At 64.8% G+C, this 57463-nt stretch carries 49 protein-coding genes and 1 pseudogene (1 of these 50 cut by a window edge); 31 read left to right on the plus strand and 19 right to left on the minus strand.

Going from position 1 to position 57463, the window contains the following annotated elements; all coding sequences use genetic code 11:
- The 6 genes and pseudogenes from DIE16_RS37445 to DIE16_RS23650 all read left to right on the plus strand — a co-directional run.
- Positions 1-1116 (plus strand): RHS repeat-associated core domain-containing protein (locus DIE16_RS37445; RefSeq protein ID WP_148095396.1); only part of this gene is annotated, 1116 nt, incomplete at its 5' end.
- A gap of 12 nt (positions 1117-1128) precedes the next feature.
- Positions 1129-1779 carry a hypothetical protein gene (locus DIE16_RS23630; protein ID WP_124893526.1) on the plus strand — a complete coding sequence of 217 codons (651 nt, stop codon included), beginning with the start codon at positions 1129-1131 and terminating at the stop codon, positions 1777-1779.
- Positions 1780-1834: 55 nt separating this feature from the next.
- A pseudogene (locus DIE16_RS23635) lies at positions 1835-2895 on the plus strand (RHS repeat-associated core domain-containing protein); the annotation flags it as partial.
- A gap of 337 nt (positions 2896-3232) precedes the next feature.
- Positions 3233-3508 carry an immunity 53 family protein gene (locus DIE16_RS23640; RefSeq protein ID WP_124893528.1) on the plus strand — a complete coding sequence of 92 codons (276 nt, stop codon included), beginning with the start codon at positions 3233-3235 and terminating at the stop codon, positions 3506-3508.
- A gap of 533 nt (positions 3509-4041) precedes the next feature.
- Positions 4042-4320 carry a hypothetical protein gene (locus DIE16_RS23645; protein WP_124893529.1) on the plus strand — a complete coding sequence of 93 codons (279 nt, stop codon included), beginning with the start codon at positions 4042-4044 and terminating at the stop codon, positions 4318-4320.
- Between the two features lie 545 nt (positions 4321-4865).
- A complete protein-coding gene (locus DIE16_RS23650) occupies positions 4866-5183 on the plus strand; it encodes a hypothetical protein (RefSeq protein WP_124893530.1) in 318 nt (105 codons plus the stop codon).
- 145 nt (positions 5184-5328) lie between these two features.
- Here the strand turns inward: DIE16_RS23650 and icmH are convergent, their stop codons facing one another.
- From icmH to tssJ, 3 genes are all read right to left on the minus strand, one after another.
- Entirely contained in the window at positions 5329-6111 is a 783-nt protein-coding gene (icmH, locus tag DIE16_RS23655) for a type IVB secretion system protein IcmH/DotU (protein ID WP_044845934.1), read from the minus strand.
- Positions 6108-7454, minus strand: a complete 1347-nt coding sequence (tssK, locus tag DIE16_RS23660) for a type VI secretion system baseplate subunit TssK (protein WP_124487867.1) — start codon at positions 7452-7454, stop codon at positions 6108-6110. The genes icmH and tssK overlap by 4 nt, the downstream gene beginning before the upstream one ends.
- Before the next feature lie 102 nt (positions 7455-7556).
- The gene (gene tssJ / locus DIE16_RS23665; RefSeq protein ID WP_044845932.1) at positions 7557-8168 is read right to left on the minus strand and encodes a type VI secretion system lipoprotein TssJ; all 612 of its coding nucleotides are present in this window, start codon (positions 8166-8168) and stop codon (positions 7557-7559) included.
- Between the two features lie 376 nt (positions 8169-8544).
- Between tssJ and DIE16_RS23670 the strand changes: the two genes are divergently transcribed.
- The 14 genes from DIE16_RS23670 (at position 8545) to DIE16_RS23735 (ending at position 26948) form a co-directional block, all read left to right on the plus strand.
- Positions 8545-9186, plus strand: a complete 642-nt coding sequence (locus tag DIE16_RS23670; RefSeq protein WP_124522218.1) for a M48 family metallopeptidase — start codon at positions 8545-8547, stop codon at positions 9184-9186.
- Between the two features lie 44 nt (positions 9187-9230).
- Positions 9231-9746 carry a type VI secretion system contractile sheath small subunit gene (gene tssB / locus DIE16_RS23675; protein WP_059465242.1) on the plus strand — a complete coding sequence of 172 codons (516 nt, stop codon included), beginning with the start codon at positions 9231-9233 and terminating at the stop codon, positions 9744-9746.
- A gap of 15 nt (positions 9747-9761) precedes the next feature.
- The gene (gene tssC / locus DIE16_RS23680) at positions 9762-11252 is read left to right on the plus strand and encodes a type VI secretion system contractile sheath large subunit (RefSeq protein WP_006751237.1); all 1491 of its coding nucleotides are present in this window, start codon (positions 9762-9764) and stop codon (positions 11250-11252) included.
- 70 nt (positions 11253-11322) lie between these two features.
- The gene (locus DIE16_RS23685) at positions 11323-11826 is read left to right on the plus strand and encodes a type VI secretion system tube protein Hcp (protein ID WP_006477093.1); all 504 of its coding nucleotides are present in this window, start codon (positions 11323-11325) and stop codon (positions 11824-11826) included.
- 62 nt (positions 11827-11888) lie between these two features.
- Entirely contained in the window at positions 11889-12374 is a 486-nt protein-coding gene (tssE, locus tag DIE16_RS23690) for a type VI secretion system baseplate subunit TssE (RefSeq protein ID WP_044845929.1), read from the plus strand.
- A gap of 77 nt (positions 12375-12451) precedes the next feature.
- Complete coding sequence (tssF, locus tag DIE16_RS23695; RefSeq protein WP_124487868.1) at positions 12452-14287, plus strand: type VI secretion system baseplate subunit TssF; 1836 nt, start codon at positions 12452-12454, stop codon at positions 14285-14287.
- Positions 14251-15351 carry a type VI secretion system baseplate subunit TssG gene (tssG, locus tag DIE16_RS23700; protein ID WP_124667624.1) on the plus strand — a complete coding sequence of 367 codons (1101 nt, stop codon included), beginning with the start codon at positions 14251-14253 and terminating at the stop codon, positions 15349-15351. Before tssF ends, tssG begins: the two co-directional genes overlap by 37 nt.
- Positions 15352-15391: 40 nt before the next feature.
- Positions 15392-18061, plus strand: coding sequence for a type VI secretion system ATPase TssH (gene tssH, locus DIE16_RS23705; protein WP_124893531.1), 2670 nt, complete (start codon positions 15392-15394; stop codon positions 18059-18061).
- 44 nt (positions 18062-18105) lie between these two features.
- Complete coding sequence (gene tssA, locus DIE16_RS23710) at positions 18106-19227, plus strand: type VI secretion system protein TssA (protein WP_124487871.1); 1122 nt, start codon at positions 18106-18108, stop codon at positions 19225-19227.
- Between the two features lie 67 nt (positions 19228-19294).
- Positions 19295-21856: a type VI secretion system Vgr family protein gene (locus tag DIE16_RS23715; protein WP_124893532.1), complete on the plus strand. Its 2562-nt coding sequence runs from the start codon at positions 19295-19297 to the stop codon at positions 21854-21856.
- Positions 21856-22878: a DUF4123 domain-containing protein gene (locus DIE16_RS23720; RefSeq protein WP_124893533.1), complete on the plus strand. Its 1023-nt coding sequence runs from the start codon at positions 21856-21858 to the stop codon at positions 22876-22878. Before DIE16_RS23715 ends, DIE16_RS23720 begins: the two co-directional genes overlap by 1 nt.
- Positions 22879-22891: 13 nt before the next feature.
- Positions 22892-23695: a DUF3304 domain-containing protein gene (locus tag DIE16_RS23725; RefSeq protein WP_124487918.1), complete on the plus strand. Its 804-nt coding sequence runs from the start codon at positions 22892-22894 to the stop codon at positions 23693-23695.
- A gap of 189 nt (positions 23696-23884) precedes the next feature.
- Positions 23885-24661, plus strand: a complete 777-nt coding sequence (locus DIE16_RS23730; protein ID WP_124487919.1) for a DUF3304 domain-containing protein — start codon at positions 23885-23887, stop codon at positions 24659-24661.
- Positions 24654-26948: a DUF2235 domain-containing protein gene (locus DIE16_RS23735; RefSeq protein ID WP_124893534.1), complete on the plus strand. Its 2295-nt coding sequence runs from the start codon at positions 24654-24656 to the stop codon at positions 26946-26948. Before DIE16_RS23730 ends, DIE16_RS23735 begins: the two co-directional genes overlap by 8 nt.
- A 168-nt stretch (positions 26949-27116) precedes the next feature.
- Here DIE16_RS23735 and DIE16_RS23740 read toward each other — a convergent pair whose 3' ends face one another.
- From DIE16_RS23740 to DIE16_RS23760, 5 genes are all read right to left on the minus strand, one after another.
- On the minus strand, positions 27117-27692 hold the full coding sequence (locus DIE16_RS23740; protein WP_124487875.1) for a DUF3592 domain-containing protein: 576 nt from the start codon (positions 27690-27692) through the stop codon (positions 27117-27119).
- 40 nt (positions 27693-27732) lie between these two features.
- On the minus strand, positions 27733-28683 hold the full coding sequence (locus DIE16_RS23745) for an OmpA family protein (RefSeq protein ID WP_124893535.1): 951 nt from the start codon (positions 28681-28683) through the stop codon (positions 27733-27735).
- Positions 28684-28687: 4 nt separating this feature from the next.
- Complete coding sequence (tagF, locus tag DIE16_RS23750) at positions 28688-29677, minus strand: type VI secretion system-associated protein TagF (RefSeq protein WP_044845917.1); 990 nt, start codon at positions 29675-29677, stop codon at positions 28688-28690.
- Positions 29674-33621, minus strand: coding sequence for a type VI secretion system membrane subunit TssM (gene tssM, locus DIE16_RS23755; RefSeq protein WP_124522208.1), 3948 nt, complete (start codon positions 33619-33621; stop codon positions 29674-29676). The genes tagF and tssM overlap by 4 nt, the downstream gene beginning before the upstream one ends.
- A gap of 301 nt (positions 33622-33922) precedes the next feature.
- Positions 33923-34768: a M15 family metallopeptidase gene (locus DIE16_RS23760; RefSeq protein WP_044845915.1), complete on the minus strand. Its 846-nt coding sequence runs from the start codon at positions 34766-34768 to the stop codon at positions 33923-33925.
- Between the two features lie 121 nt (positions 34769-34889).
- Between DIE16_RS23760 and DIE16_RS23765 the strand changes: the two genes are divergently transcribed.
- On the plus strand, positions 34890-35855 hold the full coding sequence (locus tag DIE16_RS23765; protein WP_124522205.1) for a phage tail protein: 966 nt from the start codon (positions 34890-34892) through the stop codon (positions 35853-35855).
- 203 nt (positions 35856-36058) lie between these two features.
- Complete coding sequence (locus tag DIE16_RS23770; protein WP_124893549.1) at positions 36059-37087, plus strand: transporter; 1029 nt, start codon at positions 36059-36061, stop codon at positions 37085-37087.
- Positions 37088-37268: 181 nt separating this feature from the next.
- Here the strand turns inward: DIE16_RS23770 and DIE16_RS23775 are convergent, their stop codons facing one another.
- Positions 37269-39437 carry a M1 family metallopeptidase gene (locus DIE16_RS23775; RefSeq protein ID WP_124487880.1) on the minus strand — a complete coding sequence of 723 codons (2169 nt, stop codon included), beginning with the start codon at positions 39435-39437 and terminating at the stop codon, positions 37269-37271.
- 644 nt (positions 39438-40081) lie between these two features.
- Here DIE16_RS23775 and DIE16_RS23785 point away from each other — a divergent pair.
- The 4 genes from DIE16_RS23785 to DIE16_RS23800 all read left to right on the plus strand — a co-directional run bounded on the left by DIE16_RS23785 (position 40082) and on the right by DIE16_RS23800 (position 43336).
- Positions 40082-40576, plus strand: a complete 495-nt coding sequence (locus DIE16_RS23785) for an LEA type 2 family protein (RefSeq protein WP_124893536.1) — start codon at positions 40082-40084, stop codon at positions 40574-40576.
- 167 nt (positions 40577-40743) lie between these two features.
- Entirely contained in the window at positions 40744-41076 is a 333-nt protein-coding gene (locus DIE16_RS23790; protein WP_124893537.1) for a YegP family protein, read from the plus strand.
- A 146-nt stretch (positions 41077-41222) separates the two neighbouring features.
- Positions 41223-42356, plus strand: a complete 1134-nt coding sequence (locus DIE16_RS23795; protein ID WP_124893538.1) for a class I SAM-dependent methyltransferase — start codon at positions 41223-41225, stop codon at positions 42354-42356.
- A gap of 89 nt (positions 42357-42445) precedes the next feature.
- Entirely contained in the window at positions 42446-43336 is an 891-nt protein-coding gene (locus tag DIE16_RS23800) for an SAM-dependent methyltransferase (protein ID WP_044845909.1), read from the plus strand.
- A gap of 107 nt (positions 43337-43443) precedes the next feature.
- Here the strand turns inward: DIE16_RS23800 and DIE16_RS23805 are convergent, their stop codons facing one another.
- The gene (locus DIE16_RS23805; RefSeq protein ID WP_124487886.1) at positions 43444-44016 is read right to left on the minus strand and encodes a DUF1415 domain-containing protein; all 573 of its coding nucleotides are present in this window, start codon (positions 44014-44016) and stop codon (positions 43444-43446) included.
- An 82-nt stretch (positions 44017-44098) separates the two neighbouring features.
- Complete coding sequence (locus tag DIE16_RS23810; RefSeq protein WP_124487887.1) at positions 44099-44722, minus strand: TetR/AcrR family transcriptional regulator; 624 nt, start codon at positions 44720-44722, stop codon at positions 44099-44101.
- A 217-nt stretch (positions 44723-44939) separates the two neighbouring features.
- On the opposite strand from DIE16_RS23810, the gene DIE16_RS23815 reads away from it, so the two are divergent.
- The 3 genes from DIE16_RS23815 to DIE16_RS23825 all read left to right on the plus strand — a co-directional run bounded on the left by DIE16_RS23815 (position 44940) and on the right by DIE16_RS23825 (position 48596).
- Positions 44940-46223, plus strand: coding sequence for an MFS transporter (locus tag DIE16_RS23815; protein WP_124487888.1), 1284 nt, complete (start codon positions 44940-44942; stop codon positions 46221-46223).
- Positions 46224-46380: 157 nt separating this feature from the next.
- Positions 46381-46986 (plus strand): nitroreductase family protein, encoded by a 606-nt coding sequence (locus tag DIE16_RS23820; protein WP_044845905.1) that lies wholly within the window; start codon positions 46381-46383, stop codon positions 46984-46986.
- Between the two features lie 359 nt (positions 46987-47345).
- Complete coding sequence (locus DIE16_RS23825) at positions 47346-48596, plus strand: Hsp70 family protein (RefSeq protein WP_044845904.1); 1251 nt, start codon at positions 47346-47348, stop codon at positions 48594-48596.
- A gap of 103 nt (positions 48597-48699) precedes the next feature.
- On the opposite strand, the gene DIE16_RS23830 is transcribed toward DIE16_RS23825, so the two are convergent.
- On the minus strand, positions 48700-48903 hold the full coding sequence (locus tag DIE16_RS23830; protein WP_006477070.1) for a cold-shock protein: 204 nt from the start codon (positions 48901-48903) through the stop codon (positions 48700-48702).
- Between the two features lie 420 nt (positions 48904-49323).
- On the opposite strand from DIE16_RS23830, the gene DIE16_RS23840 reads away from it, so the two are divergent.
- A complete protein-coding gene (locus DIE16_RS23840) occupies positions 49324-50922 on the plus strand; it encodes an APC family permease (RefSeq protein WP_124522197.1) in 1599 nt (532 codons plus the stop codon).
- Positions 50923-51037: 115 nt separating this feature from the next.
- On the opposite strand, the gene DIE16_RS23845 is transcribed toward DIE16_RS23840, so the two are convergent.
- The 7 genes from DIE16_RS23845 to DIE16_RS23875 form a co-directional block, all read right to left on the minus strand.
- Positions 51038-51829, minus strand: coding sequence for a class III extradiol ring-cleavage dioxygenase (locus tag DIE16_RS23845; RefSeq protein WP_059607887.1), 792 nt, complete (start codon positions 51827-51829; stop codon positions 51038-51040).
- 224 nt (positions 51830-52053) lie between these two features.
- The gene (locus tag DIE16_RS23850) at positions 52054-52650 is read right to left on the minus strand and encodes a UbiX family flavin prenyltransferase (RefSeq protein WP_124487891.1); all 597 of its coding nucleotides are present in this window, start codon (positions 52648-52650) and stop codon (positions 52054-52056) included.
- A 13-nt stretch (positions 52651-52663) separates the two neighbouring features.
- On the minus strand, positions 52664-52975 hold the full coding sequence (gene grxD, locus DIE16_RS23855) for a Grx4 family monothiol glutaredoxin (protein ID WP_011883132.1): 312 nt from the start codon (positions 52973-52975) through the stop codon (positions 52664-52666).
- 67 nt (positions 52976-53042) lie between these two features.
- Positions 53043-53885, minus strand: a complete 843-nt coding sequence (prmC, locus tag DIE16_RS23860; RefSeq protein ID WP_124893539.1) for a peptide chain release factor N(5)-glutamine methyltransferase — start codon at positions 53883-53885, stop codon at positions 53043-53045.
- Positions 53886-53892: 7 nt separating this feature from the next.
- Entirely contained in the window at positions 53893-54975 is a 1083-nt protein-coding gene (gene prfA, locus DIE16_RS23865) for a peptide chain release factor 1 (protein WP_044845899.1), read from the minus strand.
- Positions 54976-55060: 85 nt separating this feature from the next.
- The gene (hemA, locus tag DIE16_RS23870; protein WP_044845898.1) at positions 55061-56359 is read right to left on the minus strand and encodes a glutamyl-tRNA reductase; all 1299 of its coding nucleotides are present in this window, start codon (positions 56357-56359) and stop codon (positions 55061-55063) included.
- A gap of 26 nt (positions 56360-56385) precedes the next feature.
- A complete protein-coding gene (locus DIE16_RS23875; RefSeq protein WP_124487893.1) occupies positions 56386-57147 on the minus strand; it encodes a response regulator transcription factor in 762 nt (253 codons plus the stop codon).
- 171 nt (positions 57148-57318) lie between these two features.
- On the opposite strand from DIE16_RS23875, the gene DIE16_RS23880 reads away from it, so the two are divergent.
- A protein-coding gene (locus DIE16_RS23880; RefSeq protein WP_124487894.1) for a hypothetical protein crosses the window boundary here: on the plus strand, positions 57319-57463 show its 5' portion. 110 nt of this gene lie beyond the right edge of the window; the window shows 145 of its 255 coding nt (coding positions 1-145); it begins with the start codon at positions 57319-57321; its stop codon lies off the right edge, out of view.

Raw genomic sequence — 57463 nt, forward strand, 5'->3', positions numbered from 1 at the left:
GCGGGGGAGCAGGAATACGAGTGGGACGAGTTCAATCGCTTGCTGTCGGCGCGGGTCGCGGAGGCGTCGCGGCAGAGTCAGTCACGGTATTTCTATGATGCGTTCGGTCGTCGTATTGCGAAGGAGGTGAACGGCGAGCGGACGGTGTTCGGATGGGATGGCGACACGCTGGCGTACGAGAGCGATGGCGAGCGTGGCACGCACTATCTGTACGAGCCGGGAACGTTTGTGCCGCTGGCGCAGTATGTGGTGGAACCGGTTGAGGGAATCTCGACGCCGGAGTGGAAGAGTACCGACCGCTACGTTCCGGAGGATGATCCGCTGCAGAAGATGCCGGAGCGGCGGGGTGACGCGGTGCTGTTCTATTACCACTGCGATCAGATTGGGACGCCTCAGTTGCTGACGGATGACGACGGAGACGTCGTGTGGGAAGCGTCGTATAAGGCTTGGGGCGAAGCGCGGGAGGTCATTGCGCGAGTGTCGAAGGCGACGGGTGTCGTACCGAAGAACCCTTTGCGATTCCAGGGGCAACGGGTTGATGAGGAGACGGGATTACATTACAACCGGCATCGATACTATGATCCGACATTTGGGCGGTTCACCTCCGCGGATCCGGTCGGGCTAGCGGGCGGTTCAAATGGGTATGAATATTCAGTCAATCCGATCGACAGCATAGATCCTCGCGGTCTAACTGCAGACCGACTTGGGCGAAACCTCGCTCGTGCAGGAAGACCTCTTCAGCCTGGACAAACGCCGCACCATATCGTTCAGGAAAATTGCCGCAAGGGCTCCCCAAATAGCCACGTGCAGAAGTCACGCGAAATTTTGGAGCGGAATGATATTGATATCGACTCCGCGTCGAACGGTGCTCGTTTGTGGGGTACTGGCAATGCTCAGGTCCAGGTGCCGGGACACCCTGGACGAGTAGCTGCGCGAGCGGATGGCACCTACCACGCTGGCGCACATATTCATGGCACAGATAATGATAAATTGATATATCAAGTACTTAAGGGCGTAGAGAAAAGGGGGGGCAATGTTGAAAATGCTCTCCGTGATATTGGGCAACGAATGGAGAGCGGCAGTTGGAAGGGGACGTTCAATTGCTGTTGTGACTAGGAGGTCGGCGAAATGTTATTGGAAGAGCCAGTGGTCGAGAATATGTTGGCCATGCTTCGGGAGAAATTTGAGTCGTATGAAACGACGAATCTCTACCCTCAATATCTTGAGCTCAGGGATTCGATAGACGATTGGAAATTTTCGTCCGGTGACTATTTTTCATGTCTTCCATATGAAGAGCAGCGACAGGGTTTCTCTGCGCCAAAGTTACTCAAGAAACGCTATGAGAGTGTCGACGAAGCACGTTGGCTAGGGAAATACAGTGCAGGCTTCCGAAATGGCCAGCATGTCGTGACAGTCATGCCAGGTCAAAAGACCGTTCGAGCGCTCAGTGCAGATTTGTACAGCGAAGACGATGGTGTAATTGATGTGTGTAGTATCACTCATAAGGGGATTGATAATCCGGAGAAGGTCGCGTCTCGCGTGACGGGTGTTGCTCGGATGAAACCGCTCGATGAATCTCGCAAGGTTTACGTCGCTGTTGGTGAAGGTGGGGCATTTTCGATTTATCTTTTTGAATACTCGGTGGATGAAAAGCCGAAAACTGCGCTTGCGTTCTCGAAAGGATGGACGGGCGAGTCTCGGTGGGACTTCCATTATGGATCGTCCGGCGAGTTAGATCGAATCACAGCCGGCCCAGCGACACTTTGGGCACGCGCGTAGTTGACTCTTTGCTGATAGCGTTCTGCGGCAATCTGGTGCGCGAACATCACGTCTAAGATCTGTTCGACGATCGACATCGCCCGCGCCTCGCCGAGCGGCGGTATCGCTATGACGCGGTCGGGCAATTGTCGCGGATCGAGGATAGTCGCAAGGGCGGGACGGACTATCGATACGATCCGGTCGGGCGGCTGATCGAGGCGATCAGTCCGGTCGCGAAGGAGCGGTTTGCATTCGACCCGGCGAGCAACATCATTGATCCAGTGCGGTCCACCGAAACGCCGGCCGCCCGTTCAAGCCCGGTGCGGCTGGAAAGCACGTTGCCGGTCGAGGTGCCGAAGGTGCTGGGTAACCTGCTGAAGACGTATGCGGGGATGCACTTCAAGTACGACGCGCGCGGGAATTTGGTGCGCAAGCGCACGCCGGCGGGGGAGCAGGAATACGAGTGGGACGAGTTCAATCGCTTGCTGTCGGCGCGGGTCGCGGAGGCGTCGCGGCAGAGTCAGTCACGGTATTTCTATGATGCGTTCGGTCGTCGTATTGCGAAGGAGGTGAACGGCGAGCGGACGGTGTTCGGGTGGGATGGCGACACGCTGGCGTACGAGAGCGATGGCGAGCGTGGCACACACTATCTGTACGAGCCGGGAACGTTTGTGCCGCTGGCGCAGTATGTGGCGGAACCGGTTGAGGGAATCTCGACGCCGGAGTGGAAGAGTACCGACCGCTACGTGCCGGAAGATGATCCGCTGCAGAAGATGCCGGAGCGGCGGGGTGGCGCAGTGCCCTTCTATTACCACTGCGATCAGATCGGGACGCCGCAGTTGCTGACGGATGACGACGGCGATGTCGTGTGGGAAGCGTCGTATAAGGCTTGGGGTGAAGCGCGGGAGGTCGTTGCGCGAGTGTCGAAGGCTGCGGGGATCGTGGCGAGGAATTCACTGCGGTTCCAGGGGCAGCAAGTCGATGAAGAGACGGGGTTGCACTTTAACCGCAACCGCTACTACGATCCCCAATCGGGCCGCTTCGTTAGCAAGGACCCGATCGGGTTACAGGGCGGCATCAACGTCTTCCAGTACGCGCCCAATCCAGTGCAGTGGGTCGATCCGTTAGGTCTTTCGAAGCAATGTCGTAAATGTTTGCCTAGCTGCAATGATTACGCGTCTCAGGGGCCGAAAGATCCAACGGAGATGGCCCAAGAACTTTCCAATCAGATCAACCAAAACTCGGTAACGTTCTCTACGCCCACAACACAGGGCCACATTGACCTGCAAGGGGCATCGCATTTCGATAAGGCCACGGGAACCGATATTCCGACACCTCATGTTCAGACTCGTAAAATTAACATAGGACCAAACGGCCAGGTGACGACATCGAAAAAGACGGAGGTTACAAGGGCTGCGACTAAACAAGATGTTCGCGTTGCAAGGGAGTTGGCGAGACGAAAGGGATTGTGCAAATGAGTGATCTTATTAATGCTTTGCAAAACTGGTATACCTCCCAATGTAACGACATTTGGGAGCACTCTTATGGCGTCGAGATTACCAATATCGACAACCCGGGCTGGAAGGTTAAGGTAAGCGGTGCATCAGGAAGGAAGCCCATCGATATGAACGCAGAGCGCGATGAAGACGATTGGATCACAGTGAAGGCGACCGAAACGGAATTCGTCGGGTACGGCGGTCCTGGTAATCTCAATGAACTGCTGGCACTCGTCGTAGATTGGTTGCGGTAAGTGCAAAGGGCCGCGTGAGCGGCCCTTGTTGTCTGTATGATGAGTTGAAGATCGGCGTTCGGGTAGTATGGGTATATGCTACCAATCCGGTTGCCTGGATTGATCCAGTGGGACTCAAATACGTATCCCGTAGTCGTGCTTGTGATTTGCTTGGAAAGGATAAGTCGAATAAGTCGATAAAAATATTTCTGAATGCGGCGTGTTGTTTTTAGAGGTACTCTGAAGGAGGAGCGAACGAAGTTCTTGTGCGACGATTTTGTGAAGATTGGGCCGGGAAAGCGTCAGGTTCGCGTGACGCCATCAGATTATAGTGGCGGTCATGGGGTGGCGGCGCCACTGTGCCCGATACTCCGTATGTTCGTTTTGAGCTCTTGCGGCGACGGGTAACGGAAATCGTCTTGTTACAAAGAACGTGCAAGTTCCACTTGATGCTGGGAATAATGGATGTCAATGATGTTGGAGGTGTTGTGGGAATGCGGTGGAATTTCATTCATCTTTGATTTGAAAGAGGGGGATGTTCCTTGGTGCGCTAAATGGCCTCAAGGAAGGTAAAAAATTCGAAAAAAATGGTGAATGATAAGTTGACCGGGGAGGTGATTCGCTTCGCGTTTTTTGCGGGGAGTGATGACGGCTTTAAAAATACCAAAGATGGTGCGGAAGTTATTTTGTCGATTGAGGTGTGTGAGTATGCAGGTCACAAACTAGAGGGGTTGAAGATAGGTAGAGGATTTTCGACGCCTGAGTTCGTGCAGCTAAGAAATTTGAAATCGAAGGGCAAGGTTTTAGATGCATTCTTTGTTATCGGAAAGTAGTGCTTGCAAGCGCGAGTAATGATGGATCTTGGGTTGAGATATAAATATGTCGACGTATGATTGGGTTGCCACGAATGGTGGCATCACTCTCGCGTGACGGACTCCCGCTTTGCCTTCGCGAAAGTTGAATTTGTGCTTCGGAACAGCAGTCAACCCTTGCAGCATCGTTCGGGACTCGGGCGCACTGTCATACGATAGTTGAGGGGTAAGTATGCAAGGGCTTCGGAAGATTATTTTTTCGGTTGAAGAAGGGTGGAGACGGATATCCTAAAATGGAATATGAATCTCTCCGGGGGATATTTTTCGGATGATTTGTCGTACGTCGTCGACAATGTTCCGTATTACGCCTATCGCGTGAATAAGGGGGTACGGTAGCGCATCCGTTCATTGACCGATAGCTCCCGCCGAGCCGACCTCGCGCATACGAACTTGGCATAATCACGCCTTGCTCGACACGAGCGCCGCTGCTGCGCAGACACACTTGTGCAACCGCCGCATCTTGGCTCGGGCGTATTGACTCCAGTCCCGTTACCACCGCAATACCCATGTCGACCATCACCGCGACCACCGCGTCGCTGAAACACATTCTCGAACACCCCGGCGATTTCTCCGGTTGGCTCTGCCTGCCGCCGATGCCCTGGACGCTCGATACAGAGGGCGCATTCACCGAAGACGCCAACGACCCCGAAGCCGCCACGCCGCCCGCTACCGCACCGCAACCCGGCTGGCGCGTCACGCTGAATAGCGCGACGATCGAGGACATCGTGATCAATGCGCATGACCAGGTCGACGAACCGAGCGTCGCGCAATTGTTCGACGCGTTCGTGTTCTACGTCGACAACGAGGAATTCATTCTGCTCTGACGACGCACGACGCACGACGCACGACGCACGACGCACGACGCACGACGCACGACGCACGACGACGCGCCCCACGCAACACAGTAAAAAAGGACCGCCGAGCGGTCCTTTCTTCACGAAGCGTCAACATCCAAACGAAGCCTGCCCCTCAAGGCAACGAAATCGTCAAATTCGCCGACTCCGGCCCGACCTTGATCACCTGCGAATAAGGCGCCAACGCCTGCAGCGTCTTGTCCTTGAGATAGGTATTGAGCCCGAGATACCCGAGCAGGGCCACCAGCGCAAACACCGCCCCGATCGCCCAAACCGGGACCTCCCGCTTCAACCGATGCGCGATCTGATCCGGCAGCGGCCAATGCGGCGCAAACGCCGCCCGCTTGCCCTTCATATGCGCGATCTCATCCCCCAGCCGCGCGGTCAGATACGCGAGCTTCTCCGGCCCCTCGAGCAGATACTTGCCCTGGAACCCGAGCAGCAGGCACATATGAAACACCTCGAGCGACTGCAACCGCGCCGCGCCTTGCGCGCGACATTCCTCGAGATACTGAAAGAACTTCTCCCCCGCGAGTTGCTCGCCGAACAGCACGAGCTGCAGCGGCCGGCGTTCCCAGTCGGTGCGGATCTTGAACTGCGACGACAGCACCATTTCATCGACCGCCGCGCAATACGCGAACTTCGCGCCATACACGTCCTCGGCCGGGATGTTCAGCTTCTTCGCGCCACGCTCGAAATCCGCCAGAAACTCCTGGATCTTCGTGCTGAACTCGCTCGCGCTGTCCGGCTCGCGGCCGTTCTTGAGCAGGAACAGCATGAAGAACCCGTCGTACAGCAGGTCGAGCAGCGAACGGGCCTGGAACGCGGCGTCGGTCGACGCCGGGGTATGCAGCGGGGCCGGCGCGTTGTCGCCGAACAGGGAAGGCGCGTAGCTCATGATGTGACCGCGATCAGTTCGAATTTCAGGTCATTGATGCCAGTCGGCGCGTAGATCATCGCGGACTGGGCCTGCAGCATGCGCTCGTACAACGCGCCGCGCGAGTCGAGCTGGAAATAGCATGCACCGGGCCGCACCGGAATCGCGGGCGGCACCTGCGGCATGTACGACAGCCGCACGCCGGGCATTGCCGACAGCACGAGCTTGTCGACGTCGTCGGGCGCGCCGACCTTGAAGCGCGCCGGCACCGCATCGATAAGCTCGACGTTCGGCATGTCCGCGGACACGGCCAGATAGAACTCGGTCTTGTCGTCGATCTTGCCCGAATCGAGGCGGCCGAGATGGAACGACGGACGCACCTCGTCGAGCGTGATCGCGAAGTAGCGCGTCGAGATCACGGTGTCGAGCAGCTCGCGCAGCATCAGGTCGAGACGCGCGAAGCTCGGACCCGGATCGTCATGGCGATACACGGGCAGGTCGGCGAGCGTGTAGCCCTTCGAGAACGTCATCAGCTGCCCCGCGAGGCGCAGCAGTTCCTGGAACAGCCGCTCCGGATGCAGCGCCGCGTGCTGGTGCAGGTGCGCGAGCGTCGCGAACGCGGCGTTCGCCGTGTGCAGCAGCCAGAACGACGCGATGTCGCCCGAGCGGAACTCGATGATGTTCTTCGACGGTTCGCGGTGAAAACCGTACAGCGCGTTCACCTTCGCCTGCAGCGCGTCGACGAGCTGGCGCAGCCGCTGGTGCAGGATCGGCGACGCGTCGATCGCGAGGCACGGCGGCACGAAGCTGTCGTCCATCTCGAAGCCGGACGTCGCGGTGCGGCGCACGCGCACGAGCGGCACCGACAGTAGCTGGTCGCGCGGCTCGCTGTGCGCGATCAGCTTGACCTGCGTCTTCAGGAACGTGATGTCGGCTTCGGCGGCGTCGGTGAAGTTGTCGGCGACGCTCGTCTGCTCGCTGACGAAACGCGTCATGAAGCCGGCGGCCGGATCGTCGCTGTAGTTGGTGCCGTTCTCGCGCAGCGGGTGCAGCGCGAGGTAGAACACGAATTCGTTGATGCCGTCGGGCAGCGTGTCGAGCGCGATCGGCGGCGGCAGGTCGTCGGCCTGCGGCGCGGCGTAAAGCGCGCCGTCCGGGAACACGAGCGCGAGTTCGGCCACGCGCAGCACGTTGCTGCCAAGCGCATCGCGGTCGATGCGCACCGAGCGCACGCCCCAGTTGTACGGCTGGATCGCCTGGATGGATTCGAACAGGCGCGCCTCGTGGTACGCGTCCTGCCGCTGAAAGTGTTGAGGCCGGAGGAACAGCCCTTCCCCCCACAGCACCTTGGCCGAATAACTCATGTCAAATCCGGTTAATGTCGCGTTGCGATGTAATCGATTTGTTCGTGCCCGAATTAATCGCCATTTTGTTAACTCTTGTTAAATGACATTCGTGCGTCATGTTTAACCGCAGGTCACCGACGAAAGCAAATTCAGCGGTTGCGAAGGCGCACCCTGTTGCGGTGCGATGACAGAGCCGTCGGTGACCGTCATCGCGCAATTATGCAGGCCGATGATTATGCCGGATTTCTCCGACTTTGCCGGGTCGAACGTCAGTTTCCACCGCTGGATTGCGGGATCGCGGAACAGCGCGACGATGCCGAATGCCTGCGCTTCGCGCGACAGCTTTTCGGTTGCCGTATAGCGCTGGCCCGGAATCAGCGTGATTTCACGCACGTTCAGCAGATCGGCGCCCAGCGCAGCCTTTTCCTTGGTCGGATCGGTGAATGCATCGAACGGCGCTTGCTGGAACGAAGTCGGATCCTTTAGCGCGTAAAGCCTGACCACTAACGCGAGCGGCTTGTGATCGTTCGCGGCATTGAGGTTCGGCGCGGCGGCGAGCGTGAGCCCGATGTTGCGCGGCGGTTTCTGGGCATCCGGCACGTCGGGCTTGCCGACGCCGGCGGCCTGCATGACGGCGCTCGCGGCGGAGCCGAGCAGCGGGGCGGCCGCGCATCCGGCCAGGAGCGCGCAGGCAATCAGCGGCAGCGCATAGCGAATCATGGACGATCTCATCGTGTTTACGGCGTGCCGCCTTTAACTCCCCTGTCAAAACTGCCGGGTATTTCCGCGTTCGCCGCGAATCCCCGGCGTATCGGCCGTTCAACTATTAAGCACACGCGCCCGGCAGCGTGCCTTCGGAAATTTTTTCCGTCGTTCGCGCAAAGCGTTGCAAGCCAAGTAAAACTTGCACATTCCGGTCGATGCGAAAGCCGTCGGCGAGCCGCTACCAGAGGCGTTTCGAGGGGGGCGCACGATTTTAAAAGGAATTACTCTGCACGCAGCGATTGAATTATGAAAAATTGATCGGTACTATACCCGCGCGCTTCTTGCAAAGCAAAAGAACCAGATTCTCAACGATTTTAATACTCACGCGCCGGTGGATATAACGATGAAAGACCGTCTCTTCGCAAAACTTTCTGGGGTAGTGCTGGCTTGCGGCGTGATCGCCGGTTGTGCGAGCCAGCCGCCGGCGCCGCCGTCTGCCGAGGTGTTCAACAAGTCGCTGGCCGATGCGGACGCCGTCGCGAAATCGGGTGACCAGGACAAGGCGCTCGGCCTGTACCAGCAGCTCGCGAAGTCGGATCCGACGCGCGAGGAGCCGTGGTCGCGCATCGCGCAGATCCAGTTTGCCCAGAACCACTACGGCCAGGCGATCGTCGCCGCGCAGGAAGCACTGCAGCGCGACGCGACCGACCGTCAGGCGAAGAGCGTGCTCGCGGTCGCGGGGCTGCGGATCGCGACGCAGTCGCTCGGCGAACTGCGCCAGGATTCGTCGCTCGCGGGCGATGCGAAGTCGGACGCGCAGGCGCTCGCGAAGCAGCTGCGCGACACGCTCGGCGAATCGGCGCTGTTCCCGCCGGAGCAGAAGGCGCAAACGCGCAAGGTCGTGCGTCGCCAGATTCACCGTCCGAAGGCCGGCGCCGGCGCTGCAACCGAGGTCGCCGCCGGTGCTGCCACCACGCCGACGGCGTCGGGCAACACCGCGCCGCAGAAGGGCGGCGCCGATCCATTCAGCGCACTGCGCAACTGACCGCAACTGACGCGATAACCACAACTAACCTGGGAGCCGTCGAGATGGCCAAGAAAGAAAGCATTCAGAAAAGCTTGCAGAAAATACGGCCGCCGCGCGTCCAGCTGACCTACGAGGTCGAGAAGGGCGACGCGATCGAGGTAAAGGAACTGCCGTTCGTCGTCGGGGTCGTCGGCGATCTGGCGGGCCAGTCGGAAGTCGAGCAGCCGAAGCTGCGCGACCGCAAGTTCGTCAACATCGACCGTGACAACTTCGACGACGTGATGAAGGCGATCGAGCCGCGTGCCGCGTTCCAGGTGGAAAACCGCCTGAGCCCGGAAGGCGGCAAGTTCGCGGTCGACCTGAAGTTCCGTTCGCTGTCGGATTTCAACCCGGATGAAGTCGTCGAACAGGTCGAGCCGCTGCGCCGCCTGCTCGAGGCGCGCTCGAAGCTCGCCGACCTGCGCAACAAGCTCGCCGGCAACGACAAGCTCGAGGACCTGCTGTCCGAAGTGCTGAAGAACACGCAGCAGCTGCAGGAGCTCGCGAAGGGCACCGGCGGCGACAAAGACGGCGAATGACGACGGAGTGTTGAGATGAACCAGCAAACGGCTGCGGCCCAAGCGAGCGGCGCGGAATACGCCGCCGGGACTTCGCTGCTCGACGACATCGTCGAGAAGAGCAAGGTCGCGAAATCCGATTCCGAGCATGCACGTGCGAAGGACCTGATCGGCGAACTCGTGCACCAGGTGCTCGACGGCACGGTGATCGTGTCGGACAACCTGTCGGCGACGATCGACGCGCGCGTCGCGGAACTCGATCGCCTGATCTCCACGCAGCTGTCCGCGGTGATGCACGCGCCGGAATTCCAGCGTCTCGAAAGCACGTGGCGCGGGATGGATTACCTGGTCAAGGAAAGCAACACCGGTCAGACGATCAAGATCAAGGCGCTGCACGCACCGAAGCGCGACCTCGTGCGCGACTTCAAGGGCGCGAGCGAGTTCGACCAGAGCGCGCTGTTCAAGAAGGTCTACGAAGAAGAGTTCGGCACGTTCGGCGGCTCGCCGTTCGGTGCGCTGATCGGCGATTACGAGATCTCGCGCCAACCGGAAGACATGTACTTCATCGAGCAGATGTCGCACGTCGCGGCGGCCGCGCACGCGCCGTTCATCGCGTCGGCGTCGCCCGAGCTGCTCGGCCTCGAGTCGTTCTCCGACCTTGGCAAGCCGCGCGATCTCGGCAAGGTGTTCGACACGGTCGAATACGCGAAGTGGAAGTCGTTCCGCGATTCGGAAGACTCGCGCTACGTCGGCCTCACGCTGCCGCGCTTCCTCGGCCGCCTGCCGTTCAATCCGAAGGACGGCCAGACGGCGGAGAACTTCAACTTCGTCGAGGACGTCGACGGCACCGAGCACGACAAGTACTTGTGGTGCAACGCGGCGTGGGCCTTCGCGGCACGCCTGACGGCCGCGTTCGACGACTTCGGCTGGTGCGCGGCGATCCGCGGCGTCGAGGGCGGCGGCCTCGTCGAGGACCTGCCGACCCACACGTTCAAGACCGACGACGGTGAAGTCGCGCTGAAGTGCCCGACCGAAATCGCGATCACCGATCGCCGCGAGAAGGAGCTGAGCGACCTCGGCTTCATCCCGCTCGTGCATTGCAAGAACTCGGATTACGCTGCGTTCTTCGCCGCGCAATCGGTGCAGAAACCGAAAAAATACAGCACCGACAGCGCGAATGCGAACGCCGTCCTGTCCGCCCAGCTTCAGTACATCTTCTCGGTATCGCGCGTCGCGCACTACCTGAAGGCGATGATGCGGGACAAGATCGGCAGCTTCGCATCGGCGCAGAACGTAGAGACTTTCCTCAACCGGTGGATTTCGCAGTACGTCCTGCTCGACGACAACGCGTCTCAGGAACAGAAGGCGCAATTTCCGCTGCGCGAGGCATCCATACAAGTGTCGGAGATTCCGGGCAAGCCGGGCTCGTATCGTTCGGTCGCGTTCCTGCGTCCGCACTTTCAGCTCGACGAACTCTCGATTTCTCTGCGACTTGTCGCTGATCTGCCCAAACCGGCAAATTCATAAGCGAGTAAATCGCCCGGGCGGGCCGCCTGGGTAGGACGTTAAAACCACCTCTTTGGGGAGTCGAAGGGCCATGTTACATATGCACTTGCAGTTTGGTAGTCCGGCGGTGAAGGGTGAATCCGCGGACAAGGACCATCAAGGCTGGATCGAGCTGAAATCGTGGGATCACTCGATCGTTCAGCCGCGTTCGGCAACGGCATCGACCGCAGGCGGTCACACGATGACGCGCTGCGAGCACGGCGACATGATTTTCACGAAGGAAATCGATTCGTCGAGCCCGCTGCTGTATCAGCACGCGTCGGGCGGCACCACGTTCGATGAAGTGACGGTCCATTTCTCGCGCGCGGACGGTGAAGGCAAGCGCGTGCAGTATCTGGAAGTGAAGCTCAAGTACGTGATCATCTCGAGCATCGCACCGAGCGTTCGCGAAGAAGGTCTGCCGCTCGAGACGTTCTCGCTGAAGTACGCGGCCGTGCAGTGGAAGCAGACCCAGCAGAAGATCGGCGGCAACCAGGGCGGCAACACGCAAGGCGCCTGGAGCCTGACGAAGAACGACAAGACCTACGCGGTCTAAGGTCGGTTGCGGCAACGGGGCGCTCGGCGTCCCGTTGCCGTTTTCGCTGTGCACGCCGGCCGATGAAAAGATTCGAACCCAGTTTTCTCGACAAGCTGTTCGACGACGAACCGCATCTGCCGGCCTCGGCCGCGATGCGGCAATTGTCGCTGGACGAGCTCAAGAACACGGTCGCCCGCGACGTCGAGGCGATCCTCAACACCCGTATCGCGCACACCGAAATCGAGCTGGCCGCGCTGCCGGAATGCCAGAAGTCGGTGCTGACCTACGGGCTGAACGATTTCGCGGGGCTGAGCCTCGCGAGTCACTACGACCGCGCGTTCATCTGCAAGTCGATCCAGCAGGCCATCGCGCGCCACGAGCCGCGGCTGCAGCAGGTGCAGGTGACGTTCGAGCTGAACGAGCAGTCGACCAACGCGCTTTACTTCGCGATCCAGGCGCTGCTCGTCGTGCACCCGGCCGAGGAGCCGGTGAGTTTCGATGCGATGCTGCAGCCGTCGACGCTGCAGTATTCGGTCACGCGCGCACGCGCGGCCAGAATGCTGTGAATCGAGCTGCCGAGCGGGCCGGACCGCCCGGTGGTGGATCAGGGTCCGGCAGGAAATATTGAGGTTCGGGGTCGTCGATGGAAGAATTGCTGCCGTATTACGAGCGCGAATTATCGTTTTTGCGGCGCTATTCGCGAGATTTCGCCGAGCGCTATCCGAAGATCGCCGCGCGGCTCGCGTTGTCGGGCGAGCACTGCGAGGATCCGCACGTCGAGCGGATGATCGAGTCGTTCGCGCTGCTCGGCGCGCGCATCAACAAGAAGCTCGACGACGACTACCCGGAATTCACCGAAGCGCTGCTGGAAGTGCTGTATCCGCACTACCTGCGGCCGTTCCCGTCGTGCTCGATCGCGCAGTTCACGCCGGCGTCGCCCGGCCAGCAGACCGAACCGGTCGTGATCGACCGCGGCACCGAGCTGAAGAGCCGCCCGATCCGCGGCGTGCAGTGCCGGTTCCGCACCGCGTACGACGTGACGCTCGCGCCGATCCGCATCTCGGAGGCGCGCTACACGCCGGTCGCGCTCGCACCGAGCGCGACGGTGCTGCCGTCCAACGCGACGGGCGTGATCTCGATCACGTTCGAATCGCTCGCCGCGCAGCTCGATCTCGGCGCGCTGAAGCTGCCGACGCTGCGCGCGCACCTGCACGGCGAGCAGTCGTTCGTCGCCGCGCTGACCGACTGCCTGTTCGTCAATGTGCTCGGCGCGTACGTCGAGCCCGAGCGCAACGGCCGCTGGACCGCGCTGCGCAAGCTGCCGATCGCGCACGCCGGCTTCGACGAGGACGACGCGCTGATCGACTACCCGGCGAAGTCGCACCCCGCGTATCGCCTGCTCACCGAATACTTCGCGTTCCCCGACAAGTTCGATTTCGTCGATTTCGATCTTGCGGCGATCGCGCGCGCGTCGGGCCGCTGCCAGCGCGCGACGCTGCATCTGGTGCTGCAGGACGTGCGCAGCGATTCGCACGTCGCGCGGCTGCTCGAGCTGCTGACGGCCAGCCATTTCCGGCTGTTCTGCACGCCGATCGTCAACCTGTTCCGCCAGCACGGCGAGCCGATCCGCATCACGCACCGCGCGGTGTCGTACCCGGTGATCGCCGAAGCGCGCCGCGCGTTCGCGTACGAGGTGTACTCGATCGATTCGGTGAAGCTCGTCCGGCAGCAGGCGCATGAAGAATCGGTGATCGAGTTCCGGCCGTTCTATTCGCTGCATCACGGCGAATCGGCACGGATCGGTCACTACTGGTTCGCGCGCCGCAACGACTGGGTCGCGCAGAAAAGCCCCGGCTACGAAACCGAGATCTCGATCGTCGACATCGACTTCGAGCCGACCTCGCCGCAGACCGACACGCTGAGCCTCGACCTCACCTGCACGAACCGCGACCTGCCGGCGATGCTCGCATTCGGCCTCGAAGGCGGCGACCTGTTCCAGGAAGGCGGCGCGCAGACGAGCGGCATCTCGATGCTGCGGCGCCCGACGCAGAGCGTGCGCTTCGAGCGCGGCCGCGCCGCGCACTGGCGGCTCGTGTCGCATCTCGCGCTGAACCACGTGTCGCTGGTCGCGCACGGGCTCGCGCCGCTCAAGGAAATGCTGACGCTGTACGACCTGCGGCGCACCGCCGTGTCGATGCGCCAGATCGACGGCCTCGCCGGCGTCGAGCAGCGCGGCGCCGTGCAGTGGCTGCCCGGCAAGCCGTTCGCGACCTTCGTGCGCGGCATCGAGATCCGCCTGACGATCGACGAGGAGCACTTCGTCGGCGCGAGCCTCGCGTCGTTCGTACGCGTGCTCGACAGCTTCTTCGGGCTGTACGTCCATCTCAACAGTTTCGTTCAACTAGTCGTGGTGTCGAAGCGCACCGGCGAGGAGATCATTCGATGCAAGCCCCGCACCGGCGAATCGATCCTGGCGTAGTCGACGCGCTGCTCGACGAGCCGCACCGCTTCGAGTTCTTCCAGGCGGTGCGCGTGCTCGAAGGGCTGTTCGCGCGGCAGGCGTCCGATGCCCCCGGCGCGTGGCGGCAGGGCGACGTCGTCGCGCAGCGCATCGAATTCCGTAACACGCTGTCGCTCGGCTTTCCGCCGAGCGAGATCGAAGGCGCCCGCTCGTTCGACGACGACGGCACGCTGCTCGACTCGGGCGAGGATCGCGGCGCCGCGCTCGCGGCCGGCGAGCTCGGTCACGTCGAACTGACACCCGCATTCTTCGGGCTGCTCGGCGGGCAGGGCGCGCTGCCGCTGCACTACACCGAGCAGATCGTCGCGCGCGAGCACCTGAAGCGCGACCACGCGGCGCGCGCCTTCTTCGACGTGTTCTCGAACCGCGCGACCGCGCTGTTCTACGCGGCGTGGAAGAAATACCGGCTGCCGTTCCATTACGAACTCGACCGCGACGAGCGCTACCTGCCGCTCCTGCTCGCGATCGCCGGCGTGCCGAGCGACGAGGTGCGCGACAGCCTCGCGGCCGGCGCGGGCGGCGTGCTCGACGAGGCCGTCGCCGGCTACGCGCTCGCCGCGCGGCACCGGCCGATGTCGGCCGCCTACCTGCAGCGCACGCTGTCCGATTACTTCCGCGTGCCGGTGAAGATCGACCAGTTCGTCGGCAAGTGGTACGACGTGCCGCCCGACCAGCTGAGCGTGCTCGGCGAGGTCAACGCGGTGCTCGGCGCGACGGCGCTCGTCGGCGAACGCGTATGGCAGCGCGACATGCGCGCGCGGATCGTCGTCGGCCCGCTGTCCAAGCGCGACTACGAGGCGTTCCTGCCCGGCGGCGCGCAGGCCGTCGCGCTCGAGCGGATGCTGACGCTGCTCGCCGGCGTCACGCTCGAATACGAGGTGAAGCTCGTGCTGAAACGCACCGAGGTCGGCGCGAGCGTGCTCGGCGCAGGCTCGCGGCTCGGCTGGGATGCGTTCCTCTGCACCCGCGACGCAGCCGACGACCGCTCGGACGCCCGCTATGAACTGCACGTGATTCACTGATTCCGAACGACAACAAACAATCGAACCTGAGATCGACGCCATGAGCACGCCCCTGAAGACCCTGATCACGAAACTGAACCCGCTGTGCCGGCACGCGACCGAGCGCGCGGCGAGCGCGTGCCTGGCGCGCGGCCATTACGAGGTCGATCTGGAGCATCTGTTTCTCGCGCTGCTCGACCAGGCGACGGGCGACCTGCCGCTCGCGTTGCGTGCGAGCCGCGTCGATCCGCATGCGCTGCGCGCCGATCTCGAGCGCGAACTCACGCGCCTGAAGACGGGCAACACGCGCACGCCGGTGTTTTCCGTGCACCTGATCGCGCTGTTCGAACAGGCCTGGTTGATCGCATCGCTCGATTCGCAGCTCGGCCGCATCCGTTCGGGGCATCTGCTGCTCGCGCTGCTGACCGCGCCCGATCTCGCGCAGTTCGCGCAGCGCATGTCGTCGCAGTTCGCGGAAATGAACGTGACGGACCTGAAGCACAAGTTCGACGAGATCATGGCCGGTTCGAGCGAGGCCGAGCCGCGCCAGGCGGATGCGGAAGGCAGCGACGTCGCGCCGGCCGCCGACGGCGCCGCGCCCGCGGCCGGCCCGTCGAAGACGCCCGCGCTCGACACGTACACGACCAACCTCACGCAGCGCGCGCGTGACGGCAAGATCGACCCGGTGATCGGCCGCGAAGCCGTGATTCGCCAGGCGATCGACATCCTGATGCGTCGTCGCCAGAACAACCCGATCATGACCGGCGAGGCCGGCGTCGGCAAAACGGCGGTCGTCGAGGGTCTCGCGCTGCGGATCGCGGCCGACGACGTGCCGCCGCCGCTGCGCGGCGTCGCGCTGCACGTGCTGGACATGGGCCTGCTGCAGGCCGGCGCGAGCGTGAAGGGCGAGTTCGAGAACCGCCTGAAGAGCGTGATCGACGAGGTGAAGAAGAGCGCGCACCCGATCATCCTGTTCATCGACGAGGCACACACGATCATCGGCGCGGGCGGCCAGGCCGGCCAGAACGACGCGGCGAACCTGCTGAAACCGGCGCTCGCGCGCGGCGAGCTGCGCACGATCGCCGCGACGACCTGGAGCGAATACAAGAAGTACTTCGAGAAGGATGCGGCGCTCGCGCGGCGCTTCCAGGTCGTGAAGGTCGAGGAGCCGAGCGAGCCGCTCGCGGCCGCGATGCTGCGCGGGATGTCCGGGTTGATGGAGAAGCACTTCAACGTGCGGATCCTCGACGACGCGATCACCGAGGCCGTGCGCCTGTCGCATCGCTACATCAGCGGCCGCCAGCTGCCGGACAAGGCGATCAGCGTGCTCGACACCGCGTGCGCGAAGGTCGCGCTCGCGCACAGCGCGACGCCCGCGGCGATCGACGACACGAAGAAGCGCATCGAGCGCATCGACGCGGAAATCGCGTCGCTGGAGCGCGAGGCGGCGGGCGGCGCCGCGCACGACGAGCGCCTGGGCGAGCTGCGCGGCGCGCGCGACACGGCGCTCGCGCAATTGACCGAGGACGAGGCGCGCTATGAAGCCGAGCGCGCGATCGTCGTCGAGATCACCGAACTGCGCGACATGCTCGACCGGGCGCGCGGTCCGTCGGAAGACGGCGAGCCGGTCGACGTGCCGGCCACGCGCGAGAAGCTGGCCGAACGCGTCGCGGCGCTGCACGCGCTGCAGGGCGGCGAGCCGATGGTGCCGCTGCAGGTCGACGGCCACGTCGTCGCCGAGATCGTCGCCGCGTGGACGGGCATTCCGCTCGGCCGGATGGTGAAGGACGAGATCGACACCGTGCTGAACCTGCAGCCGCTGCTGACCGCGCGCGTGATCGGCCAGGACCATGCGCTCGATGCGATCGCGCAACGCGTGCGCACGGCGACCGCGAACCTCGAGGATCCGAACAAGCCGCGCGGCGTGTTCATGTTCGTCGGGCCGTCGGGCGTCGGCAAGACCGAGACGGCGCTCGCGCTGGCCGACATCCTGTACGGCGGCGAGCGCAAGATGGTCACGATCAACATGAGCGAGTACCAGGAAGCGCACAGCGTGTCGGGCCTGAAGGGCTCGCCGCCGGGCTACGTCGGCTACGGCGAGGGCGGCGTGCTGACCGAGGCCGTGCGCCGCAACCCGTATTCCGTCGTGCTGCTCGACGAGGTCGAGAAGGCGCACCCGGACGTGCTCGAGATGTTCTTCCAGGTGTTCGACAAGGGCACGATGGACGACGCCGAAGGGCGCGAGATCGACTTCCGCAATACGCTGATCATCCTGACGTCGAACGTCGGATCGGCCGCGGTGATGCAGGCGTGCCTGAACAAGCCGGCCGAGGAACTGCCCGATCCGGACGCACTCGCCGAGGCGCTGCGCCCGCAGCTGTACAAGACGTTCAAGCCCGCGTTCCTCGGCCGGATGAAGGTCGTGCCGTACTACCCGATTTCCGACGACGTGCTGGCCGAGATCATCGAGCTGAAGCTCGAACGGATCCGTCGCCGCATCGAAGCGAACCACAAGGCCGCGTTCGAGTGGGACGAATCGCTCGTCGACGCGGTGCTCGCGCGCTGCACCGAGGTCGATTCGGGTGCCCGCAACGTCGACCACATTTTGAACGGCACGCTGCTGCCGGAGATCGCGGGCCACGTGCTCGGCCGGATCGCCGACGGCGCGGCCATCGCGCGCATCGCGGTGCGCGCGGACGAGGCCGGCGAATTCGCCTATACGGTCGAATGAGCCCCCGCACGCGACATCTCATGCATCAACGGATTCACTGAACCATGCCGATCAATCTCCCCGAGCTGCTGACGCCGATCAGCGATGCATCGCCCAGCGGCGACGACCTGCTGTTCTCGAACGAATTCGACGCGATCCAGGACGCGCGGCGCTACGACGATCCGACGCTCGACCAGGGCGAGTGGGTGACCGAGATCAAGGAGGCCGACTGGGGCTTCGTCGTCGATCACGCGGGCGCGCTGCTGCGCACGCGCACCAAGGACCTGCGGCTCGCCGTGTGGCTGACCGAGGCGCTCGCGCTGGAGGACGGCATCACCGGCCTCACCGAAGGCTATGCGCTGCTGGAAGGCCTGTGCCGCGACTACTGGGACACCGTGCATCCGCTGCCGGAAGGCGACGACGTCGAATACCGGCTCGGCAACGTCGCGTGGCTGTCCGGCCGCACGGCCGAGCTGCTGCGCGGCATTCCGGTGACCGACGGCGCATCGAACGCGTTCACCACGCTCGACTGGGAAGTCGCGCAGCATGTGGCGCAGGCCGTGAAGCGCGATCCGGAACACGCGGACGACATCGCGCGCGGCAAGCCGTCGGTCGAGCAGGTCGATGCGTCGCGGCGCGTGACGTCGATCGCGTTCTACACGACGCTGCTCGCGAACCTGAAGGCGTTCGAAATCTCGCTCGACGCGTTCGAGGAGCGGCTCGTCGAACGCGCCGGCGATTCGGCGCCGAGCTTCCGGCAGACGCGCGACGCGTTCGAGACCGTGTACCGGCTCGTCGAGCGCTTCGCGCGCGAGCAGGGCTATACGGGCAGCGCGCCGCATGCACCGTCGGCGCCGCAGGCGCAGCCCGAGCGCATCGAGCCGAGCTTCGGCGACGCGTTCCACACCGAGGAGACCCATGTGCAGTCGCAGACCGCTCCGCGTCCGCCGGTGACGCAAATGATCGCCGGCATCCAGAACCGTGCGCAGGCCGTCGACCAGCTTCGTGCGGTCGCGCGCTACTTCCGCCAGACCGAGCCGCACAGCCCGGTCGCGTATCTCGCGGACAAGGCCGCCGAATGGGCCGACATGCCGCTGCACAAGTGGCTCGAGAGCGTCGTGAAGGACGACGGGTCGCTGTCGCACATCCGCGAGCTGCTGGGGGTGAGGCCCGACGAGCAGTCGTGAGCCGCCGCTTGTTGACCTGAGAGCGCGGGCCCGGCGGGCTCGCGATGAACGAGAAGAAGGGTGACGCATGAACGTGACCGAACTGGCACAGGCGATTCGTGGTGGCCTGATCCAGCAGGATCGGCTGCTGAAGACGGACATCCCGTCGCTGCCGAACAATGCGCTCGTGCCGCGCCGCGCGGTAACCCGTTCGGCGCTCGGCCGCGATTTCAGCGTGGCGATCGATCTGGTGTCCACCGCGAGCGACGTCGAGTTCAAGACGCTGATCGCGCAGCCGATCACGCTGTGGATCCAGCAGCCTGACAAGTCGTATCTGCCGATCAACGGCTACGTCCACACGGCGCGACGGCTCGGCGCCGACGGCAGCCTGTCGAGTTACCAGCTGCGCTTCGCGTCGTGGATGCATTTCCTCAAGTTCCGCAGCGACATGCGGTACTGGCAGGACCAGCCGGTCGACGCGATTCTCTCCGACGTGTTCGATACGCATCCGCAGGCCAGGGGCCAATACCAGTTCGCGTTGTCGAAACCGTTGCCGTCCCGGTCGTACTGTCGCCAGAGCGAAACCGACTGGAACTTCGTGCACCGGCTGATGGAGGACGAAGGGCTGTTCGGGTTCTGGCGGCACAGCGAAGACGGGAAGGCGCATACGCTCGTCATCACCGACGACGTGCATGCGGTCGATGCGCTGTCCCCGAATGTCGTTACGTTCGATCGTTCCGGCAGCGGCACCGAAACCGCCGGGTTTACGCAATGGACCGCATCGCGGACGTTGCAAAGCACGCTGCACACGACGCGCACCTTCGACTACAAAGCGCCGTCGTCGGCGGGCAATCCGAACGGCACGTCGCTGCCGACCAAGGCCGGCCAGGGGGACCTGCCGGGCCAGGCGGAAATCTATGAATACACCGGCGCGTACACGTATCCGGGCCAGGACCGCGGCGAACACCTGTCGAAGATTCGTCTCGAGGAATGGGAGTCGCGCGCGAAGCGCTTCTTCGGCGTGGGCGGCGTGCGCGCGATCGATGCCGGCCGGCGCTTCACGCTGACCGGTCATCCCGAGCACGACCGCGATTCGGCGAGCGAGCGCGAGTTCGCGGCCATCGGCGTCACGCGGTACATCGAGAACAATCTGCCGGTTTCGGACCACGAAGCGAGCTTTCCGCATAGCCTGCAGGACCAGCTGGCGCAGGTGAAGGCCGGTCACGGGGAAGCGGCGGCATTCGAAGTTGGGCATGACGACGGCTCCGCCGGGTTCTATCTCGTCGAGGTCGAAGCGCAGCGCGCGAGCGTGCCGTACCGCAGCCCGTTCGAGCATCGCAAGCCCGCGATGCAGCTCGAGACGGCGATCGTCGTCGGGCCGAAGGGCGAAGAGGTTTATACGGACGAGCGGAACCGGATCAAGGTCATGTTCGTCTGGGACCGCCAGAGCGAAGGCCGCGAGAACGCGTCGTGCTGGATGCGTGTCGTGCAGTCCGATACCGGCGGCGGGTACGGCGGCGTGCATATTCCGCGGGTCGGCGAGGAAGTGCTGATCGGCTACATCGGCGGCGACTGCGACCGGCCGATCGTCATGCATCGCGTGTACAACGGTGCGACCAGGCCGCAGTGGCATAGCAACGGGATCCTGTCGGGCTTCCGGTCGAAGGAGTATGCAGGATCGGGGCACAACGAGATGGTGCTCGACGACGCGACCGGGCAGAACCGCGCGCGCCTGTTCAGCAGCAGTGCGAATTCGCTGCTTCATCTCGGCTATCTGATCGAGCAGAACGGGAACACGCGCGGTGCGTATCTCGGCTCAGGCTTCGACCTGCGCACGGATGCGTACGGCGCGATGCGAGCCGGGCAGGGCCTGTACGTGACGACGCATCCGAAGCAGGCGAACAGCCAGCCGCTCGACGTGAGTGAGGCGAAGCAGCAGCTTGGCAATGCGCAGGGGCTGATCGAATCGATGTCGCAGGTCAGCGAGATGCATCAGGCGGAGAGTCTCGGCACCGGTCACGATGCGCTCAAGCAATTCGCCGAGACGACGCAGAACAGCGTGGCGGGGGCGGCCTCGGGTGGCGGCAGGACTGCAGGCGGCGGGACGGGGAATGCGAATGCGTTCAAGGAGCCGGTGATGTTGTTCGCGAGCCCGGCGGGGATTGGGGGGGCGTCGCAGCAGTCGGTGCACCTGGCGAGCGACCGGCAGACCAATATCGTCAGTGGTCAAAGTACGTTCATTACCAGCGGGAAGTCGCTGATCGCCGGCATCCGGGATCGCATCAGCCTGTTCGCGCAGAACGCCGGGATGAAGCTGTTCGCCGCGAAGGGCAAGGTCGAGGTTCAGGCGCATGCGGACAGCATCGAACTCACAGCGCAGAAGACCGTGAAGATGATGGCGGCGACCGAGGCCGTCGACGTGGCCGCGAAGCAGGAGATCCTGCTCACGTCGGGTGGCGCCTATATCCGGATCAAGGGCGGCAACATCGAGATTCACGCGCCGGGGAAGGTAGATTTCAAGGGCGCTCAGCACCAGTTCAGCGGACCGACGAGCATGCAGTATCCGCTGCCCGCGATGCCGGGCGGCACGTGCAAGCAATGCGTGCTGAATGCGCATAGCGGGCGCGAGTCGATGGTCGAGGCGGATTGATGGACGAAGTCAACGATACGGGTGACACCATCGAGATGGCGGCGGATGGGCCCAGTCCGCGCGAGCGTGAATGGCCGGCATTCGTGGAGACGCTGAAGGCATCGCTGGAGCACGAGGCCGGCGACGGCAGACCGATGCGTCTTTACGTGCTCGTCGACACGCGCGGTTATCAGGAGCTGGACACGCAGCTGGCAGCCGTGCGCGGCCTGCGTTACGCGTCCCTTTGGACCGATACCGGGCTGGATGCCTATACGGATATCGCACCGTACCTGATTGCGTTCGACGGTCGCGCACTCGACGGCGGGGATGCGGAGCAGCATCGCGTGCTGCGTCAGCTGTGGCTGGATGCCGTCGATCTGCATGCGGTGACGTGGTTGTGCTCGGCGTGGTCGTTCGACGCGCTGGATGCACATCTGCGCCAGTACGTGAAGTACGCGCTGCCGAACGGTCGCGCGTACTACCTGTTCTTCTTCGACAATCTTGTATTCGGGCGGCTCCGACAGGTGTGGAGCGACACGCAGGCGCAGCAGTTCGTCGCGCCGTTTAGCGAGATCCGATATCGCGATCGTCGGCTCGACGAAGTCGTGTGGCGCAACGACACGCCGGCGGTTGAAGGTGTGATGTCGGCAAGCGACGCACCGGACCTCAGCGAGCGGCAGCACGCGCTACTGATCGAGCTCGGGTACCCGGACAAGCTCGTGCTGAAGTTTCGCGAGACGATGGCGGCGGTGGTCGATCACCTGTCCGATGCGGAACTCCATGATCAGGTTGTCGAGCAACTCGAACGCGCAGCAGCGCACGGGATTGCCGAAGAAGCGGAATTGCAGTGCTACGTAATGACGGGCGTGCTGGTTGCGCCCCGGTTCGACGAGCATCCGGCGGTGCGGGTGTGCCTTGGAGCCGTGGCGCATGGAGAGACGACGCTCAATGACGCGTTGGCGACGATCGACGACGCGACATGGAATGCGATTCGCGATGCGCACGAGCGGGAATCGATGGAGGCGCTTCGTGGCGTGGCGTAGGTCCGCGCCGGCGATGTGCCTGGTTGCGGCGGCTTTGAGCGCGTGTGGCAAGTCGGAGCCGGTGTATAGCGGAGTTTCGGTAATGGGTCGGAATTATCTGCCGTACAACATGAGCGGCTTCACCGTGATGGACGCGTTTGGAAACAAGGCAAGCGGCGGCGGGGACGACCCGCCGGGTGCAGGTGGGGGGAGCGTGACGTGTTGCTACCAACTCAAGGGCGCCGAGTTCACGGTCGAATGGAAGTATTACGATGCAGACCGATGGACGATGGACGACTCGCACATGCAGGAGGTCGAGACAAAGGTCGTGATGCCACCGTCGGTCGTTCCTGAGCAGCTCGGCGCCCGCATTCTCGAAGTTCATTTCTATCCGGATCGTCACGTCGAGCTTCAATTTCCGGGCGAACTTCTCGACAAGTCGCGTATTCCGATCGTCGAGGTTTCCCGATGGATGGCGACTCGTTATCAGGCGCAACTGGATAGGAAATTTGCAGATACGGACGGGCAATCGCATCGTCGCATCGCGCGTGCAGTGGCTGCTGCGTGGCTGAAATATCGGCTGACCGACTGGCGTGATCTCGCGCAATACGTGTACTTCGACCTGCTGGTGAACAGTCGATTCGATTCGCACCCGACGGTCCAGCGCATCTTGCAGACTGATGCCAGTCAACCCGGTACGTTCGCGAAGTCGATGCAGACCTTGTCGAAGAACGTGCTGTCGGCTTTGGCGAGCGGCCGCTTCGAACCCGTGGCTGTCCCGGCGGTTCCTGACGGCTTGCTGCCGTCACCGCGTATGGACGAGGCGCGACATGGTTGATTTCGTGGAGAGAGGTTCTGGCTATGAGTGGAAGGGCCGCTTACGTGACGGGCGGAACGATACCGATGCGTGGGATATGCCTGCAACGCATGCTCGACAATATTCGGAAGGAAAACATCAGTGAATAGCACGACGGGATTTTCGGGGCTGGCGAGCCGTGTTCTGGCTGGGTGTCTGCTCGTGACGGCCATGGCGGCGTGCGGCAAGTCGGAGCCGACATATAGCGGCGTTTCGGTCATCGCTCACAACTATCTGCCGTACAACCTGGACGGGTTCACGATCACCGATGCCCACGGAAACAAGGCGGGTGGGGGGAACAGCTTGCCGGGTGGTGGGGGCGGGGTGACGTGTTGCTACAAGCTCCAGGGAACCGAGTTCACGGTCAAGTGGAATTACGTCGACGTCGACCAGTGGCATAAAGGCAATGAGGAAACGCTTCACGCCGAGGCAAAGGCGACGTTGCCCCCATCGCAGGTTCCGGAGAAGGTAGGCGATCGAATCCTCGAGGTTCACTTCTATCCGGATCGTCACGTCGAGCTTCAGTTTCCTGGCGCGTTGATGGACGAATCGCGTATTCCGATGATCGATGTGTCGCGCTGGATGGCGAGCAGGTATCAGGCGCAATTGAGCAAGCGGTACGACGAGCGTGAAGACCAGCAGTTTCGTCGTGTCGCTCGAGTTGTTGCGTTGGCATGGTTGAAGTACCGCCTCGTCGATCTCGACGATTTGAAGCAGTACGCTTACTACAACCTGCTCGTGAACAGTCGCTTCGACTCGCATCCGGAGATCCAGCGCATGTTGCAAGCGGATGCCGGCAAGCCAGGCGCTTTTGCGAAGTCCATGCAATCGTTGCCGAAGAATGTTCTGTCTGAATTGACGAGCGACAAGTTCGAACCGGTCGCAGTGCCACCCATATCCGACGGGCTGGTTCCGCCGCCGCGTGTCGAGGAGAAAAAGCATGGCTGAAAGAGTCAAACTCGATCCGGATGACGCGACGCCAACATCCGTATACGCCCAAATCGCAAACCGGAATGCGACGATGTACCCGAAGGGCGATTGCATGCCGTGCGGCGCGACGATTCGGATGGGCTTTTTCTTCGATGCATTCGGACGCCATCGCGATATCGACGATCCATCGAGTTCGCAATACTCCAATATCGCCCGGCTCTGGGAAGCGCATCGCGATATGGAGGATCCGAGACGGCCCGCGAATCAGTTCTGGTTTCGCTTCTATTATTCGGGATTGGGCACGCCCCTCAACGAGTCAGCCAAGGCCGAGGAATGGATCAATGCTGCCGTAGCCGCGAGCAAGATGGGGGGCAAGAAGGCGTTGAGCGGAGCGCAATCGGTCGCCAAGTCGTTCACGCGCGTCAATACGCCGCTCAAGCAGGCCAGCGTAAAAAAACGTGTCGACGACGTAAAGAAGCAGCTCATCGATGGGTTCCTCGAGGGGGACTTCTCGCTTCGACCAATCGACAAGGCATTCCAGGATCTTCGGAAGGATATCGAACGCATTCCCGCTCAGGCGCGGCGTGTCATGAACGTCTTGAATGCATCGCCGGAGCGATACTGGGAACGAACCAAGGCGACCGGAACGCTGCTGTGGCGCAACGCGAAGAACGACTTCAAGAACAACGTCAAAGGCACTCCGATGAAGGCGGGCTGGGCGGTCGCTCGCAGCCTCTTTGTCGGTATAGCGATGGAGAACGTGCCGATCGTGCGTGACAATTCCGTCATGGCCAAAGCTTTCGGCACAGGTGTCGATACGCGGTTGATCGCCGCCAAGGACCAGTTCAAGACTGCGTACGAGGCCGTCAAGAGCCAGATGCCGAAAGTCCGGGCGATCGAGGTTTCGGTGTTCGGCGCGGATCGAGGGTGCGTGCTCGCACGTGCGTTCATCAACGATCTGGCGGAGAAATACAAGCGCAGGGACGACACGGATCTCGCTATTGACGGTGTGTCGATTCAGATCAAATTCGTCGGATTGCTCGATGCAGTTTCGTCCATCATGTCGGAGGAGGCCGGCGAGCTGATCGGAATGGTGCCTTATCTGGGTATGCTCAAAACCAGCTTCAAGGATCGTCCTCTCGCCATCCCGGCCAGTGTGCAGCGCTGCGTTCATTTTGCCGCTGCGCATGAGATGCGCTTCTATCAGCGACTCGACAGTCTCGAGAAAACCCGTGGCGAACAGTTTCTCTATCCGGGCACGAGCTGTGATGTCGTCGGCGGCGCGCCGAGCGGGGCCATGGGGCTCAATGCCGAATTGATGAGAGTCCCGCTGCAAGACATGTTGCTGGAAGCGATCAAGGCGGGCGCGGTCATGGACACCATGGAGGATCTGTACCTGTACAACGCGCCGGTGTTCAAGCGTTTCAAGCTCTCGGATCCGATCAAGTACGGTGGTAAGGAGTATCGAATCAAGGCGCTGGTCAACGCCTACCGCACCCTCGTCCCGCGCAAGCCCGGCGCCGACTTCATGGAGCATTCGAAAGTCTTCATGCGCTGGATTGCAGCCCGCTACATGGATCCCGACTTCCGCCGCACGATTGCCGACCCGGTTGCCGACTGGAAACGCAACATGAGCGACGCTGACCTGCAGCGCAAGACGGCGAAGTCGCAACTCGACTGGGAACTGCAGCGACAAGGCATCAACATGAGCATGCTGGCCAGCCGCAGCCAGGAGGACCAGGCGAAGCTGCGGGGCATGAAGGCAGCGAGCGACGCGGCACAAAAGCGCTATGAGAAGCTGATCGCGGAAGCGCCGAAGGACTATTCGACGGTCTGGGAGCGTCTCGAGAAGGAAGCGGCAAAGAAGCTGCGCCGCGCGTCGTATCAGGACGGCCTGAAGCAATCCGCCGAGCGTATCCGTAACATGCCGGATTCGTGGGACTCCAATAACAAGGCGAGCGCGGACGCGATCGAGGCGGCTATGCTGCCGGAAGCCGAGATGGAGCTGGTGTCGGCCTGGAAGGAAGGGGTCGAAGGCAAGCATCCGCTTCCGCAGGAGGTCATGGCGCTGTTCGACATGCTTGTCCACGATACGTTGTTGACGAGCTGGCAAGACCACGTGCTGGCGCCGTCACTGTACTTCCGCACTCGCGACAAGGATACGTTCGGGTCGAGCGATCTCGCAAAGGAAGCGAAGCAGCGCAAGAAAGACGATCTTGCCGCGGCACGTATCGACCAGGCGGCCAAGCAGAGCCAGGAATGGGCGCGGGGCTACAAGGGCGGCACAACTCCCCCCATTCATTGAGCGGCGTTGCTGGATGACGGAGCGCCAGCCTCGCTGTCTATCAGGGAAGAGCGCTCCGCGAGATGACCGCCATATTCGAATGCTGAACCGCCGAACATCGACTCACGGCAGATTCAGCATGGCGCCTGGCCTACAAGCAACTCCGCGAAACCGGCCTGCACGTCCGCATCACGCACCGCTGGCGCGATTCCGCGCGCGCCGTGCTTTGCGCCGCACCGCATGCTTTTTGCGATCCTCGATCCACGGAAGCAGCGCAATGCTCACCGCACACAGCATCAAGCCGCCGACCAAGGCGAACAGACCGAATCCGATTTCTCGTACCCATTCCCCGCCCACAACCGCTTCGTTGCGCCGCGCAATACCCGGAAACATCGGCGAAACGCGCAGACCATCGTTCCCGGCCTCGCCGCAATACGTCTTCGTGAACGCGGCGAACTGTTCGCGACCGATGTTCGACGCGGCCGAACGCGAATAAACAGGCGACCCGGCAGGCCGCCACGTCGTGTCGTAGTGCTGCGTCTGCCCTGCACCATAGCGGAAGACGGCGCGCGCTTCCCATGTCACGTCGGACTTGCCATATCGCAGAGACAACTCGCATCGCTCGACGAAGGCGGGGACATGAGGCCATGCACCAGCGCGAACGAGGATGGCCGAATTGATGACGCCCGATGCGCCCACCAGCACGAAGACCGCACCGAAAACCAGAAGAATGGCCGATCGCAAGCAGCGCAGAGCGAATTTCATCGGAATTGCTGGATTCTCGCCATACCCCCGAATGCTCCGCCTACTGGCCCACCCGGAACTCGATCCGCCGATTCCTCGCCCGCCCTTCGGCCGTATCATTCGGCGCAATAGGCTGATCCGGCCCGACCCCCGTCGTCGTCATCTGCTGCGGCGGGATGCTCTTCGTGATCAGATACCCCTTCACCGCATCCGCACGCGCCTGGCTCAGCGCGATGTTCGACGTCCGGTTCCCGGAGTTGTCGGTATGCCCGATGATGTCGACCGTGCGGTTCTGCATCTTCGCGAGCGCGGCCGCCATCTGATCGAGAATCTGCCTGCCTTGCGGCGTGAGCGTCGCACTGCCCGTTTCGAACTCGATCGTGCGATTCGCGAGCGTCTGGTCGAGCAGCCCCTGCTCGGACGCCGACACGCGCAGCCCGTTCTTGATCGTATAAGTCGGATTCAGCGTATTCGCCATGTCGCTCGCGAGCTGCTGGCGCTGCGCCTCGTTGTGCACCTCGCCCTTCATCTCGATCTGCGTGCCGTTGATCTTCAGCTGGCCTTTGCTGATCTGCTTCAACTGCGCACCGAGCAGCTTCTGCACGTTCGCGCTCCAGTTCGGCGGCGTCGCGACGTCGCCGACCTCGATCTGGTCGACCACGTTCGCCGCGCCGTAGGTGTCGCGCAGCTTCTGCAGCACGGCGGCCTTGGTCGCCTCGTCGGGCACCTTGCCGCCGACCACCACCTGGCCGGGCGTCGCGTTCGCGGGCGGCGGTGCGATCGTGCCGGCCGTGCCGCGCACCACCGTGCCGGACGCCGTGGCCGGCGCGGCACCGGGGTTGGCGTTCGCGGGCAGGGCAGCGGTCGCGACCGTGCCGTTGCCGACCGGCGTGACGGTCGCGCCGCCCGTGTTCTGCGCATAGGCCGCGCCGCAGGCGACGAGGCCGGTAGCGGCGAGGGCGGCAACGAAGGGCGACAAGCGCGTGCGCCGGACCTGAATCGTGCGTTGCATCCCGTCAGCCTCCGATGAACGCTTCGCGGAAGGCGTCGATGGCGACGCGCAGCGAGAGTTGCGGTTGGTCGAGGTAGCTGACGAGCTTGCTGATCTGGTGATCGTTTTGCGCATGGGCGTCGATCCACTCGGGATCGTCGATGTCGATGTTGTGGGCGGCGTAGGTCTGCGGATCGACGACGCTCAGCAGCGTCTTCGACGACGCGCCGTTGAAGCCGATGATCAGCCGTTCGCGTTCGGCGATCGTGCCGATGAAGATCGCGAGCTCGAAGTCGGCCTGCGCGACGAACGGTGCGATCAGTTCGAGCCAGAACGCGGCGACAAGGCTGCGATAGAACGGGTCGACCGGCAGCGGCAGCGTGAGGCCGCGCTCGATGTGCGACGAGCCACTCTGCATCACGGGCCGCAACAGCGAACCGAGCGCGAGCATCGCGCCGCGCAGCCGCACCGGATGACCGCTTTCGAGCAGCATCTGCTGCAGGCCGTACAGCGACTGGTGTTCGATGAAGTCGTTGAAGGTGCCGTCATGCGATGTGCCGGGGCCGCCGACGTCGATCGGCACCTGCGTATCGCCGAGCGCCTGCAGCGCGCCGGGCGGCTCCTCCTTCGCGAGCAGCGCCGGCATCTGCGCGGCGACGCGCGACCACAGCCGCGCGAACGCGAGCGGGCTGCGCGCGAGGAACGCGAGCGGCCGGTCGACCTCGAGCGCGGTCGCGCCGAGGAACGGGAAACGGCGCATCGACACGTCGTGGCTCGCGACCATGTGGCCCGCGATGGCGAGCTTGCTGCGCGAGCCGAGGAACGCGAAATGCATCGGCTTCGCATCCTCGTAGACGATCTTCCAGCGCGGATCCTCCGCGAGCAGTTCGAGTGCTTGCGCGATCCAGCGATCGAGCGTCTGCAGCAACTGCGGATTGTGCGGGCTCTTCACGAAGTCGCCGCGCGACGGAATCTTGCCGAAGTAGGCGATCTGCGCCTGAACGGTTTGCGTCATTGCGCCCCCTGTGCGTTCGTTGCGGTGGCGGCCGCGACGGCCGGTGCGGCCGCCGGCGCGCCCGAGCCGGCCTGCGTCGCGTTCTGCGCGGCACCCGCGCTCGCGTCGGCGACCGACGACGGCAGCTGCAGGCCGCGCAGGCTCTGCTGCTGCGGCTGGTCGCCGCCGCTGCTGGTCGGCTGCGACGTGCTGATGATGCGCATCGTCACCGACACGTTCACGCTGCCCTGGACCCACGTGAGGTCGAAGGTGCCGTCCGGACGGCGCTTGCGCTGCGCCGAGTTGATCAGCTTCTCGAGACCGTAGCGGCCCGGTTCGTTGACGAGCTGCACCGTGCGGCCGTCGAAGGTCGTCGCGGACAGCGTCGCGCCCGGCGAGCCCTGCGGGTTCGGCCACACGAAGTTGGTCCACTGCGGCGGCGTGTTGCGGTAGCGCAGCTGCTGGCCGTCGATCGCGATCGTGTATTCCGTCGTGCCCGTGCTCGGCTGCGGCAGGATCTGGAACACGGTCTGCGGTTCGGCCGCCGCGGCCGCGCCGCCCGCGGCGCCGCCGGCGAGCGGCGCGACCCAGCGCGCGAAGCCGTTCGTGAAGTCGGGCGTGAGGCCGATGCCCATGTCGCCCCACGTGCGGGCGGCGAGCGTGTCGCCGCGGCGCACCGCGAGCGGGCCCAGCGTCGTGCCGACGAACTTCGCGATCGCACCGTCCGGACCGAACACCTGCGCGATTTCACCGGCGCCGGCCTCGACCTTCGCGTTCGCCGCGAACGGGTACTTGGTCGCGAGCGAGCTCTGGAACGGCTGGTAGACCTGCGCGTTCCATACCTTGTTGACTTCCGCGCTGGCAGGCTGGATCACCACCGAGAACGCCTGCATCAGCGGCCGCACCAGCAGCGGACGCAGCGACTTGCGTTGCGAATCGGTGAGGCCGGTCAGCATCTGCTCGTCGACGAACTTCAGCGAATCGGCGAGTTCCGAGCCGTTGCCGTCGAGCGTCTGCTGCATCAGCTGGCGCGCGCCGGGGCCGGGGTCGCCCTGGTTCTTGATCACGTTGAAGCGCGTACGGACCTTCGACAGCGAATCCATGTAGCCCTTGAGCATCGACGTGCCGTCGTGCGTCGCGACGATCCGCGCGAGCCCGATGAACTCCTGGCCGATCGGACCCATCGGCACCTCGGCCGGATTGCCGTTGATGTCGATGTTCGCGGCCGCCACCTGGCCGGCCTGCGAGCGCGTGAACAGCTGCTTGACCCAGTTCACGACGCCGGTCTGCGCCTTCTTGATCGCGACGTTCGCCAGCGACGGGTTGTCCCACGACGTCTGGTCGTACGCGGTCTCGAGGATCTTGCGGATCGGCGAATCCTGCGGGTCGCCGAGGCGGTTCATCCCGTCGACGGCCTGGCCGAAGCTGCTGAAGCCCTGCACCGCGATGCCCTGCATGAACTTCTGCCAGTGCTGCGCGTACTCGGTCTTGTACATCCCGACGAGAGTCTTCTGGATCTGCTCGGGGCTGCCTTCCAGCGTCAGGTCGTCCTGCGTCGACGTGTTCAGGACCCAGTCCTTCGCCTGCAGTTCCTTGGTCGCCGCGTCGCGGATCGCCGGCTGCACGTAGTCGAACCACGCTTCGCGCGTGAACGTGCCCGGAATCGCATAGCTGCCGGCGACCAGCCCCTGGTTGCCGTCGCCGACGATGCGCGCGATGGTCATCGGCGCGAAGCGGGTCGACGCGCGCGCCTTGATTTCCTCGTAGACGCGCTGGCGGGCCGGCATGCCGCGCACGACGCGGCGCAGGTTCTCGCGGGTCTGGTCGACGAGCGCGAGGTTCGCGTCGATCATCGGCCAGTCGTTGTCGTTCACGCGGGCGAGATAGAACGAGATCATGCGCTCGGCGCTCTTGATCATCTCGTCGCGCGGCATGTTGCCGCGATTCGTCTCGAGCCAGCCGCGCCAGAAGCGGGCGAGCTGGTCGGTCAGGTGCGCCTGTTCGACGTGACGCTTGTCGGACAGCATCAGGTAAGTCTTCAGCGCGTTGTACGCGTCCTGCACGTTGGTCGGCGACGCGTCGCTGTAGAGGCCGCCTTGCGGCGCGGCCGGCTGTTGCGGCGCGGCGGCGGCGGCCGCCGCCGCGGATGCGCCTTGCGCGGCGCCGGCGAGCGGCGTGGCGCCCGGCGGGTTCGTCGACACGGGAATCGCGCCGCCCTGCACGGCCCCCGATTCCGGCGGGCGCGTCATCGGCACGAGCTGTTCGGGATGCGCGTTCACGTCCTTCATGAACGACGCGAGGTTCTGCGAGACCGGCGCGAGCAGGATCTGGCGCACGCCGTTGTAGTACTCGGTCAGCAGGTGCTGCTCGAGACGGTCGCCCTGGTACAGGCCGAGCGACACCGACACCGGCTTGTCGCGGCGGAACTGTTCGAGCTGTTCGATGCGGTCTTCCAGGATGTCCATTGCCTGCAGGCGCGACTGCAGGTCGTTGCGGCCCTGCTGCAGGCGCGTGACGTTGTCGAGGTCGGCCTGCACGTTCGCGACGAGCTGCTGGTTGCCGATCGTCGACCAGGTCCAGCCGCCGAGCGCGAGTGCGAGCGCCGCGACGAAGCCGAAGAAGGTCGCGTAGCGCAGCCGGGTCTTGGTCGGGCTCGCGAACTGGCGCACGGTCTGGCGGTCCGCGAAGATCACCTTCGAGAACAGGTCGCGCAGGAAGAAGCCGTTCTTCGAGAACGCGCTGTGCGGCTTGGGCAGCGCGCTCGCGTCGAGGCCGAAGCGGTGCGCGATGCGCTGCGCGGCGGCGCTGTTGGTTTCGCCTTCCTGCAGCGCGCTGGTGAAGTAGAAGCCGCGGAAAATAGGCTTGTACTGGAACGGGTTGTTCTCGAACAGCGTCGCGAGGAACGCGCGCAGCGACGGCTTGATCGTCGAGAATTCGAGCGGGAAGCTCAGCTGGCCCGGCGACAGCTGGTTGCCGCGCGACAGCGACAGCTGCGCGACGCTGATTTCCTTCAGCCCTTCGTAGAGTTCCTCGAAGTGCGTGTCGAACTGCGCGACCACGTCGCGCTTGTCATCGGGCTCGTAGGGCAGGGTGGCGCCCCACACGCGGTCGTATTCGTGCTTGTCGCTGCTGCTGAAGAATTCGGTGAAGCCGGTGATCAGGTCGGCCTTGGTGAACATCACGTAGACCGGCGCGAACACCTCGAGCTTTTCCGTCAGTTCCTGAACGCGCTGACGGAGATTCTTCGCGAGGTTGATCGCGAACTCGGGGCGGTTGCCGGTGAGTTCGGCGATGCTCGCGGTGACGATGATGCCGTTGATCGGCGCCTTCGGACGATAGCGCTTCAGCAGGCCGAGAAAGCCGAGCCATTCGCTGCGGTCTTCCTCATGCACCGAGTAGCGGCCGGCCGTGTCGAGCAGGATTCCTTCGGTCGTGAAGAACCAGTCGCAGTTACGCGTGCCGCCGATGCCGTGGATCACCGCGCTGTTCTTGTCCGCGAACGGAAACTGCAGGCCGGAGTTCAGCACGGCGCTGCTCTTGCCGGCGGCCGGGTTGCCGATCACGATGTACCACGGCAGTTCGTACAGCGCGGAGCCGCCCGACACCTGGCCGATCTTCGACGTCTTGATCGTCTTCACGGCGTCGGACAGGCGCGTGCGCAGCACGTCGAGGTCGGCGGTCTTCGTGTCGGGTGCGAGCGCGGCCGCGGCCGGCGCGGCGATCTTGCCGGTTTCCGCCTGCTCTTCCAGCACCTGCCCGAGCTGCCGGTTCGCGCGCTTCACGCGCCAGCGGCGCACCAGTGCGACGCCGAGCCACAGCACGAGGATCGCCGCGAAGGCGACCGCCGCCCACAGGAGCGGCAGCTGCAGCATGTCGGCAGCGATGAAGAGAATCGCCGCTAGCGCGACGATCCCGACAATCGAGAGCGTACGCGGATGAGTCAGCACGTTGAGGATGCGTTGCATAGGACGTTCAGGTTCCGGTGCGATTCGGTGAGGCGACGCAGGCGCGCCGAGCGGCAAGCGTGGCGCCGCGATGTGTCGCCATGCTGTCAAACGGGATGAAGGGGGCTGGCATCAATGCGCCCGCGGCATCGGAGAAGGCGCGCGCAATAATGAAAGGACGCTGTGAGAATTAAAACGGAAGCGGCGGCCTGAAAAAATCGCGCAACGGAATGCCCGATCGTTTGCGCCGCCCAAATCGTTTCCTGCCGGGTGATTAAAAAGCCCCATGCCGCCCTCATTATTTCTTGTCCGGCAGCCCTGACTAGCTGCCGCGTCCCAGTTTAAAACCGGGTTTATGGTATTCCACGTGCCCGAGATCCATCATTTTCCAACGGCCTCCCCAGGTCAGGCCGACTTGCTCGGCGACCTGTCCGTACAACTGGTAGCCGCGCATCGCCCAGGGATCTTTCTCGGAAATGACCAGCTTGCCGTCGCGCAGAAACGCGTTGTCGGCCGCGAGCCCGAACTGGTGATAACTCTGGAAGGCCGCCGCATTGGTCACGTTGGTGCCCATCTGCGCGAGCCGGTTCTGTCGTTCCGGACTCCGATAACCTTCCAGCAGCGCCATCTCGTAACCATATTGTTCGTGCATGATCTTGTAGACCAGCAGCAAACGCGTACGGAAATCGGGATCCAGCAGGTTCCAGTCGCGGCTTGCATCTCTCAGCGCAGGCCGTACCTGTTCGACTTCCTTCGTGGCAAAGACTTCCGGCGGCAACGGCGGCGGCGGCACGAGCTGTTCGCCCTGCAGCAGCGCGGCGATCTTCTCGTCAGGCACGCGCGCCGTGTCGTCGTACTGAAATAATTGCCGACCGCGTAACGCAATGGCCACCAATGGCGGCGTCGCAAGAATACCTGCCGACACCATAATCATCAAGCGCCGCCGGATCAGTAAATTTTGCACGTCACTTAATGCGCCGCGCGTAACGGTTGCCGATTTAACAATTTGACTTCGCGTACGTGCGGCGTGATCGTTCGCGCGGCGCGTCAGGCGGCCGCGAAACTGGGCGACGGATTCGAAAACGGTCGCGCGGATACCCGGTAAAAGCAACAGTGCCGCAACCGCGACGGCAAGGGCGAAATAGGCGACGAGTGCGACGGCAATCAACGAAATCCCCGGAAATTGGAATTGATTGTGTTTTGCAATGCTTGCTCTTAGAATCAGGCTGCTTTGAGAGGCCGGGCTATATTATCGCGGTGAATTAAACCAGGATTCAATGAGACGCTGAATGAGTGCGCCGGAAAATTCAAATTCGAAAACCCCGCCCAGCCTGCTATCCGATACCAAACCGGCAGGCGGGGGCGAACCGCAGCAGTCGCGCATTCTCGCGAATCTGGAAGGACGTGTCACGCCGCCGGCCGAACCGCCGCGCCGTTCGCTGAAGGGGCCGATCGCGGCTGTCGTCGCGCTCGTGGTCGCCGTCGGCGGCTGGGGCGCATGGCGCTGGCAGCAGCAATCCGGCGAGGCGGCCGTCGTGGCCGCCGCGCCCGTGCAGGCACCGGCAAAGGCCGAGCCGGCCAGCGCCGCCGCCGTGCAGGTCGCGCAGAATGCCGCGTCGGCTGCGCCCGTCGTGCAAACGGCGACGATCGTCAACGACGATGCCGCGTCCCAGGTCGTTGCGTCCGCATCGGGCGCGTCGGGCGCGGACAACAGCCGCTTGTCGCGCGCGCTCGCGAACGGTGCCGACGATGCATCGGGCGCGGCCACGGCGGGCGCCGTCGCCGCGACGGCTGCCGCAGCAGCGGCGACGACGAAATCCGCGAAGGCCGACGCCACGAAGAGCGACAAGGTCGCCGCCCGCAGCAAGGCCGATGCGAAGGCCGACGCGAAGGCGGAGGCTCGCAAGCATCACAAGGAACAGCAGGCGGAGCTCGCGCAGGCGAAGAAGCGTCGCGAAGCGACGACCCGTTCCGCGAGCGCGAAGGCATCCGGGAAGGACGACCCGGATGCGGACCTGCTCGCCGCGCTCGTCGCCCGTACGAAGCCGGCCGACAAGAAGGTCGCCGCGCAGAAGGGGCAGGTCGTGCCGACCAAGACGGCCGCCGCGACGGGCGGTTCGCTCGCATCGCGCGTGAAGGATTGCGCGGAGCGCGGCTTCTTCGAGGATCAGCTGTGCCGCTGGCGCGTCTGCGACGGCCACTGGGGCAAGGATCCGGCCTGCCCGACCGCCGCGCAGTCGGAGACGCGGCAGTAACCGGCATCACACCAGCCTGCACATCGCACCTGCGCCGCCCACCGGGCGGCGCGTTGTTTTTGGGACGTCTTACGCCGGACGGCAGGATGTGACAATGTCACGAAAATGCCGCATGCATCGGGCATACGTTTCCTTCCATTTCCCGGCGTGGCGCCGCAATGCGCGATGCGCGGCGCGGCGAGCGCCGCACGACCTTCGACACGATGGACCTGATCGTACAGACTTACGGCGCCGATACGTCCGGCATGGTGTGCGGATTCCGCTTCGTCCCGGGCGGATCGGGCGCGATGCTCGATGCCGATGCGGCCGCCGCATGGCTGCGCACGTGCCGCGAGCGCGATGCGGCCGCATCGGACGATTTCGTCTGGCTGCACTTCAATCTCGCGCACAGCGCGAGCGAGCGCTGGATGCGCACGCACCTCGGATTGCCCGACAGCTTCTTCGAATTCCTCCACGAAGGATCGCGCTCGACGCGCATCGAGCAGGAGGACGGCGCGCTGCGCGCGATCGTCAACGACGTGATGTTCAACCTCGAGCTGACGCCGTCGGAAATCGCGACGCTGTTCGTCCACGTCGAGCGGCGCATCATGGTCACCGCGCGGCTCAAGCCGCTGCGTTCGGTCGATACGCTGCGCGCCTGCGTGCGCGACGGCGAGCGGTTCCGGTCGCCGGCCGAACTTCTCGTGCACCTGCTGCGCGACCAGGCCGACCTGCTGATCCAGATCATGCGGCGCACGAGCATCGACGTCGATCGCATCGAGGATCGCTTCCTGTCGCAACGGCTCACGTCGAACCGCATCGAGCTCGGCGCGATGCGCCGCACGCTGACGCGGCTGCAGCGCATGCTGGCGCCCGAGCCCGGCTCGATTTTCCGGCTGCTCGCGAAACCGCCCGCGTGGCTCCACGCCGAAGACGTGCAGGAACTGCGCGAATCGACCGAAGAGTTCTCGCTGGTGCTCGCGGATCTGTCTGGGCTCAACGAGCGGATCAAGCTGTTGCAGGAAGAGATCGGTTCGCGGCTCGACGAGCAGAACAACCGGACGCTGTTCACGCTGACGCTCGTGACCGTGATCGCGCTGCCGATCAACATCGTCGCGGGCTTCTTCGGGATGAACGTCGGCGGCGTGCCGTTCTCGGAGAACAAGCACGGGTTCTGGCTGATGGTGCTGCTGGTCGCGGGCTTTACCGCACTCGCCGCGTGGTGGGCGTTTCGCCGGCGCGACGATCGCTAGGGCCCGTTATTGGCGTGAACCGGCGCCAGGTCGGCATTGGCGCGGCGCCGCACGCGGCGGCAACAAAAAACAGGCCCCGCATCCGGGGCCTGCGATAGGCGGTGAAGGGACGTGAAGGGACATGAAGCGTCGAACGCCGGCCGGCGCCGCGTATCGCGCGGCACCGGCCGGCCGGATCACGTTACTGAACCAGCGTCTTGCGCGGCTTGAACATGCCCTGGTAGCGCAGCGACGGACGTTCCTTCACCGTCGGCGCGATGCCGCCGAAGCTCGGCGTCTGGCGCAGCTTCATCGCGGCCGGCGAAGCGACCGAGCCGATCGACGTCGAACGCGAAGCCGGCGCGAGGTTGTTCGCGACGAGCAGCGCGGCCTCGCTCTTCAGGTTCGCAAGCAGCACCGGATCGACCGAGCTGTTGACCTGCGTGAGCAGGCCGCTCCACGCGGCGTCGCTGTAGTTCACGACGTAGTAGTCGAGACCGCTCGGATCCGCGACCACGCCCGTGCAGCCGTCGATCCGCGTCTGCGTCTGCGTATCCTTCAGCGCGAGCGTCGTGCGTTTCGCGAGACCCTGGCCGTACGCGAGCGTGATCGGTACCGTCCACTGCAGGCCCGGATACGCGTTCTTGTTCGGGAACGGCTGCTGTTTCAGCGTGACGACCGTCTGGTTCTTCGTCATGTCGCACTGCGTGTCGAGCGAGATCAGCGGCACGCCCGTCTGGCGCACGTAGCTGTCGCCGATCGGGCCGACCGCCTGGCCGCTTTCCTTCGACAGCGCATCCCACAGGCGCTTCGGCGTGCCGTTGCCGAACGAGTAGTCGACCAGGTATTGTTGCAGGCCCTTTCGCAGCGTCTGCTCGCCGAGATAGTTCTCGAGCGTCTTCAGCACATGGCCGCCCTTGTCGTACGTGAACGCGCTCGCGCTCAGCACGAAGTCGTTCGATGCCCAGTCGTTGAAGTTCGGCGCGACCGGGAACGCGTTCGGGCCGATGTCGCGATTGATCACGCGATACTTGTTCTTCACCTGGTCGAGCCAGCTGAACTCGTCGGGGAAGAACTGGATCGTCGTCTTCGTCTCGAAGAACGTCGCGAACGACTCGTTGAGCCAGACGTTGTCCCACCAGTCGGCCGTGACGAGATCGCCGAACCACTGGTGCGCGACTTCGTGCGTCAGCACCTCGTTACCGTAGCGCGACATCGGCTGGCCCGGTTGCGGCAGGATGTCGTCGGCGAACTCGAGGATCGACCCCCAGTTCTCCATCCCGCCGAAGTTCAGGTCCTTCTGCTCCTTGAACGCGTCGTTCGCGGCGACCGTATCGAACTTCGTCAGCGGCAGCGGGATACCCGTGTAGCGGTAATAGAAATCGAGCGCCTGCTTGGTGCGGTCCATCGCCGGCTTGGCCCAGTCGCTCATGCCCGGCGGCGTGAACACGCGCAGGTGCAGGCCGCCCTTGCCGCCCGGCAGCGGGCTCGAGAAGTCGTCCTCGTAGGTGTCGAACATGCCGCCGCCGAAGAACAGCAGGTACGACGGCATCGGCGGCGTCTTCTCGAACTGCACGAGCTTGTAGCCGCCGCCGACGTTGGTCGACGGCTTCTCGGCCGCGTTCGACACGACGCGCCAGTTCTGCGGCACTTCGGCCGTCACTTCATAGGTCGGCCGGAAGGCCGGCTCGTCCCAACCCGGGAACCACTGGCGCGACAGGTTGGTTTCGCCCTGCGTGAGGATCGCGCCGCTCGTCTTGCCGTCGGTGCCCTTCAGGTCGACGCGGAACACGCCTTCGGCGGCCGAGCAGCCCGGATACGGATCGTCGCCGCAGCTGCCGCCCGTCTGCGTGGCCGGATCGTCGTACGACTTGAAGTTGATGATGCCGGACCATTCCATGTGCAGCGAATAGTTGCCCGGCGCGATCGTGCCGGCGACGGGGCGCAGCTGGTAGAAGTCGCCCTTGTCCTGCGGCGTCGCGATCAGCTGGATGTTGCCCGGCTGCAGCGTGATGCGGCCGTTCGTGAACTTGATCCGGTGGCCGGCGATCACGATGTTGTTGACCGGCTTCAGCACCTTGATCTCGACGTCGGCGCGCCCGTCGAACGCGTTCAGCGCATCGTTCGGGCGGAACCACAGCCGGTAGTTGACCGGTACCACGGTGTCCGGCAGCTCGACGGGCGACACGCTCTTGTCGACGTTGGAGGCTGACGGCGGCGTGTTGGCGGCGGGCGACGAGCTCGAGTGCGGCGCGCCGGCGGAGCTGAGTGCGGAAGCCGAGCCGACGCCGCTGTCGTCGCCGCCGCACCCGGCGAGCGCGAGTGCGGCAACCAGCGGCAGGTAACGCATCTTGTGAATGTTGATCGACATGACTGAAACCTCGATTGTTGAAAGAATCGTTCAGTGCTGCGAAAACGCCGGCAAAAGAAATCCCTCGCCGTTAATCAACAGCGACGAGAAATGCCAATGACGGATTATTCGAAAAGACGGCCGGCCGACTACGTGAAGGTAATCATGGTTTACTGCCCCCTCTGTGTTTCCGGATGTCGGTTAACTGGCCGGTTCAAAATGGCCGGGCGCGGGTTGTACTGAATTGATTTCGCGCGCACGACACGGGGCCGCCCGCCCTGTGCTGGCGTGCATTCCCTTTGAACCGACGACCCACGGGGCTGGCCGTACCAGGCCGCAGGACGGAAGGACGGCGTGTCGCCGTTCCGTAAAATCGCCGTCATACGGCTTGAAGGTTTGTCGGCCTGCTCGAAGGATGCGTAAATATACTTGATGGTTTTGGGTAAAGGAAACGAAAAAATTAGAAAGTGCTTCTCTTGAATTTTTCGCGTGCCATTGAATGCTGGGAGGCATTAATTCGCTTTATGTTTAGCCGTTCGTTTCCGTAGTTTTAATCTATTAACGATCTCGCCGATGCGCGAAAACTACGAATCAGGGCGTGGCGCGGCGCGCTCGGTACAATGCGGCGACGACCCGCCGATCGATTGCCGCAAGGAGGCCAGCCCATGCCACGAGCCCTGTTCCGTATCGCGCCGCTGCGCGCCATGCTGCTGCTGTTCGCCGCCGTCTTCGCGCTCGGCGGATGCGCGGGCCTGACGCGCGAGCCCGTGAGCGTGACCGTCGCCGGGCTCGACCCGCTGGCCGGACAGGGCCTCGAGATGCGCTTCAGCCTGAAGCTGCGCGTACAGAACCCGAATGACACGCCGATCGAATACGACGGCATTTCGGTCGCGCTCGACCTGAACGGCACGCCGTTCGCGAGCGGGGTCAGCGATCGCTCGGGCGTCGTGCCGCGCTTCGGCGAGGCCGTGATCGACGTGCCCGTTTCGGTGTCGGCGTTCGCCGCCGCGCGGCAGGCGTGGAACCTGCCCGGCGCGGCAGCCAGCGGCGCGTTGCCGTACGCGCTGCGCGGCCGGCTCGCCGGCGGCGTGCTCGGCACCGTGCGTTTCAGCGATGCGGGCACGTTGCGCATGCCGGCGACGCCGGGGTGGGGCGGCTAGACGATGCCTGCGCGACGCCCCGGATGCCGGACCGGACGAAGCGGCGTGATTGCAGCGCCGTCTGACGATTCCTGACGATCGTGTTTCGTGCGCCTTACGTTTTGCGCTGCAATCGCGTTTAGACTGCCTCGGTCCGGAGGGCCGGACGACTTTTTGGAGAGGGCACCATGGCAGCGAAATTCGTCATCAAGAAAGCGAACGACGGGCAGTTCCTGTTCCACCTGAAGGCCGCCAACGGCGAGATCATTCTGCGCAGCGAGCTGTACAAGACCAAGGCGTCGGCGGAAAACGGCGTCGCGTCCGTGCGCAAGAACGCACCGGACGACGCGCGCTACGAGCGCAAGACCGCGAGCAACGGCCAGTTCATGTTCAACCTGAAGGCCGGCAATCACGAGATCATCGGCACGAGCGAGCTGTACAAGGCTGAAGCCGGCCGCGAGAACTGCATCGCGTCGGTGAAGCAGAACGCGCCGGGCGCGGCGCTCGACGACCAGAGCTGACACGCCGCGAGCATCGCGCGGGTGGCGGCCAGGGCGGTCGCCCGCGCTTTGCCGCGCGGGCAAAGCGCGGTATGGTGTGGTCCGCGCGGCGCACTCCGGTAGTCCGGTAGCGCCGCCTGTCTGAAGCCAACCGTAGCCGAGCTCGCGTGACCGATTTCCCCGTTTTCCACTGGACCGACGCCGACGGCGCCGAACATGCCGTGCGCTGGCGCTCCGAAGCCGGCGTGCAGCCGCCGAAGCGCGCCGTGCCCGCCGACGACCGCCTCACCGCCGACGCGGCGTACCGCCTCGCGTGCGAGGGCACCGCACTCGTCTGGCAGGGCGATTTCCAGAATGCACGCCAGCTCGTGCAGGCGATGGCGCGCCGCGTCGAACGCAAGCCGAAGAAGGCGAAGGCCGCGGTCGGCGTCGACGCGTTCAACCTGCACCGGCTCGCGCAATCGCAGCGCGCCCGCACGCTCGGGATGCTGCTGATCCCGCTCGACGCCGACTACACGATCCCGCTGCGCCGCGCGCCCGACGTGCGCGCCGCATGTGAGGAAGCATACGGCCCGGGCGGCGCGCCGTCGGTCGTGTCGCTGCGCGAACTGCTCGGCCTCGTCGGCGCGCACGAATGGCGCAAGAAGGGCGTGCCGATCCCGGCGCTCGGCGGCGCGCCGATCCATCCGCATTACGGCGTGTTCTCGCCGGTGCGCGGCGAATACGTCGAACTCGTCGCGCGCACGCCGCTGCCCGCGACCTCGCTCGCGTTCGATATCGGCACGGGCACCGGCGTGCTCGCGGCCGTGCTCGCGTCGCGCGGCGTCGAGCGCATCGTCGCGACCGACCAGGATCCGCGCGCGCTCGCATGCGCCCGCGAGAACGTCGCGCGGCTCGGTCATGCCGGGCGCGTCGACGTCGTCGAAGCCGACCTGTTTCCGGCCGGCCGCGCGCCGCTCGTCGTCTGCAACCCGCCGTGGTTGCCGGCCCGTCCGAGCGCGCCGATCGAATACGCGGTCTACGATCCCGACAGCCGCATGCTGCGCGGTTTCCTCGCGGGGCTTGCCGACCATCTCGAACCGGGCGGCGAAGGCTGGCTGATCCTGTCCGATTTTGCCGAGCATCTCGGCCTGCGCCCGCGCGACACGCTGCTGCAATGGATCGACGAAGCCGGCCTCGTCGTGCTCGGCCGCGAAGACATCCGCCCCGCACACCCGAAGTCGGCCGACGCGGACGATCCGCTGCACGCCGCGCGCCGCGCCGAGGTCACGTCGCTCTGGCGGCTCGGCGCGCGAGCCTGATCGCGTATTTTCGGTAAACTGTCGCCATTCCTCACGAATTCCCGCCGCCGGGCCGTGGTCGACCGACCGTGGCCCGGCGCCGTTTCACGATGTCGAACAAGACCTACGAAATCCGTCCGGAGCAGTCCGTCGAGCTGCTGAAGGAACTGCACATCCTGACCCGCGACGGCAAGCTGAACCAGGACAGCCGCCGCAAGCTGAAGCAGGTCTATCACCTGTTCCAGTTCATCGAGCCGCTGCTCGCGAGCGTGCAGGCCGACAAGGGCGGCGTGACGCTCGTCGATCACGGCGCCGGCAAGTCGTATCTCGGCTTCATCCTGTACGACCTGTTCTTCAAGCAGCAGCCGGGGCACGGCACGCCGGCGTTCGCGTCGCACGTGTACGGGATCGAGACGCGCGAGGAGCTCGTCACGCGCTCCACCGAACTCGCCGCGCGGCTCGGATTCGGCGGGATGTCGTTCCTGAACCTGTCGGTCGCCGATTCGATCACGTCGCCGAAGCTGCCCGAAACGGTCGACGTCGTCACCGCGCTGCATGCATGCGACACGGCGACCGACGACGCGATCCGGTTCGCGCTCGCGAAGCGCGCGCAGCACATCGTGCTGGTGCCGTGCTGCCAGGCGGAGGTCGCGGGCGTGCTGCGCAAGAACAAGGGCAAGTCGCTCGCGAACGCGCTGACGGAAGTGTGGCGGCATCCGCTGCATACGCGCGAATTCGGCAGCCAGATCACCAACGTGCTGCGCTGCCTGCAGCTCGAGGCGCACGGCTACCAGGTGAGCGTGACCGAGCTGGTCGGCTGGGAGCATTCGATGAAGAACGAGCTGATCATCGCGCAGTACAAGAACCTGCCGCGCCGCAAGCCCGGCGAGCGGCTGAACGAGATCCTCGGCATGTTCGGGCTCGCCGAACTGAACGAGCGCTTCTTCGCGCCGGCGCCCGCGGCGGCGGCCGGCGAGGCCGTCGAGCAGTCCGCGGACTGAGGCGGATCGAGGCGGACCAAGGCGGACCAAGGCGGACCAAGGCGGACCAAGGCGGACCGACGCCCGGCCCCCGTCCGCCGCGCGCCAGCCACCCGCCGCGCGACGCGTCAGACGTCGTCGCCCGGCCGGCGCATCCATTCACGCCAGCCGTCGTGACCGAGGCGGCGCAGCGTTTCCTGGTTTTTCTCGTAGATCGCGGATGCGTCCGGGAACGCATCGACCGCGCGCGCGATGCTGTCCTCGCGCAGCAGGTGCAGGATCGGATACGGCGCGCGGTTCGTGTAGTTCTCGATGTCGTCGGCTTCGCTGCCTTCGAACCGGTACTCGGGATGGAAGCTCGCGATCTGCAGCACGCCGTCGAGTCGCAGTTGCCGCACGAGCCGCTCGGCGAAGAACAGCGCATCGTTGTAGTCGACGAAATCCGCGAACGCGCGCGGATAGATCACGAGCGTCGTGTCGACCTGCTGCGGATCCGCTGCTTCGAGCGCGCGCAGCTCGGTTTCGAGATCGGCGAGCGCATCCTCGAGCGTCGTCGCTTCGCTGATCGCATAGCGTACCTGTTCCTTCACATAGACACTCTTCGCGAACGGGCACAGATTGAGCCCGATCACCGCGCGCGCGAGCCAGTGCCGCGTGGCGGCGAGAATGTCGTCGTGGGAGTCGGGGCGGGTATCGGTCATGGCGGAGGTGGTCGGGCGAAGCGGCAGCGAGGGCCGCATTGTAGCCGGAGCGGGCACGCCGGGTCGGCGCGTGCGCCGCCCGTCACGCGCAGGCGGCGTCGATCAGCTGCGTGGCCAGCGCGGGCGCGGTGCCGATCGGCGTTTCGCCGTGCCGGTAGGTCTGGCTGGCCGCGTAGATGCCTTCGACGATGAGCGCGAGCGCGTCGGCGAGCGCTTTCGGCTGCCGGGCGCCCGCGCCTTCGCACAACTCGAGGAGCCGCTTCATCAGCTGTTCCTTGTTCTGCGCGACGCGCTCGCGCGCCGGATGCGACGTATCCGGGAATTCGGCCGCGACGTTGACGAACGGACAGCCGCGATAGTCCTTCTGCGTCGCGCGTTCGGCCAGATCGACGAAATACTGGATCAATTGCGCCTTCGGCTGGCCCGGATGCTTCGCGACGCTCGAATCGAGACGCTCGAAGAAGCACGCATCCATCCGTTCCAGATACGCGAGGATCAGCTCGTCCTTCGACGAGAACTGGCGGTACAGGCTCATCTTGTTGACGCCCGCGCGCTCCACGACCGCCTCGACGCCGACCGCGCGCACCCCTTCCTTGTAAAACAGCTCCTCCGCGGCGCGCAGCAGGTGTTCCTGCGCGGCGGCCGCGGCGATCGGCCGGCGCGTGCGGCGTGCCGGCGGCTTGTTGGCGGCCTCGATGCCCGACATGATGACCCTCGACTGCGTGGTGAATTGCTTGACATGTTACCGACTGGTAACTACGATCGCAACACACTTGTGACCGATCGGTAACAATGCCGACCGGATCGACAGACAAATGCCACGTATCGGCCCGGGTCAGCCGATGCAGCGTGCGGCGGAGGTGGCCCGGAGGTGAGGCGGGGCTGGCGCGCGAGCGCGGGCCAGCCAACTGGAGAGCGACAACATGAACTGGGCAGTGACACGAATCGGCGGGCGCTTCCACTACGGATGGCTCGCGGCGGCGGTGGTTTTCCTGATCCTGCTGGCGGCGGCCGGCACGCGCGCGACGCCGAGCGTGCTGATGGTGCCGCTCGAGCGCGAACTCGGCTGGAGCCGCGCGGCGATTTCGCTGGCGATTTCGGTGAACATCGCGCTGTACGGCCTGACGGGCCCGTTCGCGGCCGCGGCGATGCAGCGTTTCGGGCTGCGGCCGACGATCCTGACCGCGCTGGTGACGATGGGCGCGGGCGTCGCGCTGTCGTCGATGATGACGCAGAGCTGGCAGATGGTCGTGATCTGGGGGCTGATGGTCGGCTGCTCGACCGGCGTCGTCGCGCTGACGCTGTCCGCGACTTTCGTCACACGCTGGTTCCATGCGCGGCGCGGGCTCGTGATGGGCATCCTGACCGCGAGCACGGCCACCGGCCAGCTCGTGTTCCTGCCGATGCTCGCGGCGATCGCGCAGCGCCACGGCTGGCGGCCGGTCGTGCTGGTCGTCGCGGTGGCGGCCGCGATCGTGATTCCGCTGGTCGCGTTCCTGCTGCCCGAGCGACCGGCCGACGTGCAGCTGCGCCCGTACGGAGAGCCGGCCGACGCGCCGGCGGCGCCCGACGCGACGAAGGAGAACCCGCTCGCGGTCGCGTTCCGCACGCTGCTGACCGCGAGCCGCTCGCGCGACTTCTGGCTGCTGTTCTTCAGCTTCTTCATCTGCGGCGCGAGCACCAACGGCTACGTCGGCACGCACCTGATCGCGATGTGCAGCGACTACGGGATGTCCGAAGTGCAGGGCGCCTCGCTGCTCGCCGCGATGGGCGTGTTCGACCTGTTCGGCACGACGCTGTCGGGCTGGCTGTCCGACCGCTACGACAACCGCGTGCTGCTGTTCTGGTACTACGGGCTGCGCGGGCTGTCGTTGATCTACCTGCCGCATGCGTTCGGCATCGACTTCTTCGGTCTGCCGCTGTTCGCGATGTTCTACGGGCTCGACTGGATCGCGACCGTGCCGCCGACCGTGCGGCTGGCCACCGACGTGTTCGGCAAGGCCGCGGCGCCGGTCGTGTTCGGCTGGATCGTCGCCGGCCATCAACTGGGCGCGGCGTTCGCGGCGCTCGGCGCGGGGCTGCTGCGCGCGAGCCTCGGCACCTATACGATCGCGTCGATGATCTCGGGCGCGCTCTGCATCGTCGGTGCGCTGATCGTGCTGCGGATCAATCGCGGCCCGTCCCGCGCGGCCGCGCAGGCCGCCTGAGCGCGGTGCGCCGGCCGGCCCGTGCGCGGGTGCGGCCGGTCAATGCAGGATCGGTGATTTGCATTGCGCGGGATGACCGGGCGCGCGACGGCTCAAGCGGTTATGCTTGCGGTTCGCCGGGCGTTCGCGCCCTTCATCGATGTCAGCGAGGAACCGCATGTCCGTCAAACCTGCTCCCACCACTGTTTCGATTCACGACCTGATTGCCGGCCGCTGGAGCCCGCGCGCGTATTCGGACGAGCCGATCAGCGCCGCCGATCTGCACGCGGTGCTCGAAGCGGCGCGCTGGGCGCCGTCCGCCTACAATGCGCAACCGTGGCGCTTCATCGTGTTCGATCGCACGCAGGACGAAGCGGCGTTCAAGCACGCATTCGCGACGCTGGTGCCGTTCAACCAGGGCTGGAACGCGCCGGCGCCGGTGCTGATCGCCGTGACCGCGCATACGCTCACGCCGAAGGGCGAGCCGGCGCCGACCGCGCTGTACGATGCGGGCGCGGCCGCGATGTCGCTGGTGCTGCAGGCGCACGCGCTGGGTCTCGCCGCGCACCAGATGAGCGGCTTCGATGCGAAGGCGTTCCGCGATGCGTTCGAGATTCCGGCCGACGTCGCGATTCCGGCGATCATCTCGCTCGGCCACTACGGCAACGTCGACAAGCTCGACCCGGTATTGCGCGAACGCGAAAAGGCGCCGCGCACGCGCCATGCGATCGGCGAGGTCGTGTATGCGGGCGCATGGAAGAAGGGTTTCGACGCCGCGGCCTGATGGTGCAAGCGGGCAGGCGTGCGTCGAGCACCTTGTCCGCACCGGTTGCCGGTGCGCTGCAGGCGGGCAGCGGCGCGCGTCGGGCACCCCGTCTGCACCTGTCGCCGGTGTGTCGCAAGCGGGTGCCGGGGCGCGTCGAGCACTCTGTCCGAACCTGTCGCCGGTGCGCTGCAAGCGGGCGGCGGGGCGCCTCGGGCACCCCGTCCGCCCCTGTCGCCGGCATGCCGCAGGCGCGCCTGATCTCCGCCCCGGGCCGGTTGCACCGCGCCGGCGGCCGCCCCCGGTTGTGATCCGGCGGGCTTCATGTTAAAAAGCCCGTCCTTTCCGTTTTCGCGCCGGCCATGCTGCGGCACCTTCCCATGACTTACTGCGCGATCGATTTCGGCACGTCCAATTCCGCCGTGGCCCTGCCCGACGGCGACGCCATGCGCCTCGCGCCCGTCGAGGGCGACCACCTGACGCTGCCCACCGCGATCTTCTTCAACAACGACGAGCAGACGGTCGAATACGGCCGGGCGGCGCTCGCGTCCTATATCGACGGTTTCGACGGCCGCCTGATGCGCTCGATGAAGAGCATCCTGGGCTCGCCGCTCGCGGAAACCACGACCGATCTCGGCGACGGCAGCGCGATGGCGTACACGGAGATCATCGCGCGCTTCCTGACGCACCTGAAACGCAAGGCCGAAGCGCGCGCCGGCGCGCCGATCGGTCGCGCGGTGCTCGGCCGGCCGGTGTTCTTCGTCGACGACGATCCGCGCGCCGACCGTCTCGCGCAGGACCAGCTCGAAGCGGCCGCGCAGTCGGTCGGGTTCGCGGACGTGCATTTCCAGTACGAACCGATCGCGGCCGCGTTCGACTACGAGTCGCGCCAGCAGGCCGAGCGGCTCGTGCTGGTCGCCGACATCGGCGGCGGTACGTCGGACTTCTCGCTGGTGCGCGTCGGGCCGGAGCGGATGGCGCGCCTCGAGCGCAAGGACGACGTGCTCGCGCACCACGGCGTGCACGTCGCGGGCACCGATTACGACCGGCGCGTCGAGCTGGCGGCGATCCTGCCGGCGTTCGGCTACCGCGCGCTCGATCCCGAGGGACGCGAGCTGCCGAACCGGATCTACTTCGACCTCGCGACCTGGCACCTCATCAACACGGTCTACACGCCGAAGCGGCTGGGCGAGCTGAAGCTGATGAAGCACCTGTACCAGGACGTGCGGCAGTACGACCGGCTCACGCGCGTGGTCGAGCAGCGGCTCGGGCATGCACTGATGGCGCGCGCGGAAGAAGCGAAGATCGGCGTGGCGGCGGGCGGGGAGACGATGATCGACCTGAACGACGTGGAAGAGGATCTGCAGATCGCGTTCGACGCCGAACGCCTGGTCGACGCGAGCGTCGACGACACGGCGCGCATCGTCGATGCCGCGCGCGAAACGGTGCGGCTGGCGGGCGTCGCGCCGCGCGACGTCGGCGCGCTGTATTTCACCGGCGGCTCGACCGGGCTCGCGTTCCTGTCGGGTGCGCTCGCCGGCGCATTCCCGGACGCGCAGCCGGTGTTCGGCGATCGCCTCGCGAGTGTCGCGACCGGGCTCGGCATTCACGCGCAGCGGCTGTTCGGCTGACCGGAGGCCATTCTCGATCGGTGGCGGCCGCATGGCCGCCCGCGCCGGAAAACAAAAAGCCCCGCCGAAGCGGGGCTTTTTTACACGAATTATCGCGCCGAACTTAGACCGGACGGATGTTCGCAGCTTGCAGACCCTTCGGGCCCGTCTTCACTTCGAATTCAACCTTCTGGTTTTCTTGCAGCGTCTTGAAGCCTTCGACGCGGATTTCCGAGAAGTGCGCGAACAGATCGTCGCCGCCGCCTTCCGGGGTGATGAAGCCGAAGCCCTTTGCGTCATTGAACCACTTGACGGTACCGGTTGCCATGTTACTTGTTCCTAAAAAGATAAAACGGGGCCGAGGCCCATGGGGTGCGGAAAATCAAGGAAGGGGTAATGGGACCAACCGGAGTACCGTTGATGGGCGAACTACGAAAGAACCAATTCACTCGCCGCTTGAAATCCTGCAACGTTGTTTATACGGGTAATCGGTCGCGCGGTCAACCGGATTTCCATGCACTCAGGGTTATTGCGGAGTTAAGGTTTACAAACCTTGCAAACGATGCGACTTTTTTGTAGGGGCCGAACGATTTTGGCGCCAACTTGGAGGTGCAACCGTTAAACTACGCGCCGCGTGGACGGGTTGCCCCGATCGGGTGATCCTTCCCCCCAAAATTGCATGCGCGCTGCTGTCCGAGCCGATCCCGGACCGCGGGCCGACCATGCTTTTTGAGACATAGGAGAGGATGTGAAGAGTTCTATTCAACGGAACATCGGCCCGTTTGCACTGATGCTGACGGGGCTGGGTTCGATTATCGGTTCGGGCTGGCTGTTCGGCGCCTGGAAGGCTGCGAAGATTGCCGGTCCGGCGGCGATTTGCGCATGGATCATCGGCGCGGTCGTAATTCTCGCGATTGCGCTGACGTACGCTGAACTCGGTGCGATGTTCCCCGAGTCGGGCGGCATGGTGCGCTACGCGCGCTACTCGCACGGTTCGCTGGTGGGCTTCATCAGCGCGTGGGCGAACTGGATCGCGATCGTATCGGTGATCCCGATCGAGGCGGAAGCGTCGATCCAGTACATGAGCACGTGGCAGTATCCGTGGGCGCATGCGCTGTTCGTGAACGGCGAGCTGACGACACCCGGCCTGCTGCTGTCGGCCGTGCTGGTCGTCATCTACTTCATGCTGAACTACTGGGGCGTCAAGGCCTTCGCACGTGCGAACACCGCGATCACGATCTTCAAGTTCCTGATCCCCGGCCTCACGATCCTCGGCCTGATGCTGTCGAGCTTCCACTCGGAAAACCTCGGCACCGCATCGAATGCAAGCTTCGCGCCGTACGGCTGGTCGGCCGTGCTGACCGCGGTCGCGACGAGCGGTATCGTGTTCGCGTTCAACGGCTTCCAGAGCCCGGTGAACCTGGCCGGCGAAGCGCGCAATCCGTCGCGCAGCGTGCCGTTCGCGGTGATCACGTCGATCCTGATCGCACTCGTGATCTACGTGCTGCTGCAGATGGCGTACATCGGTTCGGTGAATCCGGCCGACGTCGCGAAGGGCTGGTCGCAGTTCAACTTCTCGTCGCCGTTCGCCGAACTCGCGATCGCGCTGAACCTGAACTGGCTCGCGATCCTGCTGTACGTCGACGCGTTCATCAGCCCGAGCGGCACCGGTACGACCTACATGGCGACGACCACCCGCATGATCTACGCGATGGAGCGCAACAACACGATGCCGAAGATGTTCGGCAACGTGCACCCGATCTACGGCGTGCCGCGCCAGGCGATGTGGTTCAACCTGCTCGTGTCGTTCATCTTCCTGTTCTTCTTCCGCGGCTGGAGCTCGCTCGCGGCAGTGATCTCGGTCGCAACGGTGATCTCGTACCTGACCGGCCCGATCAGCCTGATGGCGCTGCGCCGCGCGGCGACCGACATCGAGCGTCCGCTGTCGATCCCGCTGATGAAGCTGATCGCACCGTTCGCGTTCGTCTGCGCGTCGCTGATCCTGTACTGGGCGAAGTGGCCGCTGACGGGCGAAATCATCCTGCTGATGATCGTCGCGCTGCCGGTGTATTTCTACTTCCAGGCGAAGTCGGGCTGGACCGGCTGGGGCGCCGACCTGAAGGCCGCATGGTGGCTGGTCGCGTACCTGCCGACGATGGCCGTGCTGTCGCTGGTCGGCAGCAAGGAGTTCGGCGGTTACGGCGTGCTGCCGTACGGCTGGGACATGCTGATCGTCGCGGCAATCTCGCTGGTGTTCTACTTCTGGGGCGTGAATACCGGTTACCGGACCCAGTATCTCGACGAGCGCGAGTCGCACGACGAGATCCTTGAAGGGGTCGGTGCCTGACGCCTGACCTGCCACCGGAATCGGCGGTGGCGGAAAGCGCAAAAAAGCCCGTCCGAGCGATGCTCGGGCGGGCTTTTTATTTGTGCTCGGCGCTTGTGTCGCCGTGTCGCGCGATTCAGGCGGCCGCGCTTGCGAACACGTAGTTCGTCATCGCGAGCACGCGTTGATACGTGCCGAGCGACTGGATGCCGAGCTGGTAGTCGTCGTCGGCTGCGCCGAGCGCAGTGAACACCGGCAGCAGGTGCTCGTCGGTCGGATGCATCAGCGCCGCGTGCGGCGCCTGACGGCGATAGTCGAGCAGCGCGTCGACGTCGCGCGCGGCGAGCTTCGCCTCGAACCAGTCGGTGAATTCCGCGACGCGCGGGTCCGCATCCTCGGGCGCCGCGCTGAAATCGGCCGCGCGCAGGTTGTGCGTGATCTGGCCCGAGCCGATCACCATCACGCCTTCGTCGCGCAGCGGCCGCAGCGCGCGGCCGAGCGCGAAGTGATGGGCCGCGTCCGCACGCGGCTGGATCGACAGCTGCGCGACGGGTACGTCGGCCTCCGGGAACATCAGCAGCATCGGCACCCACGCGCCGTGGTCGAGACCGTGCTCGGTCGTCGCTGTCGCGATGCCGGCCGCGTTCAGCAGCGCGGCCGCCCGCTCGGCGACCTCGGGCGCGCCCGGTGCCGGGTAGCGGATCTCGTACAGTGCGCGCGGGAAGCCGTAGAAGTCATGGATCGTTTCCGGGTGCGCGGCCACGCTCGCGACCGGCTGCTGCGTGCCCCAGTGCGCGGACAGCATCAGCACCGCGCGGGGGCGCGGCAATTCGGCGCCGAGGTGCGTGAATGCGCCGGACGGCAGCGTCGGGTCGATCGGCAGCGTCGGGGCGCCGTGTGACAGGTAAAGCGAAGGCAAGCGGTTCATGGTGGGGAGCCTGCAATAGTGGGTTGCCTGTGACTATAGGCGCGCACCGGACATTGATAAATCGGCTTGCCGGAATTTGATTGAATCGCAATGGTTGATAATTCGGCCGATTCGGGTGCGTGGGAGCAGGCGCGGGGAGGCTGGGCGTGGCTGGATCGAACCGGAAGGCGGCCGAATCGACGAAGATGCGTGGAGAACGGCGCCGAAGCGCCGCGTCGAGCGGCTTACCGTGCGGGCCGGATGCCGGCCCACGGCGTCGTCATCGGTGCGCTGAGCGCGAACAGGTCGAGCACGCGCGTGACGGTCTGGTCGACGAGTTCCTCGATCGTCTTCGGCATCGCGTAGAACGCGGGCAGCGGCGGAAACACGATGCCGCCCATTTCGGTCACGGCGGTCATGTTGCGCAGATGCGCGAGGTTGAACGGCGTTTCGCGCACCATCAGCACGAGACGGCGGCGTTCCTTCAGCATGACGTCGGCCGCGCGCGTGATCAGGTTGTCCGACAGGCCGTGCGCGACACTCGCGAGCGTCTTCATCGAGCACGGGGCGATCACCATCCCGTCGGTTGCGAACGAACCGGACGCGATCGTCGCGCCGACATCGCGTACCGAATGCACGACATCCGCCCGGCCTTCGACTTCGGCCTTCGACAGCTGCAATTCATGCTGGATATTGAGCCAGCCGGCGTTCGAAACCAGCAGATGCGTTTCGACGCCGCCGGCGGCGCGCAGCAATTCGAGCAGCCGCACGCCGTAGACCGCGCCGGTGGCGCCGGTGATCGCGACGATCAGCCGGCGTGGCGGCGCGCTGGGAGATGCCATCGGGAACGGGGCGTTACGCGGCGGCGAACAGTTGCTGCAGTTCGCCCGACTGGTACATCTCCATCATGATGTCCGAGCCGCCGATGAATTCGCCCTTCACGTACAGCTGCGGGATGGTCGGCCAGTTCGAGAATTCCTTGATGCCCTGGCGGATCTCGTCGTCCTCGAGCACGTTGACCGTCTTGAACTGGTCGACGCCGCAGGCTTTCAGCACCTGCACGGCGCGGCCCGAAAAGCCGCACATCGGGAATTGCGCGTTGCCCTTCATGAAGAGCACGACCTGGTTTTCGTCGACGATTTGCTTGATACGTTGTTGGGTGTCCATGACTGACCTTGCGTTGGCGGGGCGTTAGAACGAAATGATAGCGGATTTCAACCGGGCGGGCCGGCCGTCAGACGGGCCGGCGGCCGCCCGTGGTGCGTTCGATCGCGGCGAGATCGGCGAGCGATTCGACCGCGACGAAGCCGCGTGACACGAGCAAGGCACGCACGGCTTCGGCCTGGTCGTAGCCGTGCTCGATCCAGAGCGTGCCGCCCGGTTTCAGGTACGCGCCGGCGCCTGCGACGATCGTGCGGATCGCGCTGAGGCCGTCGGCATCGTCGGTGAGCGCGCCGCGCGGCTCGAACCGCAGGTCGCCCTGCGCGAGGTGCGGATCGTGCTGCGCGATGTACGGCGGATTGCTGACGATCGTGTCGAACGCGAGCGTCGGCTCGAGCGCGGCGTACCAGTCGCTCTGCAGCCAGTGCAGCGGGCCGCCGGGGCGGCGCGCGTCGAGCAGCTTGTGCGCGTTGCGCCGGGCGACGTCGAGCGCGGCCGATGAGCGGTCGAGCGCCCACACGCGTGCGTCGGGCCGTTCGGCGGCGATCGACACGGCGATCGCGCCGCTGCCGGTGCCGAGATCGAGCACGGCCGGATGCGGGCGACCGTCGATCGCGTCGAGCGCGGCTTCGACGAGGAGTTCGGTTTCGGGGCGCGGGATCAGCACGTCGGGCGTCACATCGAACGGCCGGCCGAAGAATTCGCGCATCCCGACGAGCTGCGCGACCGGCTCGCCCGCGACGCGGCGCACTTCGAGCGCCCGGTAGCGCGCGATCGCGGCGGGCTCGAGCGGGGCGTCGCCGCGCGTGATCAGCTGCGTGCGGGTCCAGCCGAGCGCGTACGCGAGGAGCACGCGCGCATCGACCGGGTCGAGCGGCGACGCGCGCAGCAGATCGTCGGCGGTGGTGTCGGGCATCGCGACCTCAGTCGGTGTCGCCGAGCGACGCGAGCAGTTCGGCCTGGTGTTCGGTGACGAGCGCGCCGATCAGTTCGTCGAGATCGCCGTCCATCAGCGCCTCGAGCCGGTACAGCGTGAGGTTGATCCGGTGATCGGTCATCCGGCCCTGCGGGAAGTTGTACGTGCGGATCCGCTCCGAGCGGTCGCCCGAGCCGATCAGGCTCTTGCGCGTCGCCGCTTCCTTCGCGTGCTGCTCGTGATACTGCTTGTCCTTGATGCGCGCGGCGAGCACCTTCAGCGCACGATCCTTGTTCTTGTGCTGCGAGCGGTCGTCCTGGCACTCGACGACGATCCCGGTCGGGATGTGCGTGACGCGCACCGCCGAATCGGTCTTGTTGATGTGCTGGCCGCCCGCACCCGACGCGCGGAACGTGTCGATCCGCAGGTCGGCCGGATTGATCTCGACCTCGCCGATTTCGTCGGCTTCCGGCATCACCGCGACCGTGCAGGCGGACGTGTGGATGCGCCCCTGCGTCTCGGTCGCCGGCACGCGCTGCACGCGATGGCCGCCCGATTCGAACTTCAGCCGCGAGTAGGCACCCTGGCCGGCGATCCGCACGATCACTTCCTTGTAGCCGCCGAGATCCGACGGGCTCTCCGACATCATCTCGACCTGCCAGCGCTGGCGTTCCGCGAAGCGCAGGTACATGCGCAGCAGGTCGCCCGCGAACAGCGCCGATTCGTCGCCGCCGGTGCCCGCGCGGATTTCGAGGAAGATGTTGCGGTCGTCGTTGGGGTCCTTCGGCAGCAGCATCTTCTGCAACTCGCCTTCGAGGCGAACCATGCGTTCCCGCGCGCTGCGAATCTCGTCTTCGGCGAAATCGCGCATCGATGCATCGGCGACCAGCTCCTGCGCGGCCGTCTCGTCGCTGCGCGACTGGCGCCACAGCGCGTACTGCTCGACGACCGGGCCGAGTTCCGCGTGTTCGCGCGTCAGCTTGCGGTACTGGTCGAGGTCGGCCGTGACGTTTTCGCGGCTCAGCAGGTCGTTCAGTTCGGCCAGCCGGATAGACAGCTGGTCGAGCTTGCGTTGCATGCTCGTCTTCATGGTGTGGAGCGACGCTCCCGGACAAAAGGGGTATTCGAAAAGGATAGGCCGGCGCGCGGCCGGCGGCAGGGGCAACCGGCCGGCGCTAGTGGCCGGACTGGTCGTTCGAGCGCGGCGCGTGCTGGTAGAAGCCGCGCATCAGGTCGATCAGCGAATCGCGGTCGGTGCCGTTCACGCGGTTGAGCGCGCTCGTCGGGCCGTGGATCAGCTTGTTGGTGAGCGCCTGCGACAGCGCTTCGAGGACGGCGGCCGGATCGTCGCCGCGCGCGAGCAGCTTCTGCGCTTTCTCGACTTCCGCGCGGCGCAGCGCGTCGGCCTGCGTATGCATGTGACGGATCACCGGCACGACGCTGCGCGTGTCGAGCCACTGCATGAAGTTCTGCACGCGGGTTTCGATGATCGTCTCGGCTTGTGCAACCGCGGCCTGGCGTGATGCGTTGCCTTCGCGCACGATCGCACCGAGATCGTCGACGGTGTAGAGGAACACGTCCTTCAGCTTGCCGACTTCCGGCTCGATGTCGCGCGGCACCGCGAGGTCGACCATGAAGATCGGCCGGTGGCGGCGCGCCTTCACCGCACGTTCGACCGCGCCGAGGCCGATGATCGGCAGCGTCGACGCGGTGCACGACACGATGATGTCGAATTCGTGCATGCGGGCCGGCAGGTCCGACAACGGCATCGCGCGGCCGTTGAAACGTTCGGCGAGCCGCTGGCCGCGTTCGGCCGTGCGGTTCGCGACGACGAGCTCGCGCGGGCTCTGCGCGGCGAAGTGCGTCGCGCACAGCTCGATCATCTCGCCGGCGCCGATGAACAGCACGCGCTGATCCGACACTTTTTCGAAGATGCGCTGCGCGAGGCGGACCGCGGCGGCGGCCATCGACACCGACTGCGCGCCAATCTCGGTCGTGCCGCGCACTTCCTTCGCGACGGCGAACGTGCGCTGGAACAGCTGGTTCAGATAGGTGCCGAGCGCGCCGGCTTCCGTCGCGGTGCGCACCGCATCCTTCATCTGGCCCAGGATCTGCGTTTCGCCGAGCACCATCGAATCGAGACCCGACGCGACGCGGAATGCGTGCCGGACCGCTTCCGATTGCGGCAGCGCATAGACGTGCGGGGCGAGTTCGTCGACCGGAATCTGGTGGTACTCCGACAGCCAGCGAATCGCACCCTCGCGGGCGGCCCGATCGTCGGTCGCGCAATAGAGTTCGGTGCGGTTGCAGGTGGAGAGGATTGCCGCTTCGGGCGCATTCGGCGCCTGGGGGCCGAGGAACACGTTCTTGAACGTGACGAGAGCCGGCTTGATTTGCTCGAGCGGAAACGCCACGCGTTCGCGCAGGGCGACAGGCGCAGTGTGGTGGTTGATTCCGATCGTGAGGAGTTGCATATCGAGGGCTATCGTTTAGCCCCATATTATAGCGTTTCAGCGATTTCCTCACTTGCGGCATACCGGGCATCGGCGTGGCGCGGCCTCGAATTTGGGGGCTCGATCGGCACGCGGTCGAGCTGGTAGCCGTAGCCGTAGAGCGGCAGAAGCCGGTAGCCGTGCTCCGGAAGCAGCCGCAGCTTGCTGCGCAGCCGGGACGCATGGGTGTCGAGCGTGCGCGACTTCATGTCGCGGCGGCGGCCCCACACCGTTTCGAGGATATGGGCGCGCGACACGGGCCGCGACAGGTTCGCGAACAGCAGCTGTGCGAAGCGGAACTCCTTCGGCGTGAGCGCGACGATCGCATCGCCGAAGCGCACGAGGCTGTGGGTCGCATCGAACGCGTATTCTCCATACATTTCGCGCGAGCGATTCGGCGGCCGCCGGACACCTGCGCGCCGGCTCAGCGCGTTGACGCGTGCGAGCAGCTCGGGGCCGCTCACCGGGCGCACGAGGCAGTCGTCGGCCCCAGCGTGCAGGCACGACACGACTTCGCTTTCGCGCGGCAGCTGCATCACGGCGATGGCCGGCAGCCCGGGCAGGATCGCCTGCGCCCGCGGAATGACTTCCTCGGCCGGCTGGTCGCCGGCCCAGTTGCCGATGATCAGCATGTCGCAGGTATCGGTGGCGAGCCACTCGAAGAATGCCGCGCTGGACGGAAACGCGTGGCACACATGGCCGCCGGCGAACAGCAGGCGGTTCAGGAGCGCAGCATGATGCGCCTCCGGATCGATGAGAGCGATTCGCATGAGGATTTCTTCAATACGCCTGCGGGCGCGCGCTTGCCATAACGTCGGGTCGGCCCCTACACTCGAATGTTCGCGGCGCCCGGCTGGTCTCGGGTTCGATGGATGAATCGATGCTAGCCGCTGGCAACGTTCACGCCTATGGGACGAATCTGAATTTATAGAAGGCGTCGAATGAACTGGTTTGGAATCCTTGTCCTGGGAGCGGCCGTCGGGCTGTTCGGCCGGTGGCTGCATCCGATGCGGCGCACGGGCCGGCCGGCATGGTGGATCGTGGTGCTGGTCGGCATCGCAAGCGCCGCCGCCGCGCGCATGGCCG

Source organism: Burkholderia sp. Bp9090 (genome assembly GCF_003857985.1).
In the GTDB taxonomy this organism is placed as follows: Bacteria; Pseudomonadota; Gammaproteobacteria; order Burkholderiales; family Burkholderiaceae; genus Burkholderia.

Bases quoted from the DNA above. Each gene is read 5' to 3' on its own strand.
- DIE16_RS23845 (WP_059607887.1), bottom strand. From the start codon at position 51,829: ATGAACCGCTTGCCTTCGCTTTACCTGTCACACGGCGCCCCGACGCTG.
- DIE16_RS23645 (WP_124893529.1), top strand. From the start codon at position 4,042: ATGGCCTCAAGGAAGGTAAAAAATTCGAAAAAAATGGTGAATGATAAG.
- DIE16_RS23825 (WP_044845904.1), top strand. From the start codon at position 47,346: ATGACTTACTGCGCGATCGATTTCGGCACGTCCAATTCCGCCGTGGCC.
- DIE16_RS23820 (WP_044845905.1), top strand. From the start codon at position 46,381: ATGTCCGTCAAACCTGCTCCCACCACTGTTTCGATTCACGACCTGATT.
- prfA (WP_044845899.1), bottom strand. From the start codon at position 54,975: ATGAAGACGAGCATGCAACGCAAGCTCGACCAGCTGTCTATCCGGCTG.
- tssF (WP_124487868.1), top strand. From the start codon at position 12,452: ATGGAAGAATTGCTGCCGTATTACGAGCGCGAATTATCGTTTTTGCGG.
- DIE16_RS23850 (WP_124487891.1), bottom strand. From the start codon at position 52,650: ATGGCATCTCCCAGCGCGCCGCCACGCCGGCTGATCGTCGCGATCACC.
- DIE16_RS23770 (WP_124893549.1), top strand. From the start codon at position 36,059: ATGGACCTGATCGTACAGACTTACGGCGCCGATACGTCCGGCATGGTG.
- grxD (WP_011883132.1), bottom strand. From the start codon at position 52,975: ATGGACACCCAACAACGTATCAAGCAAATCGTCGACGAAAACCAGGTC.
- DIE16_RS23725 (WP_124487918.1), top strand. From the start codon at position 22,892: ATGTGCCTGGTTGCGGCGGCTTTGAGCGCGTGTGGCAAGTCGGAGCCG.
- DIE16_RS23785 (WP_124893536.1), top strand. From the start codon at position 40,082: ATGCCACGAGCCCTGTTCCGTATCGCGCCGCTGCGCGCCATGCTGCTG.
- DIE16_RS23775 (WP_124487880.1), bottom strand. From the start codon at position 39,437: ATGTCGATCAACATTCACAAGATGCGTTACCTGCCGCTGGTTGCCGCA.
- DIE16_RS23670 (WP_124522218.1), top strand. From the start codon at position 8,545: ATGAAAGACCGTCTCTTCGCAAAACTTTCTGGGGTAGTGCTGGCTTGC.
- DIE16_RS23875 (WP_124487893.1), bottom strand. From the start codon at position 57,147: ATGCGAATCGCTCTCATCGATCCGGAGGCGCATCATGCTGCGCTCCTG.
- DIE16_RS23790 (WP_124893537.1), top strand. From the start codon at position 40,744: ATGGCAGCGAAATTCGTCATCAAGAAAGCGAACGACGGGCAGTTCCTG.
- DIE16_RS23685 (WP_006477093.1), top strand. From the start codon at position 11,323: ATGTTACATATGCACTTGCAGTTTGGTAGTCCGGCGGTGAAGGGTGAA.
- DIE16_RS23830 (WP_006477070.1), bottom strand. From the start codon at position 48,903: ATGGCAACCGGTACCGTCAAGTGGTTCAATGACGCAAAGGGCTTCGGC.
- DIE16_RS23720 (WP_124893533.1), top strand. From the start codon at position 21,856: ATGGACGAAGTCAACGATACGGGTGACACCATCGAGATGGCGGCGGAT.
- DIE16_RS23650 (WP_124893530.1), top strand. From the start codon at position 4,866: ATGTCGACCATCACCGCGACCACCGCGTCGCTGAAACACATTCTCGAA.
- hemA (WP_044845898.1), bottom strand. From the start codon at position 56,359: ATGCAACTCCTCACGATCGGAATCAACCACCACACTGCGCCTGTCGCC.
- tssH (WP_124893531.1), top strand. From the start codon at position 15,392: ATGAGCACGCCCCTGAAGACCCTGATCACGAAACTGAACCCGCTGTGC.
- tssK (WP_124487867.1), bottom strand. From the start codon at position 7,454: ATGAGTTATTCGGCCAAGGTGCTGTGGGGGGAAGGGCTGTTCCTCCGG.
- tssG (WP_124667624.1), top strand. From the start codon at position 14,251: ATGCAAGCCCCGCACCGGCGAATCGATCCTGGCGTAGTCGACGCGCTG.
- DIE16_RS23815 (WP_124487888.1), top strand. From the start codon at position 44,940: ATGAACTGGGCAGTGACACGAATCGGCGGGCGCTTCCACTACGGATGG.
- DIE16_RS23640 (WP_124893528.1), top strand. From the start codon at position 3,233: ATGAGTGATCTTATTAATGCTTTGCAAAACTGGTATACCTCCCAATGT.
- tssJ (WP_044845932.1), bottom strand. From the start codon at position 8,168: ATGAGATCGTCCATGATTCGCTATGCGCTGCCGCTGATTGCCTGCGCG.
- tssB (WP_059465242.1), top strand. From the start codon at position 9,231: ATGGCCAAGAAAGAAAGCATTCAGAAAAGCTTGCAGAAAATACGGCCG.
- DIE16_RS23800 (WP_044845909.1), top strand. From the start codon at position 42,446: ATGTCGAACAAGACCTACGAAATCCGTCCGGAGCAGTCCGTCGAGCTG.
- tssE (WP_044845929.1), top strand. From the start codon at position 11,889: ATGAAAAGATTCGAACCCAGTTTTCTCGACAAGCTGTTCGACGACGAA.
- tagF (WP_044845917.1), bottom strand. From the start codon at position 29,677: ATGACGCAAACCGTTCAGGCGCAGATCGCCTACTTCGGCAAGATTCCG.
- DIE16_RS23735 (WP_124893534.1), top strand. From the start codon at position 24,654: ATGGCTGAAAGAGTCAAACTCGATCCGGATGACGCGACGCCAACATCC.
- DIE16_RS23715 (WP_124893532.1), top strand. From the start codon at position 19,295: ATGAACGTGACCGAACTGGCACAGGCGATTCGTGGTGGCCTGATCCAG.
- DIE16_RS23730 (WP_124487919.1), top strand. From the start codon at position 23,885: ATGGCGGCGTGCGGCAAGTCGGAGCCGACATATAGCGGCGTTTCGGTC.
- DIE16_RS23630 (WP_124893526.1), top strand. From the start codon at position 1,129: ATGTTATTGGAAGAGCCAGTGGTCGAGAATATGTTGGCCATGCTTCGG.
- DIE16_RS23805 (WP_124487886.1), bottom strand. From the start codon at position 44,016: ATGACCGATACCCGCCCCGACTCCCACGACGACATTCTCGCCGCCACG.
- DIE16_RS23740 (WP_124487875.1), bottom strand. From the start codon at position 27,692: ATGAAATTCGCTCTGCGCTGCTTGCGATCGGCCATTCTTCTGGTTTTC.
- DIE16_RS23765 (WP_124522205.1), top strand. From the start codon at position 34,890: ATGAGTGCGCCGGAAAATTCAAATTCGAAAACCCCGCCCAGCCTGCTA.
- prmC (WP_124893539.1), bottom strand. From the start codon at position 53,885: ATGCCCGACACCACCGCCGACGATCTGCTGCGCGCGTCGCCGCTCGAC.
- tssM (WP_124522208.1), bottom strand. From the start codon at position 33,621: ATGCAACGCATCCTCAACGTGCTGACTCATCCGCGTACGCTCTCGATT.
- DIE16_RS23745 (WP_124893535.1), bottom strand. From the start codon at position 28,683: ATGCAACGCACGATTCAGGTCCGGCGCACGCGCTTGTCGCCCTTCGTT.
- DIE16_RS23810 (WP_124487887.1), bottom strand. From the start codon at position 44,722: ATGTCGGGCATCGAGGCCGCCAACAAGCCGCCGGCACGCCGCACGCGC.
- tssA (WP_124487871.1), top strand. From the start codon at position 18,106: ATGCCGATCAATCTCCCCGAGCTGCTGACGCCGATCAGCGATGCATCG.
- tssC (WP_006751237.1), top strand. From the start codon at position 9,762: ATGAACCAGCAAACGGCTGCGGCCCAAGCGAGCGGCGCGGAATACGCC.
- icmH (WP_044845934.1), bottom strand. From the start codon at position 6,111: ATGAGCTACGCGCCTTCCCTGTTCGGCGACAACGCGCCGGCCCCGCTG.